Here is a 57,671-nt window from a genome sequence, read left to right as displayed (position 1 = left end):
GATCCAGGTAAGTTTGTAGTAGATGTAGTGGGTACCGATGGTAATTTTACCAATTATGAAGTAAATGAACATTTAAAAAGTTTAATTGTAACCCGATTTACAGATACTGTTGGCGAAGCCAATTTGCCTATAGAGTTATATGCGGCCAATACCAGTGAACTTTCTGAAACTTGCCAAGAGGTTATGCAACCTGAGTTCAATAGGGTAGGTATAGAATTAGAGCGATTCTACATTGAGAATGTGTCTATGCCAGAAGAACTTAAAAAGGAAATTTTTGAGTACAGCCGTTTAGATAAATTGGACATGGGTAAACTGGCACAGTTCAAAGCGGCCAAGGCTATGGAGCTGGCAGCAAAGAACGAAGGCGGTACAGCAGGTGCTGGTATGGGCATGGGCATGGGTTTTGTGCTGGCTCAGCAAATGGGTGGTCTTATGGGGCAACCGGCAGCACAGCCAATTGGTGGTCAAGCAGTACAACAACCACAGGCGCCACCACCAATACCAGTACAGGTTAGTTATTTCTATGCTGTAAACGGTCAGCAGTTGGGCCCTGTTTCTTTTGAGAAATTAAAGGAGCTCTTTGCAAGCAGAACCATTAATAGAGACTCCTTAATTTGGAAACAAGGAATGGAAAATTGGGCGGTACTTAAAGAAATTGAGGAGTTAAAGTCTTTCTTGGGTGGTAATACACCACCACCTTTACCAACGGTCTAAAAAATGTAAAAATATTACTGGACAATCTTTCTTTTTTAGATAAGGTATACTCTGTATGGACGATATTCAACAATCGGAATATAAAAAAGCGTGCGCCAATTGTGGGGCAGAACTTAAATTTAAGCCAGGTTCCCATCAACTTACCTGCGAATATTGTGGTTATGAAGAATTTATTGAACAATCTAAGAGCAGTTTTGAAGAACTAGAACTAGAGCACTACTTAAAAATTGTTGGTGAAAATGCTTATACCGACACCATTGAGTTATTGCATTGTAAAAATTGTGGGGCAAACCAGCATGTAGAGGAAAACTATAAATCATTAAATTGTGTGTACTGTAGTGAACCTTTAATACGGGAAGACGTTGAAAAAGAAGGTTGGATCTTGCCCGGTGCCTTGGTACCGTTTGAATTGGATGCAAAGAAGGCACAATCTATTTTTAAATCTTGGGTAGGCAAAATTTGGTTTGCGCCGGATAATTTGAAAAAAGCAGCATTAGATTCAGAAGGTTTACATGGTCTTTATATTCCTTACTGGACTTTTGATGCCAATCTTTTTGCGTCTTATCAAGGGCAAAGAGGAGATTATTATTACGAAAATCAGACCTATAATAGTGATAAGGGCAAAAGAACTAGAAGGGTTCGTAAAACAAGATGGACGTATGCTTCTGGTAAAGTAGATGGGTTCGTTGATGACATCTTGATCAGTGCATCGGAAAAAAAGAGAAAAGAAATACCGTCAAAGGTTGCTTTTTGGAACCTAAAGGATTTAGTGGTATTCAACTCCAAATATTTATCGGGGTTTGTAACAGAGAAATATACCGTTTCATTAAAAGAAGGTCATCATAAGTCTTTTCAAGAAGCCAAAAATATAGCCTATAACTGGATCAGAAGAGACATTGGTGGCGATACCCAACGAGTGGCAAATGCCGACATTAAATTATCTAATGAGAAATTTAAACATATTCTGCTTCCTGTTTATATAAGCTCCTACAGTTATGAGGGAAAGGAATATAACTTTTATATAAATGGACAAACCGGGGTGCTTAGCGGAAATAGGCCATATTCATTCTGGAAAATCTTCTTTTTAGTACTTTTTATACTTGTCATAATCACCATAATTGCGATTTTTGCTAAATGAATATAAATAGAACACTGGTTGTAGGTGACATTCATTCGGGCTTACAAGCGTTAAAACAAGTGCTTAGTAAAGCAGCTGTAACAGAACACGATACTATAATATTTTTAGGGGACTATATAGATGGATGGAGTGAAGCGGTAGAAACTATTGATTACCTTCTAGAATTAAAGAAAAAATACAATTGCATATACCTAAGGGGCAATCATGATGAACTTTGCTATGAATGGTTGACAGGTAAAGCGGATAACCCAACTTGGTTTATGCATGGTGGTGAAGCTACTTCCAATTCTTACGCCAATATTTCTAGCAAGGATAAAGAGATTCATCTCAATTTTTATGAAAGTCTAGAGAATTATCACTTAGATACCGAAAATAGGTTGTTTTTACATGCAGGATTTACTAACTTAAAAGGAATTGAGCATGAATATTTTAAAAAAACGTTTTACTGGGACCGTACCTTATGGGAGCTAGCTCTTTCTCTGAACAAAAATTTAGAAAAAGATCATATACATTACCCAAAACGACTAAAGAACTATTCTGAGATCTATATTGGTCATACGCCAGTAACAAGAATTGGTAAAACTACACCGCAAAAAGCGGCCAATGTTTGGAATATTGACACAGGTGCAGCTTTCAAAGGACCTTTGACCATTTTCAATGCAGATTCAAAAGAATACTGGCAAAGCGATCCTGTACATACGTTTTACCCTAATGAAAAGGGTAGAAACTAAGAAAACCGTTAACTTTACTAAAAATGGATTGTTTAAATGACGATCTTTGAAAAAAATAAACTATGTCTACTAAAAATATAAGATTAGAAGTGATGCAGGCTTTAGAGCCTCAGGTAGAAGGATTTATGGATTCTTTCCTTATTAAACCAGAGGATATATGGCAGCCTACGGACTTTTTACCAAATTCTGAAAAAGATACATTTTTACAAGAAGTAAAAGATATTAGAGAAGAGTCTAAAGAACTTGGTTATGATTTTTGGGTAACCATGGTAGCGGATACGATAACTGAAGAAGCTTTGCCAACCTATGAATCTTGGTTGATGGATGTTGTAGGTATAGACCAACACGGTGATCATAAGACCAATGGTTGGGCAAAATGGGTAAGAGCTTGGACAGCAGAAGAGAATAGACATGGCGATGTGTTGAACAAGTATCTATATTTATCCGGTAGGGTAAATATGAGAGAAATAGAGTTGACCACCCAGCATTTAATTTCAGACGGTTTTGATATTGGTACGGATCGTGACCCTTATAAGAACTTTGTATATACCTCTTTTCAAGAATTGGCTACCAATATTTCGCACAAGCGTGTTGGGCAAATGGCAAAGAAAAAAGGAAATACACTTTTAGGTAAAATGTGTACAATTATTGCAGGTGATGAAATGAGACACCACTTGGCATATAGAGAATTCGTTAAGACTATTTTTGGCGAAGATCCATCTGGTATGATGATTGCCTTCGCAGATATGATGAAGAAGAAGATTGTAATGCCTGCTCATTTTTTAAGGGAGTCCGGTGGTACAATTGGATCGGCATTTGAGAATTTTTCAAATTGCGCACAACGTTTAGGTGTATATACAGCACAGGATTATGTAGATATATTAAGCAAATTAAATGCTTATTGGCAGTTAGATTCTGTACGTTCTTTAAATGAGGAAGCAGAAAAGGCTCGTGATTATTTAATTAAATTACCGGCAAGGTTAGAGCGAATTGCGGAAAGAATGAAATTTCCAGAAGATCAATATCACTTTAAGTGGGTAGAAGCTAATGGAGCATTATAAAATTAAAAATCCCGATAATTCATTATCGGGATTTTTTTTGCTAAACGGTGATTTATAGTTTACCGTGTTTATGCTCATCTTGCCATTTAACAAGTTCTGTCCATTTACCTTCGTAACACATTTTAGCTTGCATTGGCCAAGATGCCGGGTCGTGTATCTTATATCGTGTTCCACCTGTATCCAATATTTTCTGACAATCTTCAAGACTGGCTTCAGAAAGTGCTTTCCAGGTTTTAATACCATGATCTTTGAACATACCTTCAATTTTTGGACCAATTCCTTCTACAAGTTTTAAATCGTCTTGTTTAACGGTTTTGCCAAAAGCAGCTTTTGCAGCAGCGCCATCAAAAGCTAAGGCACTACTTGTAGCGGCACCGGCGGCAAATGATGCTGCTGTAGCAGAAGCACCAAGATTTGTGCTTGTCGTTGGCGGTACGGCTTTGCTAGCGGCAATTACCTTTTGGTTGCAGGCATCAAGGTCAGCTTTTAATTTAGTGTTGCTTGCCTTTAAGTTGTTCAATTCTGCCAATTGGGCGTTTAACTTTGTATTATTGGCTTTAAGACTGTTTATTTCAGCAGAGTTGTCAATTACTTTGGTAGAACTTTTACCGAGTAGATAACCTAAAATACCGCAGATAAGACCTACTAACAATGGAATTATCCAGCACCAAATACTCATATTTTCAAAATTCATGATTTTACTTATTTATAGGATTAGTGTATGTTTTAATTTAATGTAATAACTGTTCTTCTATTTTTTTCTCTGCCTTCTTCGGTAGCATTTGTTGCAATAGGTTGGGTCTGCCCTTTGGATGTAGCAATGATTTTACTTTCAGCTATACCGTTTTGCATTAGATAGTTTTTGGCGAATTCTGCCCTGTCTTGCCCTAGCCTCATATTAGTACTTGCTTGTCCGGTAGCATCGGTATGGCCTACAACACTCACTGTTGCATCTTCAACTTTATCTATATATCTAGAAATATCTGCAACCTTTTGGCGCTGCTCGGCATCTAGGTAAATAGAAGCTTCTGCAGTATTAAAGTAAAGTATTAACGGGTCGGCTTTAATTTTCTCATAAAGGGCATTAAGGTCATCCTTTTCATTAACAGATCGCTCTTCAATATCAAAAGAGGCCGCACCCCAATAGGTATTTTCTTTAGGTACCATGTCATCCATTAGTTTGCCCAAAGTATTTATTTGTGCAGTAGAAATACCTTTAGATGCTAAATCATTTTTTATGGCATTGGCTCTTGCTAAACCTAAATTAGGAAACGCTGAGTTGTTCTCTTCTTCACTTGTGTAATAACCGGTGACATTGACTACGTTGCCATCATTTGCTTCTAAATAGCTCTTAAGACCATTAATACCTTTTGTAAGGTTGGCACTTAAAGGCATTAATACAGCATTGGAAGAGACATTAAAATTGTAGTTGTCATTGGTATTATAGGCAAATCCGTTTGCATCAATTGCAAAAGGGTAAGATGTTGCCGAGGGTTCTTTTACGATTACTTTTTCTTTAGCAGGTTCTTCATGCGTACTTGTTGCATTACATTCGCTACAACAAGTGATAAAGAAATAAGTACCTATTAGAATGGTAATCAACATACCTAATAAATACGTTATTGTTTTTGTCATTATTAATACTGTTTAGTGTTTAGCCCACAATTTATTAAAAAAATCTTAAAAATGTTAAATCATTTGAGCCTAATTGCCTTACAATCAATCATTATAGTAATAACAGTTATGTAGCGTATAGTACCAAGTATACGATCAGTTGGTGAGATTGTAAAAAAAGTTAATGATGCGACAACTATTAATTGCAATTTTGCGTAAGTATTTAAATGGTATGCATCTCCCCACAAAGTTTGGGCATTGATCATACAATTTAAAGTTTTGAGTTAGTTGGTTAAAAAATCCTGTCTTCAATATGTCGACAGGATTTTTTTATGTTCAATAGTTTATAAAGTAGGTTTCCATCTATACAATTTTTACATGAATTTGTACAGATTTCACACCATTAAAGGATACAATTTGTTAGCTTGAAACAGCTGTATTTGTATTGAAAATGAAGAAAAAAATAAAAAAGTGTTTTAATTTTCTTTGCATGTTTATCGTACTGGGCACTCAAACTTTATTACATGGAAGTTGGTCTCATGAACCACCAAATAGAAAAGCTGCTTAGATAATAAACATGCAAAAGAAAATATGATTTGATTATAGGTCGAATTTTATTCCCTGAGCCAATGGCAGTTCGGTAGTAAAATTAATGGTATTGGTCTGTCTTCTCATATACACTTTCCATGCATCTGAACCACTTTCACGACCACCGCCAGTTTCTTTTTCTCCACCAAAGGCACCGCCGATTTCTGCGCCAGAGGTACCAATGTTTACATTAGCTATACCGCAATCACTGCCCCAAGCAGAAAGAAAACGTTCTGCCTCTCTTAAATTATTGGTCATAATTGCAGATGACAGCCCTTGAACAACTCCATTTTGAATGGCGATGGCATTTTCAACGTCACCGGAATATTTTAAAAGATAGAGAACAGGTGCGAAAGTTTCGTGCTGAACAATTTCAAAATCATTACTTGCCTCTGCAATGGCAGGTTTAACATAACAACCACTTTCATAGCCTTCACCATCTAAAACACCACCCTCAACAATTAATTTACCACCTTCTTCAACTACCTTTTTCAAAGCATTTTTATAATGTGAAACAGCATCAGTATCAATCAATGGTCCTACGTGGTTATTCTCATCTAATGGATTACCTATTCTTAATTGCTGGTAAGCGGCAACAACGGCATCTTTCACTTTGTCATACATAGATTCATGAATGATCAATCTTCTGGTTGAAGTACAACGTTGCCCAGCCGTTCCTACGGCACCAAAAACGGCACCGATAACGGTCATTTTTAAATCGGCATCCGGTGTAACGATAATAGCATTGTTTCCGCCCAACTCCAATAGAGATTTTCCAAGACGGGCGGCAACTGCTTGGGCAACTATTTTACCCATTCTAATTGAACCCGTAGCGGATACCAACGGTATTCTATTATCTTGGGTCATAAGTTCACCAATCTTATAATCGCCGTTTATTAGGCAGGAAATGCCTTCGGGTAGGTTATTTGCCTTAAAAACTTCAGCAGCAATGTTTTGGCAGGCTACACCACATAAAGGGGTTTTTTCTGATGGTTTCCAAACACAAACATCACCACAGATCCATGCCAACGCTGTATTCCATGCCCATACGGCAACCGGAAAGTTAAATGCGGAAATAATACCCACTACACCAAGTGAATGGTATTGCTCGTACATTCTATGCCCAGGTCTTTCAGAATGCATGGTCAATCCGTGCAATTGTCTAGAAAGACCAACGGCAAAATCACAGATATCTATCATTTCTTGCACTTCTCCTAAACCTTCTTGGTAGCTTTTTCCCATTTCATAGGAAACTAGTTTTCCAAGGGGCTCTTTTAGCTCTCTAAGTTTGTCACCAAATTGTCTTACAATTTCGCCACGTTGAGGTGCGGGTTTTGTTCTCCATTGCTTAAAAGCAGTGGTAGCAGAAGACATTACTTTTTCATAATCTTCTTTTGTGGTCGTTTTTACCTTTGCAATTAAAGATCCGTCTACAGGTGAGTAAGATGAGATAATATCTCCTGAGGAGAAATGATCTGATCCGGTTGATGTACCGTCATTTACCTCTTTAATTCCAAGTGCCTTAAGGGCATCATGTATTCCAAAATCTGCTGCTATTTTTGACATTTTATAACTTTTTACGCAATTAATGTTAGATATATTACAAAAATACAAAGAATTTTGTCTTTAGGAAGAACTAATTACAACTAGGCAAATTTGACCATCAACCATAGAATAATACCTGCCAAGGCAGGTACACTCTGTACAATAAATATCTTTTTGCTTACCGAAACGGCACCGTACATACCGGCGACAGTAACACAGCCTAAAAAGAAAAGGGCTACGTTACATGACCAGTTACCATCAGAAATCAGTAAGGACCAAATTAACCCTGCTGCCAAAAAACCATTGTAAAGTCCTTGGTTTGCCGCCATTTGTTTAGTGGGTATAAATAAATCTTTCGGGAAATTTTTAAACACCTTTCTACCGGTAGTGGTCCATGCGAACATTTCTATCCATAGGATGTAAACATGAATAAATGCTACAAGTGCTGTAATTATTTTAGCTAATACTATCATTCTTCCTTTGCAATAAAACGTTCGTCAACAGGCATTACCGTGCCGCAATTATCACATGTTCTCAATTCTTTTGAACTGTAAAAATGCTTAAAGTGTGCTAAAAAATCTTTTTCTATGTCATGAAGGGTGAAATAGGCTTCATAGAGCTTATGATTACAATTGTCACAAAACCAAAGCAAACCATCATCAACATTCATGCTAGCTCGTTTTCTTTCAATGACCAAGCCAATAGATCCTTCTTTTCGAACAGGAGAATGTGGCACTTTAGCAGGATGCAAATACATATCTCCCGGACCTAGTTTCATGGTCCTTTTTTTACCGTCTTCTTGAATGTGAACTTCTATATTTCCTTCTAATTGATAAAACAGCTCTTCGGTTTCGTTGTAATGGTAATCTTTACGTGCATTTGGTCCGGCTACGATCATGACAATATAGTCGCCAGCATCTTTATATAAGTTTTTATTTCCAACTGGAGGTTTTAGTAATGCTCTGTTATCTTCTATCCATTTGTTGAGATTAAATGGTGCTTGTATACTCATTTCACTGAAATTAATTGAAAGTTAATTAAACGATCGTTTCTCACTGAAAAGTTAAGCATAAAAAAAGCCTTTGTATAACAAAGGCTTCTTAAAATTATATTTTACGATATTTTATCTAAAGAACAACTGTGTAAAGTATAGGTCGCCATTGCTATTTTGGTTAATGCTTATGGCTGAGTAGTTGTATTCACCTTCAATATTTACTCTATGCCCCGGACTTTCTAACCATGCCTCAAAAGCTTCTTCAATAGTGTCATAATTTCTTGCAACATTTTCTGCTACAAAAACTGCACCGGTTCTCTTTGAAATATTCTCTGCACGTTGCGTAAAGTTATCATGACTAGTATTTCCTTTAGAAATCATATAGTCGGTATGAAGCGTTGCATAATAATAGGTGGTACTTTCAAATTCCATTTCATTTAATCCTATACTAGCTCTATATGTATTTATCATTTCAAAAAGTTCATCTTCCAGTGTACTGTGATTTTTAGAAGATGCCAAAGTATATTGCTCTAGGGAGTCTTCAGGTGTACTCTCGTAACCTGCGAAATTCTCATATTTTGAACAGGATGATAGTGAAATGATCAACACTACCAAAAAAGGAAATAAAGTTTTCATAGGGGAAACTATTTTGTTTTATGAGTGTCAAAAGTAGTTTAGATAACAAGCTCATAAAGAAGAACATCTATGGATAGGGTAAAATATTCGATAAGCTACATCTATTTGATATAGTAGCGCTTATCGATAAAATGCACTTTGAATTACATCGTAAAAAATGGCATTTAATATGATTTTTCTCACTTTATCTAGGTTATGATTCACATTGACCTATATGAGTTAATCAAAAATGCTATTTTCTTACCAAAATCTTAATATAAGGTTGTTTTACTGCTTGTAGAAAAGTTGTGTAAAGTAGTAATTGCCGAAATCATCTTTTTTGACACTAATGGCGGTATGGGTAAAATCTCCTTCCATGGTTTTTTTATGGCTACTACTTATATACCAACCTTCAAAAGCTTCTTGTGCGGTATCATAATCTTTGGCAACATTCTCAGCCACCATTTCAACAGATATCTCAGAATCTATGTTTGAAGCGCGAGAGCTAAAATTGTCATGGCTAATGCTACCTTTAGAAATCATGTAATCTGTATGCAGGTTTGCATATTTATATGCTACATCGCTAAACTGCAAAGTATTAGTGTTGAGACTAAGTCTATGTGTGTTGACAATATCCAGTAGGTCCTGCTCTATAGTTAAAACATTTTCAGCTTCCAATACAGGCGTTTCTTCAAGAGATTCGCTAGTACAAGAACCAAGAAAAAGTAATAAAAAGACAGTGACCGCATTAAGCAATCTCATTTTCATATAAGTGTCTTTTAATTAGCCTCTCGGCGTAGCGAAGTAGGTAAGAAGGTGAGAATGTTCTAAGTTCTCTATTTTCGATTTGGGTTATCGATAACGTAATATTATATAAAAATTAAACACAGGGGAGGAACAATATTACTTATTCGACAAAGTGCACAATATGTAAGATTATTGAACGATCAAATTTAGATTGTCATCGATTCTTCGCTAGACTCTTCTGGCATTACTTCTGTCTTAAGAACAGTATCAAATATCAACGCACCTATATCTTTAATGGGTTGGTAAAGTATAGACTCTTTCTTGGTTTCATCTGTAAGTAGGTTCAGGGTGGTATCCATACGATCAAAAAAGATAAATGCGGCCCCTAATAGAATAGCTACTTTTAAGGTGCCAAAAATTCCACCGGCTATTTTATTCAGCCACCCTAACATAGCAAAATTGGCGACTTTGGTCAATAATTTTCCGGCTAGGTTCACTACTATAATGATAAGGATCAGCGTAATTATAAATGCTATAATACTCATATTACGTTCATTCCAATCTAAATGGTTAGATAGATAGTTGCCTGTTATATATGAAAAGTGAATAGCGCCAAAAATACCGGCTACCAAGGCTACTATAGAAGCAATTTCCATGAATAGTCCGTTATTATATCCTTTCCACAGACCCCAAATGAGCGGTAGTCCAAGTAAAATATCCAAAAGTCCCATTCGTATAGTGTTTTGACAAATATAGAACTTTGATTTGTACCTTTGCAAGGTCTAGATTATAGTAGATAGCAGGTTAATATGGCAAGGGATATACAGTTAAAAGAACGTTGGGATTATTTAGTAGAGAAACTATCTGAAAAGTTTTCTGATGGAGATCCGTTAGAATTGGATGCTATCATCTACTTGGTGGGTGTTCAAGAATTGGGCCAATATCACAGAAAGTATAAGAAAGATGATAAACTAGACCTTATGCACATAGCAATTTGCAGATTGTTGGAACCTTACGGTTTTTATGAGTTTAGCTTTTTTGATGAAGATGGCTGGCCACATTATAATGTGTTAGAAGAACTACCTTCTCTAAAAGCGGGTGAGCAAACGGTGCTCATGAAAGAAGCAATTGTCTCTTACTTCCTGGAAAAAGAATTTATAAAGTAATTACACCGCAAATAATGCTCTGTAAAAAAGCTGCCTAAAATGTATAGGTAGAGAAATTATCTTGAATAGAAATATACTTTGTCCATTAGATTTTTGATGTTTGAATTGGGTATGAAATCTGCTATATTTAAAGAAATAACTATAGCACATGTCAAGGCAATTTATAATATCATTAGATCAAGGTACCACTAGCTCAAGAGCTTTATTGGTAGACCATGATGGAACTATTCAAGGAATGGTTCAAAAAGAATTCAAACAAATTTTTCCAAAATCGGGTTGGGTAGAGCATGATCCAAAAGAGATTTTAGATTCTCAAATGATGGTTTTAAAAGAGCTTCTTGAAAAAGAGGAAGTTAAGCCTTCAGAAATTATGGGCATTGGTATTACCAACCAAAGGGAAACTACTGTGGTTTGGGATAAAAATACCGGAGAACCTATTTATAATGCCATTGTTTGGCAAGATAAACGTACAGCTGACATTTGCGAACATCTTAAAAAAACCGGTCTTACGGAGCATGTAAAGAAGACTACTGGTCTGGTTATAGATTCCTATTTCTCTGGCACCAAGGTAAAGTGGATTTTGGATAATGTTGAGGGAGCAAAGAAGAAAGCACAGGCAGGAGATTTGTTAATGGGCACCATTGATACCTGGTTGGTTTGGAACATGACCAAAGAGCATAATCACGTAACGGACTATACCAACGCATCACGAACTATGATTTACGATATCGTAAATTTAAAATGGGATGACAAAATGCTAAAGGCATTAGATATACCCAAAACCATGCTTCCAGAAGTAAAACCATCGTCTGCTCATTTTGGCGATTATGAAATTGATGGTGTTAAAATACCTATTGCAGGAATAGCAGGAGATCAACAGGCAGCGCTTTTTGGTCAGGCTTGTTTTAAGAAAGGTTCAGCTAAAAATACCTACGGTACAGGTTGTTTTATGCTAATGAATACGGGAGAAAAGCCACAGTTTTCTAAAAACGGATTGCTGACCACTATAGCTTACGGTTTAAATGGTAAGGTACACTATGCTTTAGAAGGAAGTATTTTTATTGCAGGTGCCGCAATACAATGGTTGCGAGATGGTCTAGAGTTGATAGACCACGCTAAGGAAACAGAAGAACTGGCCAACTCCATTGAAGGTGAAAACCCGGTATATGTGGTGCCGGCGTTTGCCGGTCTTGGGGCGCCCTATTGGGATATGTATGCAAGGGGAGCAGTATTCGGTTTAACGCGTGATACCGGTAAAGCTCATTTGGCGAAAGCAACACTAGAGGCACTTGCATATCAAACAAAGGATATTTTAAAGGCTATGGAAGATGATTCTGGTATTCAACTTAAGAACTTAAGGGTAGATGGCGGTGCATGTGCTAACGACCATTTAATGCAATTTCAAGCCGATATCTTGGATTCAGAGGTGCATAGACCAGAGATTATTGAATCTACCGCAATGGGTGCGGCATTTTTAGCGGGCATAGAGGTCGGGTTCTGGCAACAGTCAGATATTGATGAGAGTAGACCAATGAACAAAATATTTACCCCAACTTTTGACCGTGTAAAAAGAAAGCGCCTATATAAGAAATGGCAAAAAGCGGTAGAACGCTCAAAAGGTTGGGAAGACGAAGAGTAAATACACATTGAATTTACAATTAATTAATTCTTTAGAGCATAAAATAGCATAAGGGTCACGCTATCTTTGATTTTTTGTACTGGCTTTTGTCTGCAATATGGACAAGCACAAGCATATTAATTTAAATAGAAACTACCAATGGAAAATATAAAATTCACAAATTTAGAACGCCAAAAAACAATAGGTAATCTAGAATCGGAGGAATTTGATTTGGTAGTTATCGGTGGTGGTATCACTGGTGGTGGTATTGCGTTGGATGCTGCCTCGCGTGGATTAAAGGTAGTGCTGCTTGAGAAAGGAGATTTTGCTTCGGGTACAAGTAGTAAATCCACTAAATTAATACATGGCGGACTCCGTTACTTAAAACAATTCGATTTTTGGTTGGTGAAAGAAGTAGGTTCAGAACGTGCTATTGTGCACAAACTGGCTCCACATTTGGTTCTGCCCAAAAAGATGTTGTTACCTTTAATTGAAAATGGGTCTTACGGTAAATGGTTAACGTCAATAGGGCTTAAGGTTTATGATATACTGGCACAAGTATCTGGTGACGATAAACGAAAAATGCTCGAGAAAAAAGAAGCAATGAAATTAGAGCCTTTATTGCCAAAAAAGATACTGAACGGGGCGGGTTATTATGCGGAATATAGAACAGATGATGCCCGTTTGACTATAGAAAACATAAAGACTAGTTTACTTTTTGGTGCACAGGCCTTGAACTATGCCAAGGTAAACGACTTTCTTTATGACAATGAAAAGGTTGCTGGGGTAAAAGTTACAGATGAAACTACGGGTAAGGAGTTTACCATTAAATCTAAGTATGTAATTAGCGCTGCCGGACCGTGGGTAGATGAGCTAAGAAGTCTTAATAATTCTAAAAAAGGAAAACAGCTTCATTTGACCAAAGGGGTACATTTGGTTTTTCCATATGAAAAATTGCCGGTGAAGCAATCGGTTTATTTTGATATACCTGATGGTAGAATGATGTTCGCAATACCAAGAGGTAAAGTTACTTATGTAGGTACAACAGATACTAACTATAATGATAATAAGGACCGCGTAAGAACAGATATTGCAGACGCTATTTATTTAATATCTGCCGTTAACAATATGTTCCCGGATATAAATCTGGAATTAGATGATATCGTTTCTTCTTGGGCAGGTTTACGACCGTTAATTCATGAAGAAGGAAAATCTGCATCAGAATTATCTAGAAAGGATGAAATTTTTGTTTCAGATACAGGCTTGATCAGTATTGCGGGGGGTAAGTTGACCGGTTATCGTAAAATGGCAGAAAGAGTTGTAGATCGCATTGCCAAGAAAATGGAAGAAGAATACGATACCGAACTGAAAGAATGTTATACTGAGAAGATATTTTTGTGTGGTAATGTTGATTTCAAAAAATTCAAACATGTAAAAAAATACATAAGCGAGGTTTACAATAACATTAAAGATGAAGGTTTTTCAAAGCATGATGCCTGGTTTTTGGTAACCAATTACGGTAAGCAGACAGAGAAAATATTAGAACTGTATGCAACCATTGTAGAAGCTGATCCCTATGTAAGGTTGGCAAAAGCAGAAGTAGCATTTGGTATAGATTATGAAATGGTACAAACCCCAATGGACTTTTTTATAAGAAGAACCGGTAGATTGTATTTTGATATTGAAAGCATTAGAACCCTAATGGAACCTATCTTAAAAGAATTCCAGAATAAATTTGGGGTATCTAATGATATAGTTCAAGGTTGGAGAACTACTTTAGAGGAAGAATTAAAAGAGCATTCAGATTTCTCTTTGGAGCGAGGTTAATCTAACTTCTCTGTTAAATCTAGAAAAACCTTTTTAGGGTTTTTATTTTCATAGAGAACTTTATAAACAGCATCTATGATAGGGGTCTTTACCTTTTTTGTAAAATTCTCCTTAATCTTAAAAGCACTTTTTGCTGCGTAGTAGCCTTCAGCGATCATACTCATTTCCATCTGTGCGCTTTTTACGGTGTACCCTTTACCTATCATATTACCGAACATCCTGTTTCGGCTAAAAATAGAGTACCCAGTAACTAATAAATCGCCTAAATAGGCAGATTTATTAATGTTACGATCTAGGTTATGAATGCGTTTAGTGTATCGCTTCATCTCACGAATTGCATTGCTCATCAATACACTTTGAAAATTATCTCCATATCCCAGACCATGGGCAATACCCGCAGCAATGGCGTAAATATTCTTTAGCATTGCGGCATATTCAGTACCAATAATATCTTTACTGATACTGGTTTTTATGTATGAACAAGCTAAATTGTTGGCAACCAGTTCAGCCTTTTCCGTATCAGCACAGGCAATGGTCAAATAGGAAAGTCGCTCCATAGCAACTTCTTCGGCATGGCAAGGACCTGTAATTACTCCAATGTTTTCAAATGGTATATCAAAAACTTCATGAAAATGTTCGCCAACGATCAACCCAGATTCTGGAACAATACCCTTTATGGCCGAAAAAATGATTTTTTCCTGTAATGAACTGTTCAGCTTTTCTAATTCACCCACTAAGAAAGCAGAAGGAATAGCAAAAATTAAAACATCTGCATAGTTTACAATCTCATTTATGTCGCTAGTCAATACTAATTGCTCTGGTCTAAACTCTACAGAAGTAAGGTAGTTAGGATTGTGTTTTTGAGATTTAATATGCTCAATAGCTTCATCATTTCTCATATACCAACCTACCTTATCTTGGTTGTTGGTCAGCATTTTAACAATCGCCGTAGCCCAACTTCCACCGCCTAAAACCGCAAATTTTACATCATTGTTCATACTGCAAATTTACCAATAAATTGCATGTTTGGTATAAGCTTAGTATCAGTCTTATGTAAAATTTGGCATGGAGATTGTTTCTAGGTAAATAATCAATTAAATGAAATCATATGAAAACGATAAAACTACTTACAGGATATTTTCTTTTGGCCACCATGTTGGTTTCTTGTTATACAGAGGTAATTATTGAAGATGATTTCATTGAGGAATCTGCCTTTAATACCGATCAAGTATTACAGAGCTATGACCTTTGGTATGTAGATATCAATGCTACACGTGGCAATGGTGAAATTCCTTTTTTACAAAGGGCATTTACGGTTTCTTTTGATAGAGGAGTCTTTTACGCTAACAATAATATAGTGGGTATTGGTAAGACCGGTGGTGGTTATGGTATAGACGTAGGATCATATGGCACCCTTAGAGGTACTGTAGATATTGACCATGATATTGATGGGTCTTGGTTTTTAGAAGTGTATGCCGTTAACAATAATACCATTGAGCTGTATGATGCCGGTACTGATACTTCGTACTATTTAAAAGGATATCAGATCAACAATTTTGATTATGACATGGTATTCTACGATAACATCAATTACTTTTTGCAGGAGTATGATGCGTGGGAAAAAATTTATACAAGTGAAACAGGCGCGTTAAATGATTTTGATGAAGAAAATTATCTGCAATTTCTACCTAATTTCTTTAGATCTTCATTAGATACGCCCAATACAAGTATTTCTAATCTGCAGTGGGATTTTGAGGGAGATTATCAGGTATATAACGTTCAAGGAGATAACTCTTTAAAAACGCTGACCTTGGATTATGATTTTTTTGGTGATGATTACTTTGAACTATATGTCATAAATGACAGCACTATAGAATTATATCACCCAGATAGTGGAACAACCTATGAGTTTAGGGGCAGGGGGTATATAGAATACTTAAAGTCCGGTAAAGGATACGATGAAAGTAAAAAAAGAAGTAAATCTTCTAACCCAACAATGAATGTTGAAAGGAAGAAAGCAAAATAGTTTTTAGGTTGATTGTCTTAAGAATGCCCAATTCAATTAGAAGAGGGCATTTTTTTATGCTTGAGATTTCACATCTCCCATAATGATGGAATCAATGGTTATAGGGTTGTTGGAATGCAGTACAGAAATATCACCGGTAGTTTCAAAAACAACAGCCTTTACTTGAGATAATTGTAGCACATTGGCCTCTCTTAATTTACCCATTAAATCAGCTTCACTTACCAATGCCTTTTTAAGGTTGTCTTTTAATATGGTGCCATTTTCCATAAGCAAAATAGGGGTGTTTGTTATAAATTGTTGCGCAGCATCAGAAGATGACAATAATTTAGCGAACAAAGCTTGTAGACCAGCCAATATGGCTAAGGAAACTAAAGCTGGCATTAGATTGTCTACCGGTTTGTTTACGGCATCTGCAAGTATGGATCCCATAGCTATGGTCACAGCAAAATCAAAACTGGTCATTTTTGCAAATGTTCTTTTACCGGTAACTCGGGTAATGAACATCATGTATACGTAAACTAACAGTGCTGCAACGCATATTTGAATTACTGTTTTTATTGAAAGTGGGTCAAAAATTTCCATTATGTTGGTTTTAGGGTTTACACCTAAAGGTAGCAACTCAATGGTCCTATAGTATACTCAATACAATAGAATACTACTTCATTTAATGGGTCTGCAATCTTTTTTTAAATGCCGACGGATTTTCTCCTGTTACTTTCTTAAAAGTTCTATTGAAATAGGACAAGCTTTCAAACCCACATTCAAAACAGGTTTCACTTACGTTTTTGCCTGTAAGAAGCAATCTTTTAGATTGGCTAATTCGATATTGATTTAAAAACTCAATAAATGTACTACCTGTGGCTTTTTTAAAGTAACGACAAAAAGCCGGTTTGGTCAGGTTGCAGAATTTGGCGACTTCGTCCACAGAGATTTTTCCTTGGTAGCGCTCATCGATTAATGCATAAATGTCACGAATTCTACTTTGTTCCTTTTTGCTGTATCTATTTTTATAAGGTTTCTTATGTAGTAGTTGAAACTCGTTGCTTTGAGAAAGTCTTTTAAGAATAGCCATAATGGCCATAAAATATTCAAAAGGTTTAAGGGTGTGCAGTTCTTTTAGCATTTCCCCTACTTCTTTTTTTGTATTTCCATGAAAGGCAATGCCATATCTTGATAGGTCCAGTAATCTATTCAGGCTTTGTAATTCTGGTATTGGGTCTACATAGGTGTTTTTAAAAGAGGGTTTTATGTGTAAAACCTCTTCTCTATAAGTGGTTTTTACACCATAGTCAAAATTCAAATGTGGTATATTGGATCCAATGAGAACAAGATCGTTTTCTTCATACTCGGAAATATGATCGCCCACATGTCTTGTACCGTTTGCCCCTTCAATATAAACGATTTCATATTCAGGGTGAAAGTGCCAATAAAAGAGATGACTTAGTTTAGGGTCGTGCAACAAACGGAACGGACTTTTTGTTGTGGGTTCAATGGTTTCTAATTCAACTTTCATAATTAAATGTAACAAAATTGCGCAATATACAAGGTGTCAAGTCCATAAAAATCAATATTGTTCAAATTTAGGTCAATATTACGGTAGTTTAAGTTGCTAAGGCTCAATAGCTTTGTCGTGGTATAACGACTTAAATTTTATAAGATGAAACAGACAAAAAATAATGCAGAGCAGGGCAACAAAGCTCACGTAGATATTCCAGGAAATCCGTCTACGGCAACTAGTAGTAAACAGAAACTAAATGATCGTACCAATGGAAAGCCACTTCGTGTACTCAGTGAAGATGATTGGAAATTTTGGAAAGAGAACGGCTATGTGGTAGTTAAAAATGCAGTTCCGTTGGATCAGGCTAAGGCTACTGCAGGTTTTCTTTGGGAGTTCGATGAAAAAGATCCCAATGACAAATCTACATGGTACGCAGCTCCAAGGGCAGAAATGCAAATGAAAGAGCTAACAGGTACAGGTATGGTTGAGGTATACAATCATCAACATCTGTGGAACAACAGGCAAACACAAAAGGTCTATGATGCCTTTGTAGACGTTTGGGGAACGGAAAAACTATGGGTAACCATTGACCGTGCAAATTTGAATTTTCCATTGCCGGAAGGTGTAGATAAAAAGGGATTTATTCATTGGGATTATGATCCAGAAACAAAGCCCCAGAATGTTCAGGGTGTTTTGGCTCTTGCAGATCAAGAAGATGAGAATATGGGTGGTTTTCAGTGTATACCCTGGCTATATAGAAATTATGATTCATGGAAACTGACCCAGCCCAATGACCGAGATCGATTTAAACCCAGTTTAAAAGGATTGGAATATAAAATTGTAAAAGTAAAAATGAAAGCGGGCGATCTTTTGATTTTCAATAGTACAGAACCTCATGGTATACGACCCAATAAATCTAAAGATAAAGTTAGAATAGCGCAGTACATTTCAATGATGCCCGCTGAGCCAGAAAACCAGGCTCTTAAGAATTGGAGAATAAACTCTTGGAAAAATAGGGTAGCGCCAGAAGGCTTTGCATTTCCTGGTGACCCAAGAAAATGGGAGCAGACTAAATATGAAACTGCAAAATTATCGCCATTGGGAGAGAAGCTTTTAGGATTAAAAGACTGGTAAACAGATAATTTGGTAATAATTAGCTTGTTAGTGGTGAGGCCGGTAAATATGGCTTATTTTTGCGCCCTTTAAATGATAGAGCATGCAGAAGTACCTTAATATATTCGATTTTAAACAGAAGGTAGACTATAAAAATGAAATCTTAGCTGGATTAACGGTTGCAATGACAATGATTCCTGAGTCATTGATGTTTGCAATTCTTGCAGGATTTTCACCATTGGTAGGTTTGTACGGCGCATTTATTATGGGCTTGGTCACATCTATTTTTGGAGGAAGACCCGGACTAATTTCTGGTGGCGCGGGTGCAACTGTGGTAGTACTTATGGCCTTAATGAATTCCCACGGACTAGAATATGTTTTTGGGGCGGTTGCTTTGGCAGGTGTTATTCAAATGATAATTGGCTTTTTAAAGCTCGGTAAATTTATTCGTCTAGTGCCACAGCCTGTAATGTTTGGGTTTGTTAATGGTTTGGCCATCATTATTTTTATGGCCCAGATGGATCAATTTAAAGTAGGTGTGGGTGATGCTGCGGTTTGGCTTACGGGACCTGCAATGTATACCATGTTAGGTTTGGTGTTATTTACAATTGCAATAATTGTTTTTGTTCCAAAGCTTACAAAGGCGGTACCGGCATCTTTAATTGGAATTATTGTTGTGTTTTTAATAGTATATTTTTTCAATATTGATACCAAGCAGGTAGTTGATATTATTAATCAAGATACATTACCAGGAGAAGAACTAAAGTCGCTTAGTGGAACATTACCTACTTTTCACATACCGCAAATTCCATTTACGTTTGAGGATTTCAAAATTATTTTGCCTTATGGGTTAATAATGGCTGCAGTTGGTTTAACCGAAGGGCTGCTAACTTTAAACTTGGTAGATGAAATTACCGGTACAAAAGGCAATAGTAACAGAGAATGTGTTGCGCAAGGTGGTGCCAATATATTAAACGGTTTCTTTGGTGGAATGGGTGGTTGTCCAATGATAGCGCAAACATTGGTTAACCTTTCTGCAGGTTCTAGGGCAAGGTTGTCTGGTATAATTGCTTCGTTGACCATATTGTTGATCATACTTTTTGGCGCGCCGGTAATAGAACTTGTGCCAATAGCTGCATTGGTTGGGGTTATGGTCATGGTTTCAGTGGGTACGTTTGAATGGGCAAGTTTCAAAGCATTGAGAAGAATGCCTAAATCAGATATTTTTGTAATGATATTGGTTACTTTGATTACGGTGTTTTTGCACAATTTAGCATTAGCGGTATTAATCGGTGTTATTATTTCTGCACTGGTATTCGCTTGGGAAAGTGCCAAAAGAATTAGAGCTAGAAAACACATAGATGAAAACGGAGTAAAACATTATGAAATTTATGGTCCATTATTCTTTGGTTCTACAACCCTTTTCAATGAAAAATTTGATGTTCAAGGTGATCCAGACCATATTATTATAGATTTTAAGGAAAGCCGTGTTTCTGATATGAGTGGTATAGAGGCATTGAACAAAATTACAGAACGCTACGCCCAAGTAGGTAAGAAAGTTTTATTGCGCCATTTGAGTAAAGACTGTATTCGCTTGTTAGCAAATGCAGATGATATTATAGACGTAAATGTAATGGAAGATCCTACATATAAAGTAATGGTTGATAAACCTCTGGCTAAGAAAAAGGATAAGGATCCGGAAACCCAAAACCCTTTTAAATTATGGGGTTTGTAGAAATCGTGATTTAAGTTACTGGTCTACCCATAATAGAATATGGCATAAAAAGTACCCAAAACGATAGCAAAAGAAATGAGGTAGATTCCTATTTCTTGTATGCTATCTTTTTTTGCTTGCGCTCTAATTTTATCTCGTACATTTTTACGCTCAACATCGGTGAGTTCTTTAAAATGTAATTTTGTTGCTTGGGCATGGTTTACATAATCTTTACGCAATTCTCTAAAGCTTCTACTTTTTTTAAGTAAAACCCTATTAGACTTTAAAACACTTGTTGCGTGACCTGAGAACCCCATCGTTTCTTCTTTTCTTATATGTATATAAAATTCGATTTTTGTTACATATAGCTGAATAAATCTTAATGATTTTACAATTCTTTTATATTTTTGGCAAAATTTATACAGTATCTTGCCTTTTGGCCATTTAATTAAAGTTTATGAAATATAGTATCGGATTTTTGTTGGGCGTATTAGGTTTGATTGTGGTAAACAGTTGTAAGATGGAAGAATCAGAAAATGAAGAAGTTCTTTTTGTGGGAACATATACAGATAATGGAAGTGAGGGTATTTATACATTCAATTTAAATACTGATACAGGTGAATTGACGAACAAATCATTAACAGCGAAAATTAAGAATCCTTCTTATATAGCGTTTTCACCAGATAGAAATTCCTTATACGCAGTTAGCGAGGTAGACGATTATAAAAAAGATGAAGGTTCAATTACCACCTTTAGTGTAAAAGATACTACACTAATTAAGGTTAGCGAGCAATCAACTTATGGTGCCAACCCGTGTTATGTTGGTGTAGATGTAACTGGAAGGTTAGTTGCCGTTGCAAATTACACAGGAGGCAATGTGGCGGTATATAATACATTGGAAAATGGTGATTTAAGGAACGATCCTCAAATAATAAATCATAAAATTTTAGATTCGACCAAAACGGCACATGCTCACATGGCAATGTTCTTAAATGATGAGTTAGTGGTAACTGATCTAGGTCTTGATAAGATCAGGATATATAGCGAAACAGAAGAAAAATTTGTTTCTAGCGAACAAGAAGAATTAGTCGTTGCCGAAGGTGCTGGTCCAAGGCATTTTGTAACGTCCAAAAATGGAAATTTTCTTTATGTCATCAATGAGTTGAATTCAACGATAACTGTTTTTAAAGATGTTTCAGGGCAATTCGTTGAATTGGACACATATAATACTGTTGATGCTACTTTTAAAGGGGAAAGTTATTGTGCGGATATTCATTTATCACCTGATGGTAAATATCTGTATGGTACAAACAGAGGTGAGAACACCGTAGTTATATTTCAGGTAAATGAAACTACGGGTAAACTAAAGTTAGTAGGTAGGGAACCTGTAAAAGGAGATTGGCCTAGAAATTTTGTTTTAGATCCTTCAGGTAAATTTGTACTGGTGGCAAATCAACGAAGCAACAATATTGTTGTTTTTAGTAGAGATGAAAAAAATGGAACCCTAACTTTTGTAAGCCAGGTTGATTTGCCCAGTCCCGTATGTTTAAAATTCTATTAATTAGAATTTATTATTTGCAATAAATCATTCTTTGGTATAACTCCAGATTGTCTCCATACCTGTTTGCCGTTTTTAAATAGAATCATGGTTGGCACGCCTCTCACTTGATATTTAGATGCTAAGGTCTGATTTTTATCTACATCGATCTTAACGACCTTAATATCGTCACCCAAATCTTCCTTCACATCTTTAAGAATAGGGGCAAGAGTTTTACATGGTCCGCACCAGTCTGCAAAAAAGTCTACTAATACTGGAGTTTCCCCACCAATGATATCAGAAAATGATGCTTTCATATCTTTAAGTTTTAATAATTAAATACTGTTTTAAATTAGCAAATTCCGGTATTAGGGTCACAGCTATCACCGTTAGCTATGATTTTTAGAGGAGCAATTTGTTTAAAGGCTTCTAAAAATGCTTCTGGGGGTTGAGCTCCGCTAACGCCATATTTATCGTTGATAATAAAAAAAGGAACACTGTTTACACCACGTTGTTGGTAGTGAGCTATTTCTTGTTTTACCGCATAAGCAATAGAGTCATCATTTATAATACGATTTGTTTTTTCTGCAGTCCAATCATATTCTGCCATAATATTGCTAAGAACGTCAACATCGTTCAAATGAAGATTCTCGTCAAAGTAAGCTCTCATGAACCGTTCTTTTAAAGCATCTTTAAACCCTTCTTCTCCTGCTACATGTAAAAGCTGATGTAATGGTAAGGTGTTAACTGCTAACCACTCTTTTCCAAAGTTAAAATTAATACCTTCTGCTTTACCACTTTCTTCTAAGCGTTTGGTCATTTCCATGGGTCCGTCTAAACTTCCAAATTTATTGGTGAGATAGGTATCTCTATCCAGACCTTCTTTTGGTATACTGGGGTCTAACTGAAAAGGATGCCATTCTACTTCAATTTCGGTACCATCCCATTGTTTAATTGCACTTTCTAATCGCTTCTTACCTACATAACACCAAGGGCAGGCTACATCAGAAACTATATCTATTTTTATTTTATCGTTTTTCATATGTCTTTCAATTTTACTACATCTAATTGGTCGTAAATAGATGGTAAAACCTACATGTATTATGTTCTAATGTATTTTAAAAAAGAAAGCCCTTTCAAAATTATGAAAGGGCTTTAGGTATATTAAGGTTGGCGTTTTTTATAACGTACGTAAGTATTCTGCTATATTACGAGCCTCTTCTTCGTTTAAATTCTGATTTAGCATTATGGCATTATTGTATTCTTTCAATAATGCTTTGGCAATAGGGTCTTCTTTTAACATTTTATCTGGATTGATGATCATGTTCATAACCCACTCAGGACTTCTACGCTCGTAAACCCCTTTTAACGCAGGTCCGATCATACGTTGTTCTGCCATATGGCAAGCAGTACAGATAGCTTGAAATTTTTCTTTACCGGCAGCAGCCATATCTTCATTAACAGCATCGTCAAAAGTAACACTGGTTATAGGACCAACACCTTTATTATCTAAATCAACAGGCACACCTTCAGTTGCTGTTTCTTTTTTAGTTTCTTTTTTGGTCCTGTTCATTTCAAAACCTTCTTTTTTCTCTTCCTTCTTTTCACCACAACTCATTATCATGGAGCCAAGAACTAATAAAGTGAATAATTTGCGCATACGTTTACTAAATTTTAAGTGTTGTCTGTAAATTGAGCGACTAATATATGAATTTTTACGTGTCTCAGTACCTTTTTAGAGTAGATGTATGCTTGTTTTTATTCAATAAATGTAACAGGATAACAATTTATTATAGACTTATGATATTTATTGTGAGTACAAGTAAAATATTAGGTGATGCTATCCAAGAATTCTAAAGTGCGTTTTTCTGAGTATGTAAAGTTATTTTTTCCATAAAAACCCACATGCCCACCATATTTGGGCATTTCTAGAAATATATTCTTGTTGTTTTTAGCAATATTTATGGGATAACAATCTTTACCAAGAAAAGAATCGTTTAAGGCATTGATGATTAGTGTAGGCACTTTTATATATTTTAGAAACTGTAAGCTGCTACTTTGTGTGTAGTAGTCCAAGGCATCTTTAAAACCATGTGCTCTACTGGTGTAGATATCATCAAAATCTTTAAGGGTTTTTATATTTTTAATATCGGTATCTGAAATATCATCAGGAAACAATTGCTGTTTTAGCTTCAGTTTTTGTATAAGGTTTCCCTTAAACCTTTTGGCGTATATTGCATTTTTAAACTGCAGTAATTGCTCTAGGGAATCTGCCAATTGGCAGGGTACGGATATAGCAACGGCGCCTTTTACGGTGCTAGGGACATCTCTTTTTTCCCCCAAATATTTAAGAAGAAGGTTACCGCCTAGGCTAAAACCATGTAGATAAATGCTGTGATATTCATCTAATTGAGTAATATGTGTTATCACCGATCGTAAATCATCTGTAGCACCAGAATGATAAGAGCGGTAGAGTTTATTGGTTGCACCGCTACACCCTCTTAGGTTTATAGCGCAAATATCATAACCAGCTTTAGACAATATCTTTGCGCTACCTTTTATATAGGCCCTTTTTGAGCTGCCTTCTAATCCGTGAATAATAATGACCAGTTTTTTTGAAGGTGTTGAAGCATAGCTCCAATCTAGATCTAAAAAATCTGTATCGGGCAAATCAATACGAATTCGTATTTGTTCTAAATCATTAACTTTTCTAATTAACCCTGCATAAATAGTTGAAATATGCCCATTTTTAAAAAATAATGGCGGGTTATATGAAGAGTGTACTAAGGGCATTTTCAGGTTTTACTTTGGGTATGTTTCTAGAACCTTTATCTGCTCTTCAATAGCATCTTTAAATTCAGTTTTAAGGTTGCTAACCAATTCTGCAACAGATGAAGAATCCTCTATAAGGGCAGAGCCTTGACCTGCGGACCAAATGGTTTTCCATGCTTTCGCCTCGGTATCTAGCTCTTTGCCAAAATCGATCTTTACATCTTTTTTAAGGTCTTCTTCGGTAATACCTGCAGCTTTTAAACTAGCTGCTAAAAAATTGGCATGTACACCAGAAATAGATGCAGTGTAGACTACATCGCTTGCACCGGCATCAATAATCATTTTACGATATTCTGGAGTTGCTTTACTTTCGGTAGTGTTGATAAAACGGGTTCCCATATAGGCTAGGTCCGCACCCATTTGTAAAGCAGAAGCTATGTCTCTACCAGTACTTATACAGCCCGAAAGAAGAATGGTTTTATTAAAGAATTTTTTTATTTCAGCAACAAATGGCATTGGGTTCAAGGTACCAGCATGTCCACCGGCACCAGCAGCTACAAGAATCAACCCATCTACACCTGCTTCGGCAGCTTTCTGGGCATGTCGTTTTTTAATGACATCATGAAAAACTAAACCACCGTAACTATGAATGGCGTCAACAACTTGTGAAACAGCACCTAGAGAAGTGATAATCAATGGTACTTTATGTTTTACGCACAATTTAATGTCAGCTTCTAATCTTGGGTTTGTTGGGTGTACTATTAGGTTAACTCCAAAAGGAGCAGCTTTTTTTCCGGTTTCTTCCTCATAGGTTTTTAATGCAGACTTAATTTCTACTAACCATTCTTCAAACCCTTCGCTGGTTCTTTGGTTCAAGGCAGGAAAAGTACCAACAATTCCATTTTTACAACATTCAATAACCAGTTGTGGACCAGAAATTAAAAACATTGGTGCTGCAACAGCAGGAAGGGACAATTCTTTTATAAAACCAGGTTTATCAGCCATATCGATGTGTTTTAGAACGTAATTTAAAAATAACTATAAAAAACGGTGTTCTTTGTTTCTTAGGTTTCAAAACTATGTTATTTTTATGAAGTATTATGCATGCATAGCAAAAAATTATAAATATGTACTTTAAAGATTTTGAAATAAGATGGAGTGATGTAGATGCAAATAGGCATTTAGCAAACTCGGCATATATTAATTTCATGAGTCATACCCGTATGGCTTTTTTAATTGAACAAGGCTTTGATCATAAAACAATGGCAATTCATGAAATAGGACCAGTAGTTTTTTATGAACATGTATATTATTTTAAAGAGGCATTTCCTGGTAAGCCTATAAAGGTTTCATTAGAAATTATGGGTTTAAGCGAAGATGGTAAGTTCTTTGAATTTCATCATAACTTCTATAATCATAAAGGAGAGAATATTGCAAGGTGTGAGATGATGGGTGCTTGGATAGATTTGAAAACCCGAAAACTGACTGGGTTAACAGAAGAATTATTAAATAAATTCAGTGAAATTGAAAAAGGAGAGCATTTCAAAGTGCTTACAAAAGAAGACTCTAGAAAGTTCATGAAAATTCCTAAAAATTTATAGAATTTTCAAGTTCAAATAGTTTATTTTTAGTTGACCGAAACAATTACAGTTGAGTTCCCCCCAAAAAAGCTGTAGTTTTTAACGAACCAATAATTATGTATTTACTTTATGGTTAGCCTACCTGAAGAAATATTTCAAGAAACATACGGGAGGGTAAAAAAATTGATCGTGACCAAAAAATTGGTTCCCGGTCAATTAATAACCGAGCATAGGTTATCTCATACATTAAATATTAAAGACGATACCATACCGGTAGTATTGTTGCAGTTACGACAAGAAAGTTTGTTGGTGGGTAGTTTAGATAATGGTCTTACTGTAAGAGAATTGTCTGAACAGGAAATTGCGGAAATGTTCGATTGTCGAATGGCAATTGAAACAATGACCGTTAAGCTTTTTACTCAAAATGCTTCTCAATCAAAAATCGACGATTTAAGAAATTTATTGGTCCCCTTTGAAAAAGGACCACAAAATGCATATGTCTTTTATAAAATTGACAGATATTTTCATGAGTTTATTGCCAGGAATTGTGGAAATAGAACATTGTACGAATTGTTTAAATCTGCAAAAATTTTACCTTTTATGGATTTAGTGGGGTTAAATAGACCTCTAAAAACAATTATGCAAGAACATTTGGACATAGTATCTGCCATGCATCAACGAGATGAGGAAAAAGCGGTAAGGAGAATAGCCGTTCATCTAGAAAACAGTAAGAGGTCACACCTTTAATGTTCTTGAAGTTGTTGTTTTTTTGGTTTTTTACTGGATAGATAAACTCCAAGCAGTACAAAACATGCGGCAACAATTTTTACGGTAGTAATAGTATCTTGTCCAGTAAGTACCGCATAAGCTATACCCACCAAAGGTTGTACGTATACAAAGGCACTTAAGGTTGATGCCTTTAATTGCGTTAGGGCAAATATGTTAAATAGATACGTACAAAAGGTAGTTCCTAAAATAACGAAGCCAATACCAAAATATGCTTCAAAAGGCAGTGTGCTCCACGAAATATCCATAAATTCTTCAAAACCGAACGGTAGACATATTAGTACCCCTAATGAGAAGAGCCACTTCATAAAGGTAAATGGGTGATATTTACTAATAAGCACTTTTGCCAATACAAGATAAGAGCCATAAAACATAGAGTTTAGAAAAATCAAAAAATTGCCTAATGGAATATTAGGCGCATCTTGTCTAGTTTCGGTTCCAAATAAGATTAGCCCTAAGGCACCCAGCAATCCTATTACAATGCCAATAACTTTTCTGGCAGATATTTTTTCCTTTAAAATAATGGCGGATAATATTAAAACTATAATTGGGGTTGTTGTAATTAAAACTGCACTATTAATTGGGGTAGAAAGTGATAGCCCTTTAAAAAATACTAACATATTCATTGCCATGCCCAATAGTGCACAGATGAGCATGCGTACATAATCTTTTGGATCAATACGTTCTTTTGGTCCTAATGGAGAAATCAGCCAAAATAAAATGGCAGCACCTAAAACTCTTAAAATAATAAAACCAAAAGGTTGTACAAAATGGGGCATAACCCCTTTGGCGATGGTGTGGTTTACACCATAAATAGTGGTGGCACCAATGGCTGCAAGTATAGCTAGTAATCGCTTGTTCACGAATGTATTGCCTTTTTAGCGGCTTCAACCACTTTTTTACTGTTACCAATAAAAATTTGGTCGTCTACAATGATTACAGGTCTTTTTAGAAAAGTATATTGTTCTAGTATTAGACTTTTAAAGTCATCTTCTGAGAGCTCTTGTTCTTTTAAATTTCTCTCACGGTATAATACCGCTCTTTTACTAAATAATGCTTCGTAGCTGTTTGATAAGCTTTGCATTTGCTCTAATTGGTCATTAGTTATAGGCTGGGTTTTTATATCCTGTAGTTCAAAATCAACAAGGGGTTGTAGGTCTTTAATAATGCGTTGGCACGTAGAACAAGTGCTTAAGTGATATATTTTTTTCATTTTTATGCTAGGCTTACTGGTAAGCAGTATTTAATATTGTTTTCAATAAAGGCTTTGGTACTACAAAGAAACCCAAATAACATTAATTGTGCTATTTTTACTGGGTATTAAATGTGAAATGATGACAGAGAATATTTTTCAGGTAATGTTGCAGAATCGTAGAAACTTACATGCGATATTGACAAATACATCAAAAGATAAATTATTAAAAATTCCGAAAGGATTTAATAATAATGTGTATTGGAATATAGCCCATACCGTGATTACTCAACAGGTTCTGATTTATAAGTTCAGTGGACTTCAAATGCGCGTGCCAGATAATTTAGTGGATAAGTTCATGAAAGGTACAGTGCCCGATGGCACAGCTTCTGATGAAGAGATGATGATGATTGCGGATTTCTTGATATCTACGGCAGAATGGCTCATAGAAGATTACAATACGGAGCTATTTAAAACTTTTAAAGAGTATACCACGAGTGCAAGGGTGACACTGAAAAATGTTGATGATGCCATAGCTTTTAATTTATTTCATGAAGGGCTACATATAGGGCAAATATCATTGTTGTTAAAACATTTGGCCTAGGGTTACTTGGGGTATTTTAAATAGGGATTTGCCTTGCTAAATGGAATCAACAAGGTTATTGGTCCGTCGGCAAAAGAAGCTATCTCGTAAGGTTCGTAAAATAGTAACAGTCCGTCTTCTGTATATCCTATATTCGTAGGCAGGTAAAATTGTTCAGTTTCGAACATAAATCCCGTACTGTTTATAGAACCTTCCAAAGGAATATTTTCTTGTTTACGAAAGAGCGATTCTGCAAAATGGGTGAATTCATCTAAGTCATGAAATAGATTTTCTTGATATAATTCCGCACCTTCCAGTTTGTTGAAATTCAAAAATCTGTTGGTGCCATAGCCATGTGCCCCACCGGTATAGATATAAGAAATAAGATTAATGGTAATAAGCGTGTCATTCTCAAAAGAGATGGCACCTTCAATTGTTGCCTCCCAAGGGATTGATTCTTCCAAAAACTTGTTGCTTAACTCCTCATAATCTTTCAAGAAAGCATTTTTTGCTTCAATTAAATTTGTAGCATCGCTCTCTTCATCAAAATTCAATAGGGCTATAATTTCACCTTCCAAAGCAGCATTAATAGTTTTGCTAAGTTTTGTGTTCGCTGTCGCATGCGGTATTTCTATCTTGACTTTAGTGCAATTCTCGCAAGAATCGGTAGAAACGGTATAGGGTTCAAAGGGTAGATGGTTTTTATTGTTACAGGCAATAAGTAGCAGACCAAAAAGCAGGAACGAAAGCGTAGATTTCATGTAAAAGTTAGATTTCATGTAAAAATACACCATCATTGTATTCCCCAAAAGATAACGATACATTTGTATGGTAAATACTTTACTATGGCCTCCAAAGACTTAAAATTTAACACCAAGACCATACATGGTGGTCAAAAACCCGATGCAGGTTATGGAGCGGTAATGCCTCCAATATATCAAACCTCAACTTATGCCCAAACTACACCAGGAGGGCATAAGGGGTATGAGTATTCACGAAGTGCAAACCCTACAAGAACGGCTTTAGAAAATTCATTGGCAAGTATTGAAGGGGGGACTCATGGTATGGCATTTGGCAGCGGATTGGCAGCGATAGATGCAGTTATAAAGTTGTTACAACCTGGTGATGAAGTAATTTCTACAAATGACCTTTATGGAGGATCATATAGAATTTTTAAGCGGATATTTGAAAAATTCGGAATAGTTTTCCATTTCGTAGGTATGCAGGGGGCAAATGCCGTTCAAGAAAAAATCAACTCGAAGACAAAATTGATTTGGGTAGAGACTCCTACAAACCCAATGATGAATATTATCGATATTAAGGCTATAGCATCTTTAACCATTGATAAGGATATTCTGTTGGCGGTAGACAATACCTTTGCGACCCCGTATTTACAAAAACCGTTAGAACTGGGGGCAGATATCGTAATGCATTCGGCAACCAAATATCTGGGTGGACATAGCGATACGGTTGTAGGAGCGTTGGTGGTTAAGGACCAAGAATTAGCGGATAGATTGTACTTTATACAAAATGCCAGTGGAGCGGTTTGTGGACCAATGGATAGTTTTTTGGTGTTAAGGGGAATTAAGACTTTGCATGTGCGTATGCAGCGTCATTGTGAAAATGGAAAAGCAATTGCCGAGTTCTTGTACAATAATGCAAAAATTGAGAAAGTATATTGGCCAGGTTTTGAACATCATCCCAATCATAAGATCGCAAAAGAACAAATGAATGATTTTGGGGGAATGATTTCTTTTGTGCCTAAAGGCGGTAGGTATGAAGAGGCAATAAAGATTGTGGAAAGGTTACGGGTATTCACATTGGCCGAATCGTTAGGTGGTGTTGAAAGTTTGGTTGGTCACCCTGCGAGTATGACCCATGCAAGTATTCCGAAAGAAGAACGACTAAAGAGTGGCATCGTAGATGCTTTGATAAGATTAAGCGTTGGTATAGAAGATGTTGATGATTTAATTGCAGATTTAGATCAAGCGATAGCATAATGGCCTAAATGTTAAATTAAATGCAGTAAGTTGAGGTAGTTTGTTGCTAAAACAACAAATTTTATCGAATTTTAAAAAAATAAGCAATCAAATTACACAAATAGCATAATTTTGCCGTTATATTTTGAAATCAATAATTTAAATTAGTTCAAATAGCTTTATGGAAAATAAAATTAAAGCATTTATGGATGAGGTTATTGCCAGAAATGGTCACGAACCAGAATTCATTCAAGCAGTTCAAGAAGTTGCAGAAACAGTAATACCATATATTGCAAAGCACGAAATTTATAATGGTAAGAACATTCTTTTAAGAATGGTTGAGCCAGAGCGTTTGGTTTCGTTTAGGGTTGCATGGGTAGATGATGATGGTGAGATACATGTAAACCGTGGATATAGAATTCAAATGAATTCTGCTATTGGGCCATACAAAGGTGGTTTACGTTTTCATCCAACGGTAAATGCTAGTATTCTTAAATTCTTGGCTTTTGAGCAAGTGTTTAAAAATAGCCTTACTACCCTGCCAATGGGTGGTGGTAAAGGTGGTTCTGATTTTGACCCTAAAGGAAAATCTGATGATGAAGTAATGCGTTTTTGCCATGCCTTCATGTTAGAATTAAATCGTCATATTGGTCCAAATACAGATGTGCCTGCCGGTGATATAGGCGTGGGTGCACGTGAAATTGGTTTCCTTTTTGGTATGTACAAAAAGATACGGAATGAGTTTACTGGAGTCTTAACCGGTAAAGGTCTTTCGTGGGGTGGTTCTAAAATTAGACCAGAAGCTACAGGGTATGGTACCGTGTACTTTGCTCAAAGTATGTTGAAGACCAAAAATGAAACCTTTGATGGTAAGACTGTGGTAATTTCAGGTTCAGGAAATGTTGCTCAGTATGCAGCGGAGAAAGCAATTCTTCTAGGTGCAAAAGTGGTGACCCTTTCAGATTCTAGCGGATATATCTATGATAAAGATGGTCTTAACGACGAAAAGCTTGCTTTTGTAATGGATCTAAAGAATAATAGAAGAGGTCGTATATCTGAATATGCAGATAAATATGCTTCTGCAGAATTTTTTGCCGGCGAAACGCCTTGGAACGTAAAATGTGATATTGCCTTGCCATGTGCAACTCAGAACGAGTTAAATCAGCAAGATGCAAAAAACCTATTAAAGAATGGTTGTATATGTGTTGCGGAAGGTGCTAATATGCCTTGTAATGCAGATGCGGTTCATGAATTCAACAATGCAAAAATTTTGTTTGCACCTGGTAAAGCATCAAACGCTGGTGGTGTTGCAACGTCTGGTTTAGAAATGTCTCAGAATTCATTAAGAATAAGCTGGACTCGTGAAGAGGTAGATGAGCGTTTAAAGGACATTATGGAAGATATTCATGATTCTTGTATTGAATTCGGTAAAGAGGAAGATGGTTTCTGTAACTACGTAAAGGGAGCCAATATTGCTGGTTTCGTAAAAGTAGCCGATGCTATGTTGGCTCAAGGTGTAATCTAGGTTACTACCGTAAAGTATAAATTTTATAATGCGAGAACCTAACTAGGTTCTCGCATTTTTTTATGCATTTCATTTACCAAATACCAAACAACTATCTTTGTTGTAATAGATGTTTTAAAATGCAGGTAACTACCAAGGCTATAATATTTTCTGCGATAAAATATGGCGACACCAGCCTTATTGTTAAGGCTTTTACGGCATCGGACGGAATTAAATCATATTTGTTGAGAGGAGTCCTATCTTCTAAAAAAGGTAAATTAAAGACAGCATATTTTCAGCCGTTGACCCAACTGGAAATCGTTGCCAACCACAAGAACAAAGGTAGTTTAGAGACGCTCAAAGAGGCTAAGGTTTTTTATCATTACCAAAGCTTATATGCAGATATGGCAAAAAATGCAATGACTTTGTTTTTAGCGGAATTGCTGGGGAACAGCATACGGGAAGAAGAAAGAAACGAAGAATTATTTGAGTTTTTAGAGGCATCTCTACAGTGGTTGGATATGCATAGGAATGTTGCAAATTTTCATCTGTATTTTATGTTGTCACTAACAAAGTTTTTGGGATTTTATCCAGATGTATATCAAATAGATAAGCCTTATTTTGATCTTTTGGAAGGCGAGTTTGCTGAAAAAGAATCATTGAACCCCAATCTTAAAGGTGAAAATATTTATTTTTTCAAATCCTTCTTAGGCACAAATTTTGATGCAATACATACCATAAAAATGAACAAAACCAATCGCCAGGAATTATTGAAATCCTTAGTTCTATACTTTGAATTGCATTTGCAAGGATTTAGAAAACCAAAGTCGCTTGCCGTTTTAAATGAAGTTTTTAATACATATGTCTAGGTATTTAATTATAGCGTTTCTTTTCTATAGTTGTTTTAGTAGTGCACAAAATATTACCGTTTTAGATGGTGATAGTGGAGAGGAAATTTCTAATGTTGCCGTATTTAATAAAGATAAGTCAAAAATCGCGTTATCTGATTTTGACGGTATTTTCAATGCTTCTGTATTTGGTGCAAAAGAGCGTATTACCTTAAAACATATTGGCTACCAAGAGTTCAAGACCACAAAAATGCAGCTTCAAAGACAGGGGCATAAGGTTTATCTTGTTATGAAAATCCAACAATTAGATGAGGTAGTAATGTCCGTCTCTAAGTGGGAGCAGCAAAAGAGAGATATTCCAAATAGAATAATATCTTTAGATGCTAGGTCAATAGCGCTAACAACACCACAAACTTCTGCAGATTTACTTCAAAACAGCGGTAAGGTATTCGTTCAAAAAAGCCAATTAGGTGGCGGTAGCCCTATGATCAGGGGTTTTGCTACAAATAGATTGCTGTTGTCGGTAGACGGTGTAAGAATGAACAATGCTATTTTTAGAGGAGGAAACGTACAAAATGTAATATCCATAGATCCTTATACCATAAAGAATACCGAAGTCATTTTTGGACCGGGCTCAGTAATTTATGGAAGTGATGCCATTGGAGGGGTAATGAATTTTTACACGAACAAACCAATGTTGTCTGAAAACGACAGTTTATTGGTTAGCGGAAAAGCAAATTATAGATTTTCATCGGCCAATAATGAAAATACGGTTCATGCAGATGTCAACTTAGGACTGAATAAATGGGCATCGTTCACTAGTATGACATACAACAATTTTCAAGATTTGAGAATGGGATCACATGGTCCTGATTCTTATTTGCGAAACAACTATGTACAAACGGTAAATGGTGTAGATGAGCTGGTAGAAAACCGTAATCCTAAAAAACAGGTAACTACGGGTTATGATCAAATTAATATGATGCAGAAATTCTTATTCAAGCCTAATTCTAAATGGGATTTGAATTTGGGTGCATATTATAGTGAAACATCCAACTATTCTAGGTATGACCGGTTGATTAGGCCAACAAGTGATGGTCTAGGCTTGCGTTCGGCCGAATGGTATTATGGTCCTCAAAAGTGGTTTATGGGTAATGCCCAGCTGCTAAAAAAAGGAAACGGAAAAGTGTATGATGGTTTAAAACTTGGTATGGCCTATCAATTTTTTGAGGAAAGTAGAATTAATAGGGATTTTCAAGACGAAATTAAAAATACTACAAAAGAACAAGTAGATGCGTATAATTTCAATGTAGATTTCGAGAATAAAAAAATTGGTGATTTTAAACTTTATTATGGTAGTGAATATATTTATAACAAAGTAAGTTCCAATGGTTTTGATCTTAATGTCAATACCAATGAAAAAACAAATGCCGCATCTAGATATCCAGATGGGTCTTCTTGGCAAAGTTTGGCCGGGTATGTAAATGGTGAATATAAAGCAAAACCGAATTTCACCTTAATGTCCGGTTTAAGATATAGCCATGTTTGGGTTAATGCTGTTTTTGACGATACGTTTTATGACTTTCCTTTTGAAAAAGCTGACTTAAGTACAGGGGCGTTAACAGGTAGTTTGGGTTTTAGCTGGTTTCCAAGGGCAAACCTTCAGGTTACCTTAAATGGATCAACAGGTTTTAGAGCTCCCAATATTGACGATGTCGGTAAAATATTTGATTCTGAACCAGGTTCGGTGGTTGTGCCAAATCCAGACTTAGAGCCAGAATATGCGTATAATGCCGAAATAGGTGTTCAGCGTAATATCAATGATAAGATCATTTTTAAAGGAGCTGCCTACTACACCTATTTGGTTGATGCTTTGGTTAGAAGGGATTTTAGCTATAATGGTGTATCTGAGATAATGTATGGTGGTGAGCTCAGTAATGTGCAGGCTATACAAAATGCGGCAAAAGCTTACGTATATGGTTTTGAATTTGGATTGGAAGCGTACTTGTCAGAACAATGGTCATTATCATCTAATTTAACTTTAACCGAAGGTGTAGAAGAGGAAGATGATGGTACTGAAACAGCGGCTAGGCATGCGGCACCTACTTTTGGTGATTTTCATATTGTATGGAAAAACCAAAGAATCCGTACAGATCTATTCGTAAATTATAATGGAGAAGTGGCATATGACGATCTTGCGATGTCAGAACAAGAAAAAGATTATATCTATGCAATTGATGAAAATGGTAATCCGTTTTCACCATCGTGGTACACATTGAATTTTCGTTCGCAATACGATGTTTCGCGTACTATTAAGATAACCACTAATGTAGAAAATTTTACGGACCAGCGTTATAGAACATATTCGTCTGGTATTGTGGCTCCGGGTATTAATGTTATTTTGGGCCTGGGCTACTATTTTTGACATAAAAAAGACCCGTAAATTACGGGTCTTTTAAAATTATATAAAAAGGATATGATTAGTGTTTAACCGCCTTTTCAACTTCTGCAGCTTTTTGAGCGGCTTTATCTGCAGCTTCGTTAGCAGCATCTTTTACATCGTTACCCGCTTTTTTTGCAGCATCAACTCCGTCTTGTCCTGCTTTTTTGGCAGCTTCCATACCTTCTTGTCCTGCTTCTTTTACTGATTCAGCAGCATCTTCGGCAGCTTCCATGGCATTCTCGCTTGCTTCTTTAGCAGCATCCATAGCGCCTTCACCAGCTTCTTCCAATTCTTTACCGGCTTCTTTTAACTCTTCTCCTGCATTCTCTAATGCAGCTCCAGCTTCTTCAGTTGCAGACTTGGCTTTGTCCGCAGCATCTCTACAAGAAACAGACATACTAAGTGCTAAAATTGCTAATGATCCTAAAATTACTTTTTTCATTTGTGTAAACGTTTAATGGTTAATTGTTCGCAATAATATACGTGTAATTTTAACTTTTGGATGTTCAACTTGTTAATAAATGTTCTAAACGGTGGTTTATAAGCATTTCAGTAGGTTCAATACACTCCTTTTTGCTCAAAATTTTATAATTTTGCAGCCTTTAAAACCCAGTACTAGAAGCATTTTGTATGAAGTTCGCAGAATATAAAGGATTAAATTTACCAAAGGTAGCAGAAGAAATACTTGACTATTGGTCAGAACATGCCATTTTTGAAAAAAGTATATCAACTCGTGAGGGTAAAGATAGTTATGTATTCTATGAAGGTCCTCCGTCGGCTAACGGAATGCCGGGTATACATCATGTCATGGCTCGTACCATAAAAGATATCTTTCCAAGGTATAAGACCATGAAAGGTTATCAAGTAAAACGAAAAGCGGGTTGGGATACCCACGGTCTACCGATTGAGTTGGGTGTAGAAAAAGAACTTGGGATTACAAAAGAAGATATTGGGGTAAAAATATCTGTTGAGGAGTATAACGCTGCCTGTAAAAAGGCAGTGATGAGATACACTGATGTTTGGAACTCAATGACGGAGCAAGTTGGGTATTGGGTTGATATGGAAGACCCTTACATTACCTACAAGTCTAAGTACATGGAGACGGTCTGGTGGTTGTTAAAGCAGATTTATTCAAAAGGATTAATATACAAGGGATATACCATTCAGCCGTACTCGCCAAAAGCCGGTACGGGATTAAGTTCACATGAACTAAATCAGCCGGGTACCTATCAAGATGTGACGGATACTACGGTTACCGCACAATTTAAAGCAGTAGAAGAAACCTTACCGGATTTTTTACAAAACGAAGGTACTGTCTACTTTTTAGCTTGGACGACGACACCTTGGACATTGCCCTCTAACACTGCGTTAACTGTAGGGCCAAAAATTGATTATGTGTTAGTAGAAACGTATAATCAATATACGTTTGAACCTATGAACGTTATACTTGCCAAGAATTTGGTAGGGAAACAATTCTCGGGTAAATACAATCAGGTGTCGGAGAAATCGGATTTGTTGTCATATGCGTCTGGTGATAAAAAAATTCCTTTTTATGTCGTTAAAGAATTTAAGGGTAAAGACTTATTGAACATTAAGTATGAGCAACTGTTAGATTATGTGTTGCCATATGAAAATGCAGAAAATGCATTTAGGATAATTGCTGGTGATTTTGTTACAACAGAAGATGGTACAGGTATAGTGCATACAGCTCCAACTTTTGGTGCAGATGATGCTTTTGTAGCAAAACAAGCAGTGCCGGAAATTCCGCCAATGTTGGTATTGGATGAAAACAGTAATTTAGTGCCTCTAGTAGACTTACAGGGAAAATTTAGGCCAGAGCTTAAAGAATTGGGAGGTAAGTATGTTAAAAACGAATATTATGAAGATGGTACCGCACCAGAGCGATCTGTTGATGTTGAGATCGCTATTAAATTAAAAGAAGAAAACAAGGCATTTAAAGTTGAGAAGTATGTGCACAGTTACCCAAACTGTTGGCGTACGGATAAGCCTATTTTGTATTACCCGTTAGATTCTTGGTTCATTAAGGTTACTGATGTTAAGGATCAAATGTTTCAATTGAACCAGACGGTCAACTGGAAACCAAAAGCAACTGGTGAAGGTAGATTTGGTAATTGGTTGGCGAATGCGAACGACTGGAATCTCTCAAGGTCAAGGTATTGGGGAATTCCATTACCGATCTGGAGAACTGAAGATGGCAAAGAAGAAATAATTATAGGTTCTGTAGCAGAATTGAAGTCGGAAATGGATAAAGCTCTGGAAGCAGGAGTTTTAGAAAAGGATATTTATGCAGATTTCGTTGTAGACGATATGTCCGATGAGAACTATGATAAAATAGATTTGCATAAGAACATTGTAGATCAAATAACTTTGGTTTCGGCTTCTGGTAAGCCTATGAAACGCGAAAGTGATTTAATAGATGTTTGGTTTGACAGTGGGTCTATGCCTTATGCCCAATGGCATTATCCGTTTGAAAACAAAGAATTAATAGACGAAGGAAAAACGTTCCCAGCAGATTTTATTGCAGAAGGTGTTGATCAAACACGTGGTTGGTTCTACACCTTGCATGCTATTGCAACAATGGTTTTTGATTCGGTAGCATATAAGAATGTTGTGTCCAATGGCTTGGTTTTAGATAAGGAAGGCAAAAAAATGTCCAAAAGATTGGGTAATGCCGTGGATCCATTCGATACCATGAACGAACATGGTGCAGATGCTACAAGATGGTACATGATAAGCAATGCAAACCCATGGGATAACCTAAAATTTGACGAGGAAGGTATTGTAGAGGTTAAACGTAAGTTTTTTGGTACCTTATATAATACATATTCTTTCTTTGCGCTATACGCAAATCTAGATCAGTTCACATACTCTGAAGAAGATATTCCTTTGGGCCAACGTACAGAGATCGATCGTTGGATTTTATCTGAACTTAATTCACTGATTAAAGTGGTAGATAGTGCTTATGAGGAGTATGAGCCTACACGTGCGGCAAGGGCTATCTCAGAGTTTGTACAGGAGAATTTAAGTAACTGGTACGTGCGTTTATGTAGAAGACGTTTTTGGAAAGGCGAATATGCTGCAGATAAAATTGCGGCCTATCAAACACTATATACCTGTTTAGATGTGGTGGCAAAGCTTTCTGCGCCTATATCTCCGTTTTTTATGGATAGGCTATATTTAGATTTGAATAAAGCTACGGTTAAAAAAGGTTTTGAAAGTGTGCACTTGGCAGATTTTCCAGTAGCGGATGAATCTGTAATTGATGAAGGTCTAGAGGTAAAAATGCATAAAGCACAAATTATATCATCTCTGGTATTATCAATTCGTCAAAAAGAAAAAATTAAAGTACGCCAACCATTACAGAAAATCATGATTCCTGTTCTTGATGCCAAAGATCGAGAAGAAATAGAGGCGGTTTCAGAATTAATTAAATCTGAAGTTAACGTTAAGGAAATTCAGTTGTTAGATGATGCTTCAGGTATATTGGTAAAACGTATTAAGCCTAATTTCAAGACTTTAGGTCCTAAATTTGGTAAAGAAATGAAGCAAATTGCCCAAGTTGTCAATGCTTTTGAGCAGAATGATATCCAAAAAATTGAGCAAGATGGCGAATTAACAATCCAATTAGAAAATAAAAGTATTACTTTACAGTTACAAGATGTAGAAATATCCTCTCAAGATATTGAAGGGTGGATGGTGGCAACATCAGGTAAATTAACTGTAGCTTTAGATGTTACTATTGATGACAAATTAAGAAATGAAGGTGTCGCAAGAGAACTTGTAAATAGAATTCAGAACATTAGAAAAGATTCAGGTTTTGAAGTAACGGATAAAATTGCGGTTAAAATATTGAAAGATGGTTTTGTTGAAGTAGCTATAGAAGATAATATTGAGTATATTAAAACAGAAACTTTGACGGCCGAATTAAATTTTGAAGAAAAGTTGGATAAAGGCGTTGAAATTGCTTTTGACGAGGTGAACACTAAATTGTTTATTGAAAAACATTAAAAGATGGCAGAAGATTTAAAAGTGAGATATTCTGACAAGGATTTGGCAGAATTCAAAGAATTGATCGAAGAGAAAATAGAGAAAGCTAAAAGTCATTTAGAGCTGTTAAAAAGTGCTTATATGAATGATGGTAATAATGGTACAGATGATACTTCACCTACCTTTAAGGCTTTTGAAGAAGGGTCAGAGACTATGAGCAAAGAAGCTAATACCCAGTTGGCTATTAGGCAAGAGAAATTTATTCGTGACCTTAAGAATGCAATTTTACGAATAGAGAATAAAACCTATGGTATCTGTCGTGTAACCGGAAAATTAATCAATAAAGAAAGATTAAAACTGGTGCCCCATGCTACTCTAAGTATTGAAGCAAAAAATATGCAATCATAATTAAAACGCCTTTAGGGGCGTTTTTTAATAGCTGTAGTTTTGAAAGGTTTTATAATTAGTTGCCTACTATTATATTCTTTTGCGGTCAATGCACAAAAGAAATTGTATAAAAGTGTATTGGACGATCACATAGAACTAATTCAGGTAGATGCTACCAATTGCTTTATTGTTGAAGTAGAAACAAGCAATGATAACCAAATTACCGTACAGACCGAAATAGAAGGCGAGTATAGCCAAGATTTAGGAATTGAAGTGTTGACCAATGGCAATACCCTTTTATTAGATACGGGTTTTACTCCCAATTTTAAAAATCCGAACGATAAATTAAGTGCCCATAAAGTAATATCGATAGCCATAAAAATTATAATGCCGATTCAGAAAAAATTGGAAGTTTTTGGAACAAATGCAAGGGTAGTTGTGGAGGGTGCTTATAAAGAAGTTAATATTTCTTTATCAGATGGGGCGTGCTTTTTAAATAATGTATTAGGAAGTACTAAAGTGAAAACTCAGAGTGGTAATATTAGTGTTGTTGCAAAAGCTGCGAATATTACAACGGCCAGTAAATATGGTGACGTTTCTAGGAACCCTATTCCTTTTGGTACATCCTCTTTTTTGCTGGAAACCATTACCGGTAATATACTTTTAAGTAAAACCGAATAATATTTATATTTTTGCGCTCATTGATGAAAGCCCATGAACATTAAAAAATCCGTATTGTTTATTCTATTGATATTGATAATTGATCAATGGAGTAAAATTTATATCAAAACCAATTTTGTATTAGGAGAATCTGTAGAGGTCTTTAGTTGGTTTAAAATATTATTTATTGAAAATGAAGGTGCTGCATGGGGCGCGAAGCTAAGCGATGTTTTACCTATTTCAGATAATATAGGAAAATTGGTATTGACCATTTTTAGGCTATTTGCTATTTTGGGAATAGGATATTGGTTGTTCGATGTCATCAAGAAAAAAGCTTCTAATACATTGATATGGGCAGTATCCTTAATATTTGCCGGCGCATTGGGCAATATTTTAGATTCAGTATTTTATGGAGCCATATTCAATGAAAGCTATAATGAAGTGGCTACCTTATTTTCGGACGAGCCCTACGGTAAATTGTTTTACGGTAAGGTAGTAGACATGCTTTACTTTCCAATGGTTGATTCTACCTGGCCCACTTGGATGCCTATGGTTGGAGGGCAAAATTTTAGATTTTTTGAACCAGTGTTCAATATTGCCGATACGGCAATAAGTACCGGTGTAGGTATTCTTTTGGTTTTTAATAAGAGGGCTTTCAACAAAGAAGAAAAGGTAGAGTCGTCCATCTCGGAAGAAAATTCGAATAGGACTCAAGAAGAGGTAAATGAATAGGATTTTAAGGGTGTTACGCAGTAATCTAAAGGAATATCTGTAGTATCCACGTCATCAATTTCAATTTCGGCCTCAAAAAAAGACAGCCCTATTTTAATTACATCCTCTCTGCATTCGCTTAAAAAGCGGTCGTAATAACCTTTACCATATCCAATTCTATTTCCGCCTTTATCAAAGGCTAATAATGGTATAAAAACAACGTCAATTTTTTTTGGTTCAACGGTTATGCCATCAATGGGTTCAGGTATATTGAGTGTGTTGGTGGTGAATTTAGTGTTGTCCGTAAGCAAATAGTGCTCTAATTCTGTAGAAGAAATTATTTTAGGGACAATTACGTTTTTATCAAGACCTAAAAGAATAGAGATAATGCCTTCAGTATCTATTTCTGATTTTTGTGCTATCGGCAAAAATATATGAAAGTATTGCATATCCCAAATTGGCAATTTCAATACTGAATTTGCAATGGTAATGCTATTTTGAGATATTTCTGTTGGAGTTAGGGAACTTCGAAGTCTTGAATATTTTATGCGTAAATCTTTCTTCAACATAGTGAAGTGATTTTTAACGATAGATTTTTCAATCTATTCTTTACCTGCAACGGCAAAAAATACCTTAAAAAATAACATTAAAACAAGGTAAGTTCCTAAAGTGATGATATAACTATCCATAATCCTAGATTTGTAAATGAGCCAATAATTGTTGTTGTTGAGTTAAAAATAGGTAAAATAATCGATACTATATCTTTGAAATGCACATTTTTATCGTTGAAATGCACATTTTTATTATAAAATTAACATTATGATGCATATAAATAAACATTTTAGGTTTTAATTAACTGAAAACCATGTAGTTGCAGTAGTGTTGAATTTTTTTGGATTATTAATAATATAATTTCGAGTGGTTTTAAATTTCTAATTCTCAAAAAATTGTTTTAATAATTTCATATTCCTATTTAGAGGTGTGTTTTTATGCTTATAAGATTTATACGTTTATCAATAATATAAAGTGCCTATTATAGCCTAAATTAGTGGTGTAGAATTATGACAGATATTCCATTAAATATACAATTAAGCGCATTGCCTACTGGTCCAGGAGTTTATCAGTTTTATGATAGTAATGAAAGTATACTATATGTAGGTAAAGCCAAAAACCTTAAAAAACGTGTTTCTTCTTATTTTAATAAGAATCATGAGTATGGTAAAACACGTGTTCTGGTAAAAAAAATAAAGGCAATTAAACACATAGTGGTGCCTACGGAGTCAGATGCACTTTTGTTAGAGAATAATTTAATTAAAGAACTAAGACCTAGGTATAACGTATTACTTAAAGATGATAAATCTTATCCTTGGTTGTGCCTTAAAAATGAACGTTTTCCAAGATTTTTTCCTACTAGAAGGGTCATTAAAGATGGGTCCGAGTATTTTGGACCGTATACCAGTATGAAAACGGTAAGGGTGCTTTTAGATTTAATTAAAAGTGTATATCCTTTAAGAACTTGTAATTATGATTTATCGGCAGAGAAAATAAATGCTGGCAAGTATAAGGTATGTTTAGAATATCATTTGGGAAATTGCAAAGGTCCATGTGAGGGCTACCAAACAATTACGGAATATGATAGACAAATTGAAGATATTCGCGAAATTGTAAAAGGAAATTTTAAGTCTTCGTTATCCTATTTTAAAGGACAGATGAAAGCCTTGGCCGAAGAAATGAAGTTTGAAGAGGCGCAAAAAATAAAGGATAAAATTGATGTTCTCGAAAATTATCAATCTAAATCTACTATAGTAAATCCTAAGATCAGTAATGTTGATGTTTTCAGTATAGTATCGGATAATGCGTATGCCTATGTAAATTTTCTGCAATTGTCGCATGGCTCTATAATTAGGTCTCATACCATGGAGATCAAGAAAAAGCTTGAGGAGCAAGATGAAGATTTGTTAGAATTGGCAATTGTTGAAATCAGGGAGCGATTTAAGTCTGAGTCAAAAGAGTTATATGTGCCTTTTAAAATTGCGGTTTCTCCTGGTCTTAAGGTAACCGTTCCCAAACTTGGTGATAAAAAGCGTATTCTTGATTTGTCTGAACGTAACGCGAAGTTCTTTAGGCAAGAAAAGTTCAATCAAATTAAAATAATTGATCCGGATCGCCATACGAACAGGATTATGGCTCAAATGAAGAAAGACTTAAGGTTGTCTGCAGAACCGCGCCATATAGAATGTTTTGATAATAGTAATATTCAAGGTAGTAACCCGGTAGCGGCATGCGTTGTGTTTAAAGATGGCAAACCTTCAAAAAAAGAATATAGACACTATAATATAAAGACGGTTACCGGTCCTGATGATTTTGCCTCCATGGAAGAGGTAGTATTTAGAAGATACAAAAGACTACAGGAAGAAATGCAACCTTTGCCGCAACTAATTGTCATTGATGGTGGTAAAGGTCAGTTGTCGTCAGCGCTGAAAAGTCTTGATCTTTTAGGTTTACGAGGTAAAATTGCAATTGTTGGTATCGCTAAAAGATTAGAGGAAATATATTTTCCGGAAGATCCCATACCATTATACTTGGACAAAAAATCTGAAAGTTTAAAAATCATTCAATATTTAAGGAATGAAGCACACAGGTTCGGTATTACATTTCATAGAAACAAAAGGAGTAAGGGAGCTATTAATTCTGAGTTAGAAGGTATAAATGGTGTAGGAGAAAAAACAGCACAACAATTATTGAAAAAATTTAAATCGGTAAAACGTATCAAAGAAGCATCTGTTGAAAGTTTAAGTCAAGAAGTTGGTGCATCAAAAGCAAAGAAGATTTATGAGTCTTTTCGTCAAAAATAAAATGCTTGCAAGATTTGCGCTTATAGTGCTGTCTATGTTTTGCGCTACGGCACTGGTTGCGCAAAATGTAGATGTAGAAAAGGCTCCAAAAATAGGTTTGGTGCTAAGTGGTGGTGGTGCCAAAGGTATGGCACATATTGGAGCGTTAAAGGTTATAGAAGAGGCAGGTATAGAAATAGATTACATTGGCGGATCTAGTATGGGAGCAATTGTAGGGGCTTTATATGCTTCTGGGTATTCGGCGAGAGAGCTAGATTCTCTCTTTACTGTTACCAATGTTGGCTCTTTAATTCAAGATAACCTTCCAAGAAGCGCCAAAACTTTTTATGAAAAAGAAGATTCTGAAAGATATGCGCTTACCTTACCCTTTAAAAATTTTAAAGTTACCGTACCACCTGCGTTTTCTGGAGGACAAAATATCTATAATGAATTTGTGAGGCTTTTATACCATGTTAAGGATATAGAGGATTTTAATAAACTGCCTATACCTTTTGTGTGTATAGCAACAGATATAGAAACGGGTAAACAAGTTGTTTTAGATTCTGGTTATCTGCCAGAAGCAATATTGGCTAGTGGAACCTTGCCTTCTCTTTTTGAACCTACGGCAATTGATGGCAAGGTATTGATAGATGGCGGTGTTGTGAATAATTATCCAATTGATGAAGTAAGGGCTATGGGTGCTGGGTTAATTATTGGTGTTGATGTTCAGCATGACTTATCTGATCGAGATGCACTTTTGTCCGCTACCGAAATTTTACTTCAAATAAATAATTACAGAACCGTGGCCGATATGAAAATTAAATCGGCTAAAACGGATATTTACATAAAGCCGCAAATAGAAGATTACTCTGTTATTGATTTTAACAGGCTGTCAGAAATAGTTAAAAAAGGGGAAGACGCCGCAAATTTGAAAATAGATGATTTAAAAAAACTTGCCACAAGGGGTGTTGGTGAAAAAAGAACCATTCCGGTTGTTGGTGCGGCAGAAGAGCTTACGGTCAACAGATTGTTTATTGATGGTAATACAAATCATACAAGGGGGTATGTAAAAGGAAAATTAAGATTTAACTTAGATGAACCCATAGATTTTAAAAAACTACAACAAGGCATTAGTAACTTGTCGGCCACAGGCAATTTTAGAACTATAAAGTATAAATTATTGGACAATTTAAATGGCGGAGAAGATTTGATCTTGCCATTAGATGAGACCAGAAATACTTCCTTTTTGAGATTAGGTGCACATTATGATGATCTGTATAAAAGTGGGGCTATAATCAATCTTACCAAAAAGAGACTATTGTCAAAAGATGATGTGGCGTCATTTGATTTTATTTTGGGAGATAATATTAGGTATAACTTTGAGTATTATGTTGATAAAGGTACATATTGGAGTTTTGGTGTAAATTCTAGGTTCAATGATTTTGAGCAAGAAATCAACTTTGATCTCATTCAAGGTAATTTTGAAGTAGGTAATGGTACACAATTGAATTCTATTAATTTGAACGTATCGGATTTTACTAATCAATTGTATGTTCAAACAGTAGTTAAAGAAGAGTTTGCCTTTACCCTTGGTGGGGAGTTTAAGCATTTGCAATTTAGTACTAGAACATTTGGAGATGTAGACGATGACAGCTTGCCGGGTAATACGGCTAGTAATGGAAGAACTTATTTTGAAAGAAGTAACTATATAAGTGCGTTTGGAGCTTTAAAATTAGATACCTATGATGATAAGTATTTCCCATCTAGAGGCTTGTATTTTAATGGAGATATGCACTATTATGTTTTATCATCTGATTATAATAATAATTTTAAAGACTTTTCAATATCCAAAGCTAGAATGGGAATGGCGTTGCCCTTGGTGAGAAATTTATCTTTAAATGTAGAGACTGAGGGAGGTTTTAAGCTGGGCACCTCTAATGTTACCTCTTTCGATTTTATTTTGGGAGGCTACGGAACGGATTTCATTAACAATTTAGTTCCTTTTGTAGGGTATGATTTCATAAGTTTAGTGGGTAACAGCTTTGTGAAGGCATATGCTAGACTTGATTATGAATTTGCACCAAAAAACCATGCCTTGTTCACCGCCAATTATGCAAACGTAGACGATGATCTTTTTAGAACGGGAGATTGGTTTAAAGCGCCAACATATTCCGGTTATGGTGTGGGATACGGTTGGGAATCTTTTGTAGGCCCAATAAATCTAATGTACTCTTGGACACCGGAAGATGATCGTTCTCATTTTTTTGTAAGTATCGGGTATTGGTTCTAAAGTGAAATAAACGCTGTTGTTTTTTGAGTGAAATTCGACCTTTTCAAGCTAAAATTCTTAATGGATTCCCAATTATTAAGTGGAAGTGTGAATAACTGTTAAGTTTATCGTTAAAGTAAGTTAAACCGTACTTTGGGTAAGGTAAAGTGCCTTAAATTTACATCAGCTAAGGGGTGGTTCCCTTACAACTTTAAGTAGTGGTTTTTCATAATTTAAAGTTTGGTTGGTTATTTAGGAAAAGCCCAGTTTTTAAACTGGGCTTTTTTTATACAACAATACTTTGGAATAAATTTTGTTTAAGATATTGTAACTAAAGTAATGGGAAATTATCTATTGCTATTTTTACAATAAACTGCGAACTATGAAAAGATTAATTTTACTTGCTCTTATTATTTCCTCTTTTAGTGTGCAAGCTCAAAGTTCTCAATCTGCATTTAAAACTGGAGAATGGTTAAAGTTTAGAATGCATTATGGTTTTTTAAATGCCAGCTTTGCTACTTTGCAGGTGAATTCTGCCACTATAAACAATAAGCCAGTTTATCATGTAGTGGGTCATGGTGAAACCACGGGTGTTGCCAGTTGGTTCTTTAAGGTAGATGATACGTATGAAAGCTATTTTGATAAGGTAGATGGTAAGCCGTATAGGTTTGTGCGTAAAATTGACGAAGGTGGTTATACCAAAGATGTTGAAATAAACTTTGATCATGATACATCTAAAGCGGAACTTAATGATAAGAAAAACAAGAAAAAGCTTAATTTTACACTGGAGGACAATATACAGGATTTAATATCCGCTTTTTATTATTTGAGGAACAACTATGAAACGGAAGATCTTGAAATAGGAAAAGCTATTACCCTTAAAATGCTTTATGATGATGATGGGATCTTCAATTTTAAACTAAAATATTTAGGTTTAGAAGTGCTCAACACTAAGTACGGTAAAGTAGAATGCTTAAAATTTAGACCTTTGGTTCAATCGGGTCGTGTATTCAAGGAGCAGGAAAGTTTGTCGTTATGGGTGTCAAATGATGATAATAGAATTCCAATTAGAATTAAAGCAGATTTAGCGGTAGGTGCTATTAAAGCAGATTTAGATGGGTATAATGGTCTTAAGCATCAGTTTAAAATTATAATGGATTAACCCATAGATGGAAGATAAAGAGAAGATTAAATCCCAAATCTCTAAATTAGAAGAAAAATACAAGGATTCAGGGCAAGATCTTAGCTCGTATTTAGATGGCTTGCTACATCAGCGTTATTTAACGTATTGGGACTATATTCATTTAGACACATTGCTTAGTCTTCAAGTACCTAGAACTCATTTCCCCGATGAGGAAATATTTATCATGTACCATCAGATTACCGAGTTGTATTTTAAATTGATCTTACATGAACAAAAACAACTAGTAGATGATAAAAGTGGAAATCTAGATTTTTTTATTGAAAAAGTTAGAAGAGTCAATAGTTATTACAAAGTATTGATATCATCGTTCAGTGTTATGATAAAAGGTATGGAGCGTGAGCAGTTCTTGCAATACCGTATGGCACTTTTACCGGCGAGCGGGTTTCAATCTGCTCAATTTAGAATGATAGAATTGTATGCCACTCCTTTGGAAAACCTGGTACATGTATCAGATAGGGAGCAATTATCCCCGGGTGTCTCTATAGAAGATCTTTATGAACATATCTATTGGAAAAAAGGGGCAACAGATTTGGCTACAGGTGAAAAGACCTTGACTTTAAAGCAGTTTGAATATCGTTACACGCCTAGATTGATTAGAATTGCAAAACAAGTTGAGAATTCAACAATATATCATAAATACTTAAGTTTACCCAAAAAACAAAGAGAGGATCAAGCATTGATAGATGCGTTGAAAATGCTTGATATGAATGCCAACATTAATTGGCAGTTAATGCACATGGGTTCTGCCCATAGGTACTTAAGAAAAGAAACGGGAGATATTGAGGCAACTGGAGGTACAAATTGGAAAGAATATTTACCGCCAAGTTTCCAAAAAATAGTTTTTTTCCCAGAGTTGTATACAGAGCAAGAACTAAATAATTGGGGCAAACAATGGGTAGACCATATGTTAAATCCAGATAAATCAAGAGGAGAGTAATGCAGAAATATTGGGGTATAATCTTGGCTTTGACCGTAATGGTATCATGTAAAGATGCCGAAGTGCAAAAAAAAGATATCGCACAAGAAATAGGTGAAGTTGAAAAGCCGGTCTTAAATGAAAGATTTGGTTTTAATCTGGATGAATTTTATGTAAAACTAGATACCATTAAATACGGTGATAGTTTTGGTGAATTAATGCAGCAGCATAAAGTTGATTACCCTAAGGTGGCGGCTATTTCAGAAAACTTTAGAGATAGTTTTGACGTGCGTAAAATACGCGTGGGAAAACCATATGTTATTTTGCAGTCCAAAGATACCCTAGCACAGGCTCAAGTATTCATTTATGAAAATGACCCAATTAATTATACTGTGGTAGATTTGAGAGATACCGTTAAAGTATATAAGAATAAGAATAAGGTAAAGTATGTGCAAAGAGAAGTTTCGGGGGTAATTGAATCTAGTTTATCCGAAGCAATATTGCAACAAGGGGTAGATTATAATGTAACCCACAACCTGGCAAATGTATATGCATGGACTATTGATTTCTCTAGATTACAAAAGAATGATAAGTTTAAAATCATTTATAACGAGAAATATATAAACGATACGGTGTATGCAGGTGCAGAGCCAATTGAGGCTGCATATTTTCAACATAATGGTAAGCCTATTTACGCCTTTGCCTATGAAAACGATTCGCTAAGAAGTATAGTAGATTATTTTGATGAAAATGCAAATAATCTTAGAAGAACGTTTTTAAGAATGCCCGTAGAATATGGTCGTCTATCTTCTAGATATAATCTAAAGAGAAGAATCAAATATTATGGCTATAAATTAAGACCACATAAAGGAACGGATTATGCGGCGCCGATAGGAACCCCTATAATGGCCACTGCAGATGGTACTGTAGTAGAGTCTACAAGAAGGGGCGGTAATGGTAAATATGTAAAAATCAGGCACAACGGTACCTATTCAACACAATACTTACATATGAAGGCACAAAATGTCAAAAAAGGACAATTTGTACGCCAAGGTGATGTCATAGGTTGGATTGGAATGACAGGAAATACTGGTGGTCCACATGTATGTTATCGTTTTTGGAAAAATGGTAGGCAAGTAGATCCGTTAAAAGAAGAGTTACCGCAAGCAGAACCGCTGCACGACTCGTTAAAAGAAGATTACTTTACATATATATCAACATATAAAGAACAGTTAGATTGTATAATATATCCTAAAGTTTTATTGGATAACGAAGAGGACTTACTAACACTTAATCAAGAAAATGGCACTGAGTAAAATAAATCCGCAACAAACAGATATCTGGAAAAAATTAACTGCACACTTTGAGGAGACCAAAGGCACGCATTTAAGATCTTTATTTTCTTCCGATGCAAATAGGGCAGAGAAGTTTACACTTCAATGGAACGATTTTTTGTTCGATTATTCAAAGAATAGAATAACCGATGAAACTATGCAGTTGTTGCTGCAATTGGCAGATGAAGTAAATTTAAAAGGTGCTATAGATGATTATTACACTGGCGGTCATATCAATGAGACAGAAGGTAGGGCTGTGCTTCATACCGCATTGAGAGCAAAAAAAGATGATGAGGTGTTAGTGGATGGTGTTAATGTAATGCCAGAAGTTTACGAGGTTAAAGAGCATATTAAAGAATTTACCAATGCGGTAATAAGTGGTGAGTTAAAAGGTTATACCGGCAAACCTTTTACAGATGTGGTAAATATTGGTATTGGAGGCTCTGATCTTGGTCCTGCTATGGTAACAGAGGCGTTGAAGTTCTATAAGAATCACTTATCGGTTCATTTCGTAAGTAATGTAGATGGTGACCATGTTCATGAAATCTTAAAGAACTTAGATCCGGAAACTACCTTATTTGTAGTGGTTTCTAAAACATTTACGACACAAGAGACCTTGAGCAATGCTACCACCATTAAAAAATGGTTTTTAAAGCATGGTACTCAAGAAGATATTGCCAAGCATTTTGCGGCGGTTTCTACCAACAGCGAAAAAATTGCTGAGTTTGGTATAGATGCTGCCAATGTATTCCCTATGTGGGATTGGGTAGGTGGAAGATTTTCACTGTGGAGTGCTGTAGGTTTAACAATAGCATTGGCAGTTGGTTATGATAATTTTAATGCTTTGCTAGAAGGCGCCCATGAAACGGATGTTCATTTCAAGGAAAGTGATTTTTCAGAAAACATTCCCGTTGTCATGGCATTGTTGAGTGTGTGGTATAATAATTTTTATGGAGCTGAAACAGAGGCAATAATTCCTTATGCACAATATTTAAGTAGATTCTCGGCATATTTACAACAGGGAATCATGGAAAGCAATGGTAAAAGTGTAGATAGGGCGGGTAATGCGGTTAATTATGAAACCGGAACGATTATTTGGGGAGAACCGGGTACAAATTCTCAGCATGCGTTCTTTCAATTGATTCACCAGGGCACAAAATTAATTCCAACAGATTTTATTGGGTTTAAGTATTCTTTACATGGAGATAAAGATCACCATAATAAGTTGATGGCAAATTATTTTGCCCAGACAGAAGCATTAATGAACGGTAAGACAAAGGATGAGGTGGTCAAGGAATTGAAAGAAAAAGACCTGACAGAATCTGAAATAGACAAGCTTGCTCCGTTCAAGGTTTTTGCCGGCAATAAACCTACCAATACTGTTTTAATAGATAAGCTAACGCCAAAATCTTTAGGAGCTTTAATAGCTTTGTATGAGCATAAAATATTTGTTCAAGGAATAATCTGGAACATTTTCAGCTATGATCAATGGGGTGTAGAACTAGGTAAACAGCTAGCTGGTACAATATTAAAGGATATTGAAAATTCTGAAATTTCTGATCACGACAGTTCTACATTGCGACTTTTACAATATTTTAAGAAATAATTTAGAATACAATAAAGATTTTCAAAAAAGGGTAACTATTTAATTTTCAAGTAAATCGTGTATGGTTTTTAGGTATTTTTGAGGTATTGATTTAACGTTGTCTTAACGTTAGAACTTTAAAAATACTTGACTTTTGCAGCAAGTTAAAAACTAAACAAATACTTGAAAAAATGAGAAAAATGTATTTTGCATTAGCGGCATTTTTAATGACCGTAACTGCTTTTTCACAAGGATCTATTTCTGGTACTGTACTGGATGGCGACACAAACACTCCGTTGCCAGGAGCTACAGTAATGGTTAAAGGTACTACTAACGGAACATCAACTGATTTTGATGGAAACTTTACTATTAATGCAAGTGCCGAGTCTGGAACCTTAGTTGTTTCTTACATTGGTTTTAATTCTAAACAAGTTGCCTTTACTTCAACAGGTAACATTGGTTCAATTGTTTTGGAACCAAATGCTGAAGAGCTGGAGGGTGTTGTTGTAACAGGAATTTTAGATATTGCTAAGGATAGGGAAACTCCTGTGGCTGTTTCAACAATTAGAGCAGCTGAAATACAAGAAAAATTAGGTTCTCAAGAATTACCTGAAATACTTAAGTCTACTCCTTCTATTTACGCTACCAAAACAGGTGGTGGTTTTGGTGACGGTAGAGTTAACGTTAGAGGTTTCGATTCTAGAAATACTGCTGTAATGATTAACGGTATACCTGTTAACGATATGGAAAATGGAGCTGTATTCTGGAGTAACTGGGCAGGTTTAGGCGATGTTACTACTGCTATGCAAGTGCAAAGAGGTTTAGGGTCATCTAAGTTGGCAATTTCTTCCGTTGGTGGTACAATAAACGTTATTACAAAGTCTACTGATAAAGAAGAAGGCGGTACTGTTACACTTGGTGGTGGTAACGATGGTTACTTAAAAACAAACGTTGCTTACAATACTGGAAAATCGGACAAAGGTTTTGCGGCTTCTATATTATTAGGTAGAACTTCAGGTGATGGTTATATTCAAGGAACGGAGTTCGAAGGTTACAATTATTTTATTGGTTTAGGATATGAGCCAAATGAAAAACATAATTTCCAATTTATTTTAACTGGGGCTCCTCAGGTTCATAATCAAAGAACTTCTAGTTTCTTCAATGTAGCAACTTTAGCTGATCATTTAGAATATGGGGCTAGATATAACTATAATGGTGGTACATTAAACGGTGAGGAATTTGGATGGAGAAGAAATTTCTATCACAAACCTATTACTTCTTTGACATGGGAATGGAAGGCTTCTGAAAAATCTACATTGTCTACATCTGCCTACGCATCATTTGGTCGTGGTGGTGGTACTGGTGATATTGGTTCTGGTCCAAATTTCGGTTTTGCTAGTTCTAGTAGATATAGAATACCAGAAACAGGTCAAGTTGATTATGATTTAATTTCACGCTTTAATGGCGGTGAGGCAGTTACTTTTTATGATGGTAACGATTATCAATTATCACCTAATGCCGATGGCGAATATATTACTACAAGCTTTGGTGATGGTCTTACAAGAAGAGCTTCTATTAACTCTCACAACTGGTTTGGTGTAATTGCTAATTTGAATACTCAAATTAACGAAAAATGGAGTTATGATGTAGGTTTGGATTTAAGAAGCTACAAAGGTATTCACTACAGAAGAGTGGATAATTTATTAGGAGCGGATGGTTATTTTGATGATGACGACATTAATAACCCTAATCATACTGTACGTCAAAATGGTGTTGTAGATTCTGATTTCTCTTCTATTTTGAACGTATTCAAGAGTATTGATGATGAAGAGAAAATTGATTACTATAATGATGGTCTTGTAAGATGGGCCGGAGCATTTGGTCAAGTTGAATATACTGATGGTGTAGTTTCTGCTTTTGTTCAAGGTGGTATTTCTAATCAAGGATTTAAAAGAATCGATTATTTCAATTATTTAGATTCTGATCCTTTACAAGAAACTGATTGGGAAAATATTTTAGGAGGTAACATTAAAGGTGGTGCTAACTTTAATATTAATGAAGCTAATAACGTATTTTTTAATGGTGGTTACTATTCTAAACAACCATTGTTCGATGCAGTTTACATTAATTTTGTAAACGAATTAAACCCAGATTTAACTAACGAGAAAATTTTAGGTCTTGAAATGGGTTATGGTCTTAATCTAGGTGATTTCAGAGCAAAGGTGAATTTATATAGAACATCTTGGAAAGATAGATTTGTTTCTATTGGCATTGAAACTCCAACAGGAGATGAGGGTAATGCTAATATTAATGGCGTTGAACAAGTTCATAAGGGTATTGAGATTGAAGCGGATTACCGTGCGTCAGATGTTGTACAGTTTAGAGGTATGATATCTTTAGGTGATTGGGAGTATGCTGGGAATGCAACTGGTCAAGCTCTTGATGATGATAGAAATGTAATTGACCCAGATGTTACTTTGTTTCTAGATGGTGTAAAAGTTGGTGATGCCGCTCAATTTACTACAAACTTAGAAATGATTGTAAGACCTATTGAGGATCTTAAGATTAGCGCTAACCTTTACAATGCTTCAAGATTATATGCATTCTTAAATGCAGAAGATTTTGATTCAGCAGATAATCAAGGTTCATTACGTTTACCAAGTTATACACTTTTTGACTTAGGTGCATATTACACTTTTGGTTTAGGAGGAAGCAACAAGCTTAGTATTGCTGCTAACGTAAACAACCTTTTTGATACAGAATATATAGCTGAATCGTTGACAAATACATTTGCAGGACAAGGAGATGATGTATTTAGAGGAATTTCTACTGATAACAAAGTATTCTTTGGGTTTGGTAGAACTTTTAACGTAAGTGCTCGTTATAGTTTCTAAGATTATTTCTTACTTAAATATTAAACCCTGACTGTGCAGTCAGGGTTTTTTTTGCTCAAAATTCAGTACATTTAAAACTTAAATTATATACTATGTACGAAACTATTCACATACTTCATTCTTACTTGGCTTATATAGCATTGGCCGTATTAATATTGGCTGTTGTCAATGCAATCTCTGGTCTTGTATCAAAAAGAATATTTGATATGGGTAAAGACTTAAGAGTAAGTCTGTTCGCCTTAATTCTATGTCATATTCAATTATTGGTAGGTTTGATCCTCTATTTTGTTTCACCAAGTGGATTAAGTGCAATACAAGAATTTGGTATGGGTGGTTTAACATCTGCAGCACGTTTGTTAGCTGTAGAGCATCCTTTTATCAATATTTTGGCAATAGTATCAATTACCGTTGGTTGGTCTAGACATAAGAAATTTGTTGAAGGCAATAAGAAATTTAAAAGTATTGCTATCTTCTACGGTATTGGGTTGTTATTCATACTAAGTAGAATTCCTTGGGGACAATGGTTTAATTAAATAAGACTGTATTACGTTGAAGATAAAAGAACCAAAATGTAACTCATGTTGGTACTTTTTTTATGGATTTAATTTTTTAATAAGGTGGAGATAAACTGGAAAATGGTCACTGTACCCGCCAATATAACTACCACCGGCATACGTTCGTAATGGATATCCCTTGTACCTTCCTTTAGGGTCCAGTAAGTAAGGCGGAGTAAATATGCCGGTTTTCCAATATCTGTAGCCCTCATTTGGATTATTGATTAAACTAGAGGTCATATAAAACTGATCGAACAAATTCCATTTGTCCCTATAAGCCAGCGAGCCCCTTCCTTTTCTATAAAGCTTTTCCATAGGTCCATAAAGGCTTGTGGAATCCAGCTTTTTGGAGTTTTTTTCAACTTTCAGTACTTTTTTAAAACTTGGGTCAATAGGGTCATCGTTAAAATCGCCCATGCTTATAATTTTTGCATGAGTATTAAATCGTCTGACAGAATCAATAATTCTTTTGTTCAATTTAGCCGCTTCCACTCTAAAAGGTCTACTTCTAGCTTCGCCACCACTTCTAGAAGGCCAATGGTTTACCATAAAGTAAATTTGCTCATTATCCAGAAGACCTTCGACAATTAATTGATCTCTTGTATAATCTCGTTTGCCATCTAATTTAAATAACAATAACCTATGACTATTAAAATTGACCGGTACAAAAGCATCTTTCTTATAAAGTAAGGCTACATCTATTCCACGTTCGTCTGGTGAATCAAAATGTACAATTCCGTAGTTAAAAGCCGATAAGAATTCGTGATGAACTAAGTCCTCTAAAACACCTAAATTTTCTACCTCGCAAACTCCAATTATATCTGGTGCCGTCTTGTTTTCTTTTGAACCTATTTCGGATAATACCTTAGCCATGTGTTCTATCTTGTGAGTATAGCGTAGTGGTGTCCACTGATCTTTGCCATCTGGGGTTCTATCGTCATCGTAGACTAAAGAATCATTTTTAGTATCAAATAAATTTTCTAGATTATAAAATGCAATAGTCCTTATTTGATATGTATCTGGCTCTTGGGCAAATGACAATAAGGTTAGAAAAAAGAATATTGACTGAAAAAAGCGCATTGTTGAATGTATTTAGTCTTAAATATCAACGAGTATACGGATTTTTCACGTTAATTATTTCTTAAATAGTATCTTAATGACTTATAAATAAGGCATTAAGCTGTCTAATGGTTAAGCATACATTATTCTTATTACTATTTTTTATAATTATCGGCCTTAGGGCTCAAAACACTTTTTCGGTTCAAGGTGTGGTAAAAGATAATGAAAGTAAGATGGTGCTCACCAATGTATCTGTGTTTTTGGAAGGGGAAGATACTATGATGGTAACCAATGTATCAGGTAAATTCTCACTGTCATTTTCCAACAAAGGAGAATACATACTGCAAATTTCTTCAGGAGAATATACGATCAAGCGTATTCCGGTTATTTTAGAAGATAAAAATATTGATTTAGGTGATATTTTTTTAATTCGAGATATAACTTTAGAAAAATCAATAAACCTTATAACAATTACAGATGACGAACTTTTAGATGAAGAAGTGAATTCTAATGCACTTGCACTTCTGCAATCCACAAAAGATGTTTTTCTTAATAGGGCGGCGTTTGACTTTGGTCAGGCGTTTTTTAGGGTAAGGGGTTATGACTCTCAATATGGAGAGGTTTACCTTAATTCTCTGCCAATGAATAAATTGTATGATGGTAGACCTCAATGGAATAATTGGGGCGGGCTAAACGACGTAATTAGAAATCAACAATACTCTAATGGATTAACAGCTTCAGAGGTCACCTTTGGTGGAATATTGGGAAATACCAATATAGACTTAAGGCCTTCAAAATTAAGGGCGGGCACTCGTTTGTCATCTTCTATTTCAAATAGAACCTATAGTGGTAGACTTATGGCTACCTATAATTCTGGAGTAGAGAAAGAGAAATTCGCATATATAATATCCGGTTCAAGAAGATGGGCAAAGCAAGGTTATATTAATGGTACTCTATATGATTCTTATTCCCTGTATGGAACAATGGAATATTTTTTAAACGATAAAAATTCATTTTCCGCTACGGCAATTGTTGCATCTAATAGAAGGGGGCGCTCTTCTGCAATAACAGAGGAAGTATTTAAATTAAAAGGAAATAAATATAATCCATATTGGGGATATCAAGATGGTAAAATTAGAAATTCAAGAGAACGCCATATAAGGGAACCGTTGTTCTTATTAAATTATCATCACGAATCTGAAAAATTCCGTTTAAATGCTGGATTAGCATATCAAACTGGGCAGTATACAAGAAGCCGTTTAGGGTACTTTAATGCTCCAAATCCAGATCCTACATATTATCGGTATTTGCCTAGTTTTTATT

54 protein-coding genes (2 of these 54 running past the window's edge) are annotated in these 57,671 nt (G+C 35.6%); 31 read left to right on the top strand and 23 right to left on the bottom strand.

Features of this window, described 5'->3' with window-relative positions:
* The 4 genes from VBZ51_RS07385 to VBZ51_RS07370 all read left to right on the top strand — a co-directional run.
* Positions 1-714, top strand: partial view of an SPFH domain-containing protein gene (locus VBZ51_RS07385; protein WP_416576515.1) — the 3' portion only. It extends 423 nt beyond the left edge of the window; 714 of the gene's 1,137 nt are visible here — the last part of the coding sequence; the start codon falls outside the window, past its left edge; the stop codon is at positions 712-714.
* Between the two features lie 55 nt (positions 715-769).
* Entirely contained in the window at positions 770-1,852 is a 1,083-nt protein-coding gene (locus VBZ51_RS07380; RefSeq protein ID WP_416576514.1) for a DNA helicase PriA, read from the top strand.
* A complete protein-coding gene (locus VBZ51_RS07375; RefSeq protein ID WP_416576513.1) occupies positions 1,849-2,583 on the top strand; it encodes a metallophosphoesterase family protein in 735 nt (244 codons plus the stop codon). The genes VBZ51_RS07380 and VBZ51_RS07375 overlap by 4 nt, the downstream gene beginning before the upstream one ends.
* 62 nt (positions 2,584-2,645) lie before the next feature.
* Positions 2,646-3,644, top strand: a complete 999-nt coding sequence (locus tag VBZ51_RS07370; protein ID WP_058104779.1) for an acyl-ACP desaturase — start codon at positions 2,646-2,648, stop codon at positions 3,642-3,644.
* Between the two features lie 52 nt (positions 3,645-3,696).
* Here VBZ51_RS07370 and VBZ51_RS07365 read toward each other — a convergent pair whose 3' ends face one another.
* From VBZ51_RS07365 to VBZ51_RS07330, 8 genes are all read right to left on the bottom strand, one after another.
* Complete coding sequence (locus tag VBZ51_RS07365) at positions 3,697-4,338, bottom strand: hypothetical protein (RefSeq protein ID WP_286814772.1); 642 nt, start codon at positions 4,336-4,338, stop codon at positions 3,697-3,699.
* A gap of 32 nt (positions 4,339-4,370) precedes the next feature.
* On the bottom strand, positions 4,371-5,279 hold the full coding sequence (locus VBZ51_RS07360) for an OmpA family protein (protein ID WP_416576512.1): 909 nt from the start codon (positions 5,277-5,279) through the stop codon (positions 4,371-4,373).
* Positions 5,280-5,858: 579 nt separating this feature from the next.
* On the bottom strand, positions 5,859-7,412 hold the full coding sequence (locus VBZ51_RS07355) for an aldehyde dehydrogenase family protein (protein WP_058104782.1): 1,554 nt from the start codon (positions 7,410-7,412) through the stop codon (positions 5,859-5,861).
* Between the two features lie 80 nt (positions 7,413-7,492).
* A complete protein-coding gene (locus tag VBZ51_RS07350; protein WP_215996988.1) occupies positions 7,493-7,864 on the bottom strand; it encodes a DUF1304 domain-containing protein in 372 nt (123 codons plus the stop codon).
* Positions 7,861-8,403, bottom strand: a complete 543-nt coding sequence (locus VBZ51_RS07345; RefSeq protein ID WP_074670503.1) for a 3-hydroxyanthranilate 3,4-dioxygenase — start codon at positions 8,401-8,403, stop codon at positions 7,861-7,863. Before VBZ51_RS07345 ends, VBZ51_RS07350 begins: the two co-directional genes overlap by 4 nt.
* Before the next feature lie 111 nt (positions 8,404-8,514).
* Positions 8,515-9,021 carry a CAP domain-containing protein gene (locus VBZ51_RS07340; RefSeq protein ID WP_348099568.1) on the bottom strand — a complete coding sequence of 169 codons (507 nt, stop codon included), beginning with the start codon at positions 9,019-9,021 and terminating at the stop codon, positions 8,515-8,517.
* A 267-nt stretch (positions 9,022-9,288) separates the two neighbouring features.
* Positions 9,289-9,768, bottom strand: coding sequence for a CAP domain-containing protein (locus VBZ51_RS07335; RefSeq protein WP_071340623.1), 480 nt, complete (start codon positions 9,766-9,768; stop codon positions 9,289-9,291).
* Positions 9,769-9,953: 185 nt separating this feature from the next.
* A complete protein-coding gene (locus VBZ51_RS07330) occupies positions 9,954-10,478 on the bottom strand; it encodes a CvpA family protein (RefSeq protein WP_215996990.1) in 525 nt (174 codons plus the stop codon).
* Positions 10,479-10,556: 78 nt separating this feature from the next.
* Between VBZ51_RS07330 and VBZ51_RS07325 the strand changes: the two genes are divergently transcribed.
* The 3 genes from VBZ51_RS07325 (at position 10,557) to VBZ51_RS07315 (ending at position 14,358) form a co-directional block, all read left to right on the top strand.
* Complete coding sequence (locus tag VBZ51_RS07325; protein WP_058104788.1) at positions 10,557-10,913, top strand: hypothetical protein; 357 nt, start codon at positions 10,557-10,559, stop codon at positions 10,911-10,913.
* A gap of 148 nt (positions 10,914-11,061) precedes the next feature.
* Positions 11,062-12,552, top strand: coding sequence for a glycerol kinase GlpK (glpK, locus tag VBZ51_RS07320; protein ID WP_416576511.1), 1,491 nt, complete (start codon positions 11,062-11,064; stop codon positions 12,550-12,552).
* A gap of 138 nt (positions 12,553-12,690) precedes the next feature.
* Entirely contained in the window at positions 12,691-14,358 is a 1,668-nt protein-coding gene (locus VBZ51_RS07315) for a glycerol-3-phosphate dehydrogenase/oxidase (RefSeq protein ID WP_416576510.1), read from the top strand.
* Here the strand turns inward: VBZ51_RS07315 and VBZ51_RS07310 are convergent.
* Positions 14,355-15,356, bottom strand: a complete 1,002-nt coding sequence (locus VBZ51_RS07310) for an NAD(P)H-dependent glycerol-3-phosphate dehydrogenase (protein ID WP_348428087.1) — start codon at positions 15,354-15,356, stop codon at positions 14,355-14,357. The two genes, VBZ51_RS07315 and VBZ51_RS07310, sit on opposite strands and share 4 nt — an antisense overlap.
* A 110-nt stretch (positions 15,357-15,466) precedes the next feature.
* Between VBZ51_RS07310 and VBZ51_RS07305 the strand changes: the two genes are divergently transcribed.
* Positions 15,467-16,384 carry a hypothetical protein gene (locus VBZ51_RS07305; RefSeq protein WP_058104792.1) on the top strand — a complete coding sequence of 306 codons (918 nt, stop codon included), beginning with the start codon at positions 15,467-15,469 and terminating at the stop codon, positions 16,382-16,384.
* 54 nt (positions 16,385-16,438) lie between these two features.
* Here the strand turns inward: VBZ51_RS07305 and VBZ51_RS07300 are convergent, their stop codons facing one another.
* On the bottom strand, positions 16,439-16,966 hold the full coding sequence (locus VBZ51_RS07300) for a DUF421 domain-containing protein (protein WP_416576509.1): 528 nt from the start codon (positions 16,964-16,966) through the stop codon (positions 16,439-16,441).
* A gap of 82 nt (positions 16,967-17,048) precedes the next feature.
* Positions 17,049-17,897, bottom strand: a complete 849-nt coding sequence (locus VBZ51_RS07295) for a helix-turn-helix domain-containing protein (protein ID WP_416576508.1) — start codon at positions 17,895-17,897, stop codon at positions 17,049-17,051.
* A gap of 144 nt (positions 17,898-18,041) precedes the next feature.
* On the opposite strand from VBZ51_RS07295, the gene VBZ51_RS07290 reads away from it, so the two are divergent.
* Positions 18,042-19,016: a phytanoyl-CoA dioxygenase family protein gene (locus tag VBZ51_RS07290; protein ID WP_416576507.1), complete on the top strand. Its 975-nt coding sequence runs from the start codon at positions 18,042-18,044 to the stop codon at positions 19,014-19,016.
* An 82-nt stretch (positions 19,017-19,098) separates the two neighbouring features.
* Positions 19,099-20,730, top strand: a complete 1,632-nt coding sequence (locus VBZ51_RS07285; RefSeq protein ID WP_232231345.1) for a SulP family inorganic anion transporter — start codon at positions 19,099-19,101, stop codon at positions 20,728-20,730.
* Positions 20,731-20,753: 23 nt separating this feature from the next.
* On the opposite strand, the gene VBZ51_RS07280 is transcribed toward VBZ51_RS07285, so the two are convergent.
* Positions 20,754-21,026 (bottom strand): hypothetical protein, encoded by a 273-nt coding sequence (locus VBZ51_RS07280; RefSeq protein WP_091608329.1) that lies wholly within the window; start codon positions 21,024-21,026, stop codon positions 20,754-20,756.
* Between the two features lie 140 nt (positions 21,027-21,166).
* Between VBZ51_RS07280 and VBZ51_RS07275 the strand changes: the two genes are divergently transcribed.
* The gene (locus tag VBZ51_RS07275) at positions 21,167-22,270 is read left to right on the top strand and encodes a lactonase family protein (protein WP_416576506.1); all 1,104 of its coding nucleotides are present in this window, start codon (positions 21,167-21,169) and stop codon (positions 22,268-22,270) included.
* On the opposite strand, the gene trxA is transcribed toward VBZ51_RS07275, so the two are convergent.
* The 5 genes from trxA to VBZ51_RS07250 all read right to left on the bottom strand — a co-directional run bounded on the left by trxA (position 22,267) and on the right by VBZ51_RS07250 (position 26,023).
* The gene (trxA, locus tag VBZ51_RS07270; protein WP_071340614.1) at positions 22,267-22,563 is read right to left on the bottom strand and encodes a thioredoxin; all 297 of its coding nucleotides are present in this window, start codon (positions 22,561-22,563) and stop codon (positions 22,267-22,269) included. The two genes, VBZ51_RS07275 and trxA, sit on opposite strands and share 4 nt — an antisense overlap.
* A gap of 35 nt (positions 22,564-22,598) precedes the next feature.
* Positions 22,599-23,288, bottom strand: coding sequence for a DsbA family oxidoreductase (locus tag VBZ51_RS07265; RefSeq protein ID WP_416576505.1), 690 nt, complete (start codon positions 23,286-23,288; stop codon positions 22,599-22,601).
* Positions 23,289-23,426: 138 nt separating this feature from the next.
* Positions 23,427-23,906, bottom strand: a complete 480-nt coding sequence (locus tag VBZ51_RS07260; RefSeq protein ID WP_058104799.1) for a c-type cytochrome — start codon at positions 23,904-23,906, stop codon at positions 23,427-23,429.
* Positions 23,907-24,076: 170 nt separating this feature from the next.
* Positions 24,077-25,039, bottom strand: a complete 963-nt coding sequence (locus VBZ51_RS07255; RefSeq protein WP_416576504.1) for a YheT family hydrolase — start codon at positions 25,037-25,039, stop codon at positions 24,077-24,079.
* 9 nt (positions 25,040-25,048) lie between these two features.
* On the bottom strand, positions 25,049-26,023 hold the full coding sequence (locus VBZ51_RS07250) for an NAD(P)H-dependent flavin oxidoreductase (RefSeq protein WP_071340610.1): 975 nt from the start codon (positions 26,021-26,023) through the stop codon (positions 25,049-25,051).
* 122 nt (positions 26,024-26,145) lie between these two features.
* Here VBZ51_RS07250 and VBZ51_RS07245 point away from each other — a divergent pair, with 122 nt between their 5' ends.
* Together VBZ51_RS07245 and VBZ51_RS07240 are read left to right on the top strand one after the other, a co-directional pair.
* Positions 26,146-26,619 carry an acyl-CoA thioesterase gene (locus VBZ51_RS07245; protein WP_058104802.1) on the top strand — a complete coding sequence of 158 codons (474 nt, stop codon included), beginning with the start codon at positions 26,146-26,148 and terminating at the stop codon, positions 26,617-26,619.
* A 168-nt stretch (positions 26,620-26,787) separates the two neighbouring features.
* The gene (locus tag VBZ51_RS07240; RefSeq protein WP_175518844.1) at positions 26,788-27,345 is read left to right on the top strand and encodes a GntR family transcriptional regulator; all 558 of its coding nucleotides are present in this window, start codon (positions 26,788-26,790) and stop codon (positions 27,343-27,345) included.
* Here VBZ51_RS07240 and VBZ51_RS07235 read toward each other — a convergent pair.
* Entirely contained in the window at positions 27,342-28,247 is a 906-nt protein-coding gene (locus VBZ51_RS07235; RefSeq protein ID WP_416576503.1) for a DMT family transporter, read from the bottom strand. The genes VBZ51_RS07240 and VBZ51_RS07235 overlap by 4 nt on opposite strands.
* Positions 28,244-28,597, bottom strand: coding sequence for an arsenate reductase family protein (locus VBZ51_RS07230; RefSeq protein ID WP_071340606.1), 354 nt, complete (start codon positions 28,595-28,597; stop codon positions 28,244-28,246). The genes VBZ51_RS07235 and VBZ51_RS07230 overlap by 4 nt, the downstream gene beginning before the upstream one ends.
* Positions 28,598-28,718: 121 nt before the next feature.
* Between VBZ51_RS07230 and VBZ51_RS07225 the strand changes: the two genes are divergently transcribed.
* Positions 28,719-29,180 (top strand): DinB family protein, encoded by a 462-nt coding sequence (locus tag VBZ51_RS07225; RefSeq protein ID WP_416576502.1) that lies wholly within the window; start codon positions 28,719-28,721, stop codon positions 29,178-29,180.
* Between the two features lie 2 nt (positions 29,181-29,182).
* Here the strand turns inward: VBZ51_RS07225 and VBZ51_RS07220 are convergent, their stop codons facing one another.
* The gene (locus VBZ51_RS07220) at positions 29,183-29,920 is read right to left on the bottom strand and encodes a DUF3298 and DUF4163 domain-containing protein (protein ID WP_215997002.1); all 738 of its coding nucleotides are present in this window, start codon (positions 29,918-29,920) and stop codon (positions 29,183-29,185) included.
* Between the two features lie 84 nt (positions 29,921-30,004).
* Here VBZ51_RS07220 and VBZ51_RS07215 point away from each other — a divergent pair, with 84 nt between their 5' ends.
* From VBZ51_RS07215 to VBZ51_RS07200, 4 genes are all read left to right on the top strand, one after another.
* A complete protein-coding gene (locus VBZ51_RS07215; protein ID WP_416576501.1) occupies positions 30,005-31,159 on the top strand; it encodes a cystathionine gamma-synthase in 1,155 nt (384 codons plus the stop codon).
* 160 nt (positions 31,160-31,319) lie between these two features.
* On the top strand, positions 31,320-32,663 hold the full coding sequence (gene gdhA, locus VBZ51_RS07210) for an NADP-specific glutamate dehydrogenase (protein ID WP_416576500.1): 1,344 nt from the start codon (positions 31,320-31,322) through the stop codon (positions 32,661-32,663).
* Positions 32,664-32,782: 119 nt separating this feature from the next.
* A complete protein-coding gene (gene recO / locus VBZ51_RS07205; RefSeq protein ID WP_416576499.1) occupies positions 32,783-33,511 on the top strand; it encodes a DNA repair protein RecO in 729 nt (242 codons plus the stop codon).
* Positions 33,504-35,915, top strand: a complete 2,412-nt coding sequence (locus tag VBZ51_RS07200; RefSeq protein WP_416576498.1) for a TonB-dependent receptor — start codon at positions 33,504-33,506, stop codon at positions 35,913-35,915. The genes recO and VBZ51_RS07200 overlap by 8 nt, the downstream gene beginning before the upstream one ends.
* A 55-nt stretch (positions 35,916-35,970) precedes the next feature.
* On the opposite strand, the gene VBZ51_RS07195 is transcribed toward VBZ51_RS07200, so the two are convergent.
* Positions 35,971-36,375: a hypothetical protein gene (locus VBZ51_RS07195; protein ID WP_071340602.1), complete on the bottom strand. Its 405-nt coding sequence runs from the start codon at positions 36,373-36,375 to the stop codon at positions 35,971-35,973.
* A gap of 188 nt (positions 36,376-36,563) precedes the next feature.
* Here VBZ51_RS07195 and ileS point away from each other — a divergent pair, with 188 nt between their 5' ends.
* From ileS to VBZ51_RS07175, 4 genes are read left to right on the top strand one after another with little or no spacing between them, the layout of a single operon-like run.
* Positions 36,564-39,962, top strand: a complete 3,399-nt coding sequence (ileS, locus tag VBZ51_RS07190) for an isoleucine--tRNA ligase (RefSeq protein WP_348505785.1) — start codon at positions 36,564-36,566, stop codon at positions 39,960-39,962.
* Positions 39,963-39,965: 3 nt separating this feature from the next.
* The gene (locus VBZ51_RS07185) at positions 39,966-40,349 is read left to right on the top strand and encodes a TraR/DksA family transcriptional regulator (RefSeq protein ID WP_058104814.1); all 384 of its coding nucleotides are present in this window, start codon (positions 39,966-39,968) and stop codon (positions 40,347-40,349) included.
* Positions 40,350-40,388: 39 nt separating this feature from the next.
* Entirely contained in the window at positions 40,389-41,009 is a 621-nt protein-coding gene (locus VBZ51_RS07180; RefSeq protein WP_083365579.1) for a hypothetical protein, read from the top strand.
* Positions 41,010-41,042: 33 nt separating this feature from the next.
* Positions 41,043-41,720, top strand: coding sequence for a lipoprotein signal peptidase (locus tag VBZ51_RS07175; protein WP_058104816.1), 678 nt, complete (start codon positions 41,043-41,045; stop codon positions 41,718-41,720).
* On the opposite strand, the gene VBZ51_RS07170 is transcribed toward VBZ51_RS07175, so the two are convergent.
* The gene (locus VBZ51_RS07170) at positions 41,699-42,268 is read right to left on the bottom strand and encodes a 5-formyltetrahydrofolate cyclo-ligase (protein ID WP_210708907.1); all 570 of its coding nucleotides are present in this window, start codon (positions 42,266-42,268) and stop codon (positions 41,699-41,701) included. The genes VBZ51_RS07175 and VBZ51_RS07170 overlap by 22 nt on opposite strands.
* Before the next feature lie 492 nt (positions 42,269-42,760).
* Between VBZ51_RS07170 and uvrC the strand changes: the two genes are divergently transcribed.
* From uvrC to VBZ51_RS07130, 8 genes are all read left to right on the top strand, one after another.
* Positions 42,761-44,554, top strand: a complete 1,794-nt coding sequence (uvrC, locus tag VBZ51_RS07165; RefSeq protein WP_091608370.1) for an excinuclease ABC subunit UvrC — start codon at positions 42,761-42,763, stop codon at positions 44,552-44,554.
* A gap of 1 nt (position 44,555) precedes the next feature.
* Positions 44,556-46,823, top strand: a complete 2,268-nt coding sequence (locus tag VBZ51_RS07160) for a patatin-like phospholipase family protein (protein WP_416576497.1) — start codon at positions 44,556-44,558, stop codon at positions 46,821-46,823.
* Positions 46,824-47,184: 361 nt separating this feature from the next.
* Complete coding sequence (locus tag VBZ51_RS07155; protein WP_058104820.1) at positions 47,185-47,964, top strand: DUF3108 domain-containing protein; 780 nt, start codon at positions 47,185-47,187, stop codon at positions 47,962-47,964.
* Between the two features lie 7 nt (positions 47,965-47,971).
* On the top strand, positions 47,972-48,943 hold the full coding sequence (locus VBZ51_RS07150; RefSeq protein WP_074670440.1) for a tryptophan 2,3-dioxygenase family protein: 972 nt from the start codon (positions 47,972-47,974) through the stop codon (positions 48,941-48,943).
* The gene (locus tag VBZ51_RS07145) at positions 48,943-50,238 is read left to right on the top strand and encodes a M23 family metallopeptidase (RefSeq protein WP_416576496.1); all 1,296 of its coding nucleotides are present in this window, start codon (positions 48,943-48,945) and stop codon (positions 50,236-50,238) included. The genes VBZ51_RS07150 and VBZ51_RS07145 overlap by 1 nt, the downstream gene beginning before the upstream one ends.
* A complete protein-coding gene (pgi, locus tag VBZ51_RS07140) occupies positions 50,225-51,862 on the top strand; it encodes a glucose-6-phosphate isomerase (protein WP_305521982.1) in 1,638 nt (545 codons plus the stop codon). Before VBZ51_RS07145 ends, pgi begins: the two co-directional genes overlap by 14 nt.
* Positions 51,863-52,032: 170 nt before the next feature.
* Positions 52,033-54,735, top strand: coding sequence for a TonB-dependent receptor (locus VBZ51_RS07135; RefSeq protein WP_348360875.1), 2,703 nt, complete (start codon positions 52,033-52,035; stop codon positions 54,733-54,735).
* A gap of 92 nt (positions 54,736-54,827) precedes the next feature.
* Positions 54,828-55,268, top strand: coding sequence for a hypothetical protein (locus VBZ51_RS07130; RefSeq protein WP_058104825.1), 441 nt, complete (start codon positions 54,828-54,830; stop codon positions 55,266-55,268).
* Positions 55,269-55,328: 60 nt separating this feature from the next.
* Here the strand turns inward: VBZ51_RS07130 and VBZ51_RS07125 are convergent, their stop codons facing one another.
* Positions 55,329-56,369 carry an endonuclease/exonuclease/phosphatase family protein gene (locus VBZ51_RS07125; protein WP_416576495.1) on the bottom strand — a complete coding sequence of 347 codons (1,041 nt, stop codon included), beginning with the start codon at positions 56,367-56,369 and terminating at the stop codon, positions 55,329-55,331.
* A gap of 107 nt (positions 56,370-56,476) precedes the next feature.
* On the opposite strand from VBZ51_RS07125, the gene VBZ51_RS07120 reads away from it, so the two are divergent.
* Positions 56,477-57,671: the 5' portion of a carboxypeptidase-like regulatory domain-containing protein gene (locus VBZ51_RS07120; RefSeq protein ID WP_416576494.1), read on the top strand. The gene runs 1,547 nt beyond the window's last position; the window shows 1,195 of its 2,742 coding nt (coding positions 1-1,195); it begins with the start codon at positions 56,477-56,479; the stop codon falls past the right edge of the window.

This window comes from Maribacter sp. HS (assembly GCF_048059195.1).
GTDB classification, from domain to species: domain Bacteria; phylum Bacteroidota; class Bacteroidia; order Flavobacteriales; family Flavobacteriaceae; genus Maribacter; species Maribacter dokdonensis.
Note: the sequence above shows the minus strand (reverse complement) of the source record. Positions and strands in the feature narration are given on the sequence as shown.

What these genes read in the sequence shown, in the direction of transcription:
- VBZ51_RS07245 (WP_058104802.1), top strand. Translation starts at nt 26,146, where the DNA reads ATGTACTTTAAAGATTTTGAAATAAGATGGAGTGATGTAGATGCAAAT.
- pgi (WP_305521982.1), top strand. Translation starts at nt 50,225, where the DNA reads ATGGCACTGAGTAAAATAAATCCGCAACAAACAGATATCTGGAAAAAA.
- VBZ51_RS07360 (WP_416576512.1), bottom strand. Translation starts at nt 5,279, where the DNA reads ATGACAAAAACAATAACGTATTTATTAGGTATGTTGATTACCATTCTA.
- trxA (WP_071340614.1), bottom strand. Translation starts at nt 22,563, where the DNA reads ATGAAAGCATCATTTTCTGATATCATTGGTGGGGAAACTCCAGTATTA.
- VBZ51_RS07310 (WP_348428087.1), bottom strand. Translation starts at nt 15,356, where the DNA reads ATGAACAATGATGTAAAATTTGCGGTTTTAGGCGGTGGAAGTTGGGCT.
- VBZ51_RS07295 (WP_416576508.1), bottom strand. Translation starts at nt 17,897, where the DNA reads ATGAAAGTTGAATTAGAAACCATTGAACCCACAACAAAAAGTCCGTTC.
- VBZ51_RS07255 (WP_416576504.1), bottom strand. Translation starts at nt 25,039, where the DNA reads ATGCCCTTAGTACACTCTTCATATAACCCGCCATTATTTTTTAAAAAT.
- VBZ51_RS07200 (WP_416576498.1), top strand. Translation starts at nt 33,504, where the DNA reads ATGTCTAGGTATTTAATTATAGCGTTTCTTTTCTATAGTTGTTTTAGT.
- VBZ51_RS07350 (WP_215996988.1), bottom strand. Translation starts at nt 7,864, where the DNA reads ATGATAGTATTAGCTAAAATAATTACAGCACTTGTAGCATTTATTCAT.
- VBZ51_RS07380 (WP_416576514.1), top strand. Translation starts at nt 770, where the DNA reads ATGGACGATATTCAACAATCGGAATATAAAAAAGCGTGCGCCAATTGT.
- VBZ51_RS07125 (WP_416576495.1), bottom strand. Translation starts at nt 56,369, where the DNA reads ATGCGCTTTTTTCAGTCAATATTCTTTTTTCTAACCTTATTGTCATTT.
- VBZ51_RS07300 (WP_416576509.1), bottom strand. Translation starts at nt 16,966, where the DNA reads ATGGAAATTTTTGACCCACTTTCAATAAAAACAGTAATTCAAATATGC.
- glpK (WP_416576511.1), top strand. Translation starts at nt 11,062, where the DNA reads ATGTCAAGGCAATTTATAATATCATTAGATCAAGGTACCACTAGCTCA.
- VBZ51_RS07275 (WP_416576506.1), top strand. Translation starts at nt 21,167, where the DNA reads ATGAAATATAGTATCGGATTTTTGTTGGGCGTATTAGGTTTGATTGTG.
- VBZ51_RS07370 (WP_058104779.1), top strand. Translation starts at nt 2,646, where the DNA reads ATGTCTACTAAAAATATAAGATTAGAAGTGATGCAGGCTTTAGAGCCT.
- VBZ51_RS07185 (WP_058104814.1), top strand. Translation starts at nt 39,966, where the DNA reads ATGGCAGAAGATTTAAAAGTGAGATATTCTGACAAGGATTTGGCAGAA.
- VBZ51_RS07130 (WP_058104825.1), top strand. Translation starts at nt 54,828, where the DNA reads ATGTACGAAACTATTCACATACTTCATTCTTACTTGGCTTATATAGCA.
- uvrC (WP_091608370.1), top strand. Translation starts at nt 42,761, where the DNA reads ATGACAGATATTCCATTAAATATACAATTAAGCGCATTGCCTACTGGT.
- VBZ51_RS07315 (WP_416576510.1), top strand. Translation starts at nt 12,691, where the DNA reads ATGGAAAATATAAAATTCACAAATTTAGAACGCCAAAAAACAATAGGT.
- VBZ51_RS07225 (WP_416576502.1), top strand. Translation starts at nt 28,719, where the DNA reads ATGACAGAGAATATTTTTCAGGTAATGTTGCAGAATCGTAGAAACTTA.
- VBZ51_RS07265 (WP_416576505.1), bottom strand. Translation starts at nt 23,288, where the DNA reads ATGAAAAACGATAAAATAAAAATAGATATAGTTTCTGATGTAGCCTGC.
- VBZ51_RS07285 (WP_232231345.1), top strand. Translation starts at nt 19,099, where the DNA reads ATGCAGAAGTACCTTAATATATTCGATTTTAAACAGAAGGTAGACTAT.
- VBZ51_RS07150 (WP_074670440.1), top strand. Translation starts at nt 47,972, where the DNA reads ATGGAAGATAAAGAGAAGATTAAATCCCAAATCTCTAAATTAGAAGAA.
- VBZ51_RS07280 (WP_091608329.1), bottom strand. Translation starts at nt 21,026, where the DNA reads ATGGGGTTCTCAGGTCACGCAACAAGTGTTTTAAAGTCTAATAGGGTT.
- VBZ51_RS07365 (WP_286814772.1), bottom strand. Translation starts at nt 4,338, where the DNA reads ATGAATTTTGAAAATATGAGTATTTGGTGCTGGATAATTCCATTGTTA.
- VBZ51_RS07330 (WP_215996990.1), bottom strand. Translation starts at nt 10,478, where the DNA reads ATGGGACTTTTGGATATTTTACTTGGACTACCGCTCATTTGGGGTCTG.
- recO (WP_416576499.1), top strand. Translation starts at nt 32,783, where the DNA reads ATGCAGGTAACTACCAAGGCTATAATATTTTCTGCGATAAAATATGGC.
- VBZ51_RS07145 (WP_416576496.1), top strand. Translation starts at nt 48,943, where the DNA reads ATGCAGAAATATTGGGGTATAATCTTGGCTTTGACCGTAATGGTATCA.
- VBZ51_RS07305 (WP_058104792.1), top strand. Translation starts at nt 15,467, where the DNA reads ATGAAAACGATAAAACTACTTACAGGATATTTTCTTTTGGCCACCATG.
- VBZ51_RS07355 (WP_058104782.1), bottom strand. Translation starts at nt 7,412, where the DNA reads ATGTCAAAAATAGCAGCAGATTTTGGAATACATGATGCCCTTAAGGCA.
- VBZ51_RS07215 (WP_416576501.1), top strand. Translation starts at nt 30,005, where the DNA reads ATGGCCTCCAAAGACTTAAAATTTAACACCAAGACCATACATGGTGGT.
- VBZ51_RS07325 (WP_058104788.1), top strand. Translation starts at nt 10,557, where the DNA reads ATGGCAAGGGATATACAGTTAAAAGAACGTTGGGATTATTTAGTAGAG.
- VBZ51_RS07175 (WP_058104816.1), top strand. Translation starts at nt 41,043, where the DNA reads ATGAACATTAAAAAATCCGTATTGTTTATTCTATTGATATTGATAATT.
- VBZ51_RS07230 (WP_071340606.1), bottom strand. Translation starts at nt 28,597, where the DNA reads ATGAAAAAAATATATCACTTAAGCACTTGTTCTACGTGCCAACGCATT.
- VBZ51_RS07345 (WP_074670503.1), bottom strand. Translation starts at nt 8,403, where the DNA reads ATGAGTATACAAGCACCATTTAATCTCAACAAATGGATAGAAGATAAC.
- VBZ51_RS07290 (WP_416576507.1), top strand. Translation starts at nt 18,042, where the DNA reads ATGAAACAGACAAAAAATAATGCAGAGCAGGGCAACAAAGCTCACGTA.
- gdhA (WP_416576500.1), top strand. Translation starts at nt 31,320, where the DNA reads ATGGAAAATAAAATTAAAGCATTTATGGATGAGGTTATTGCCAGAAAT.
- ileS (WP_348505785.1), top strand. Translation starts at nt 36,564, where the DNA reads ATGAAGTTCGCAGAATATAAAGGATTAAATTTACCAAAGGTAGCAGAA.
- VBZ51_RS07160 (WP_416576497.1), top strand. Translation starts at nt 44,556, where the DNA reads ATGCTTGCAAGATTTGCGCTTATAGTGCTGTCTATGTTTTGCGCTACG.
- VBZ51_RS07375 (WP_416576513.1), top strand. Translation starts at nt 1,849, where the DNA reads ATGAATATAAATAGAACACTGGTTGTAGGTGACATTCATTCGGGCTTA.
- VBZ51_RS07220 (WP_215997002.1), bottom strand. Translation starts at nt 29,920, where the DNA reads ATGAAATCTACGCTTTCGTTCCTGCTTTTTGGTCTGCTACTTATTGCC.
- VBZ51_RS07260 (WP_058104799.1), bottom strand. Translation starts at nt 23,906, where the DNA reads ATGCGCAAATTATTCACTTTATTAGTTCTTGGCTCCATGATAATGAGT.
- VBZ51_RS07335 (WP_071340623.1), bottom strand. Translation starts at nt 9,768, where the DNA reads ATGAAAATGAGATTGCTTAATGCGGTCACTGTCTTTTTATTACTTTTT.
- VBZ51_RS07170 (WP_210708907.1), bottom strand. Translation starts at nt 42,268, where the DNA reads ATGTTGAAGAAAGATTTACGCATAAAATATTCAAGACTTCGAAGTTCC.
- VBZ51_RS07340 (WP_348099568.1), bottom strand. Translation starts at nt 9,021, where the DNA reads ATGAAAACTTTATTTCCTTTTTTGGTAGTGTTGATCATTTCACTATCA.
- VBZ51_RS07155 (WP_058104820.1), top strand. Translation starts at nt 47,185, where the DNA reads ATGAAAAGATTAATTTTACTTGCTCTTATTATTTCCTCTTTTAGTGTG.
- VBZ51_RS07250 (WP_071340610.1), bottom strand. Translation starts at nt 26,023, where the DNA reads ATGGCTGATAAACCTGGTTTTATAAAAGAATTGTCCCTTCCTGCTGTT.
- VBZ51_RS07135 (WP_348360875.1), top strand. Translation starts at nt 52,033, where the DNA reads ATGAGAAAAATGTATTTTGCATTAGCGGCATTTTTAATGACCGTAACT.
- VBZ51_RS07195 (WP_071340602.1), bottom strand. Translation starts at nt 36,375, where the DNA reads ATGAAAAAAGTAATTTTAGGATCATTAGCAATTTTAGCACTTAGTATG.